General features: G+C 61.3%; 54 protein-coding genes. 24 read left to right on the top strand and 30 right to left on the bottom strand.

Annotated features, from left to right (window positions below):
* Positions 1–20: 20 nt before the first annotated feature.
* From AC3ISR_RS00270 to AC3ISR_RS00255, 4 genes are all read right to left on the bottom strand, one after another.
* Positions 21–1079, bottom strand: coding sequence for a PA0069 family radical SAM protein (locus tag AC3ISR_RS00270; RefSeq protein ID WP_192298180.1), 1059 nt, complete (start codon positions 1077–1079; stop codon positions 21–23).
* A gap of 81 nt (positions 1080–1160) precedes the next feature.
* Entirely contained in the window at positions 1161–2411 is a 1251-nt protein-coding gene (locus AC3ISR_RS00265) for a c-type cytochrome (RefSeq protein WP_463984040.1), read from the bottom strand.
* Positions 2412–2423: 12 nt separating this feature from the next.
* A complete protein-coding gene (locus AC3ISR_RS00260) occupies positions 2424–4208 on the bottom strand; it encodes a GMC family oxidoreductase (RefSeq protein WP_305391804.1) in 1785 nt (594 codons plus the stop codon).
* A gap of 2 nt (positions 4209–4210) precedes the next feature.
* The gene (locus AC3ISR_RS00255) at positions 4211–4963 is read right to left on the bottom strand and encodes a gluconate 2-dehydrogenase subunit 3 family protein (protein WP_305391803.1); all 753 of its coding nucleotides are present in this window, start codon (positions 4961–4963) and stop codon (positions 4211–4213) included.
* A gap of 255 nt (positions 4964–5218) precedes the next feature.
* Here AC3ISR_RS00255 and AC3ISR_RS00250 point away from each other — a divergent pair, with 255 nt between their 5' ends.
* Entirely contained in the window at positions 5219–5905 is a 687-nt protein-coding gene (locus AC3ISR_RS00250) for a dual specificity protein phosphatase family protein (RefSeq protein WP_463984038.1), read from the top strand.
* A 7-nt stretch (positions 5906–5912) separates the two neighbouring features.
* Here AC3ISR_RS00250 and AC3ISR_RS00245 read toward each other — a convergent pair whose 3' ends face one another.
* Together AC3ISR_RS00245 and prlC are read right to left on the bottom strand one after the other, a co-directional pair.
* Positions 5913–6185, bottom strand: coding sequence for a YheV family putative zinc ribbon protein (locus AC3ISR_RS00245; RefSeq protein ID WP_192298175.1), 273 nt, complete (start codon positions 6183–6185; stop codon positions 5913–5915).
* Positions 6182–8257 carry an oligopeptidase A gene (gene prlC / locus AC3ISR_RS00240; RefSeq protein ID WP_192298174.1) on the bottom strand — a complete coding sequence of 692 codons (2076 nt, stop codon included), beginning with the start codon at positions 8255–8257 and terminating at the stop codon, positions 6182–6184. Before prlC ends, AC3ISR_RS00245 begins: the two co-directional genes overlap by 4 nt.
* Before the next feature lie 76 nt (positions 8258–8333).
* Between prlC and AC3ISR_RS00235 the strand changes: the two genes are divergently transcribed.
* Positions 8334–8876 carry a gamma carbonic anhydrase family protein gene (locus AC3ISR_RS00235; RefSeq protein WP_192298173.1) on the top strand — a complete coding sequence of 181 codons (543 nt, stop codon included), beginning with the start codon at positions 8334–8336 and terminating at the stop codon, positions 8874–8876.
* Positions 8873–9532, top strand: coding sequence for an HAD family hydrolase (locus AC3ISR_RS00230; RefSeq protein WP_226454783.1), 660 nt, complete (start codon positions 8873–8875; stop codon positions 9530–9532). Before AC3ISR_RS00235 ends, AC3ISR_RS00230 begins: the two co-directional genes overlap by 4 nt.
* 85 nt (positions 9533–9617) lie before the next feature.
* Here the strand turns inward: AC3ISR_RS00230 and AC3ISR_RS00225 are convergent, their stop codons facing one another.
* The gene (locus AC3ISR_RS00225; RefSeq protein WP_305391801.1) at positions 9618–10661 is read right to left on the bottom strand and encodes an aminopeptidase; all 1044 of its coding nucleotides are present in this window, start codon (positions 10659–10661) and stop codon (positions 9618–9620) included.
* A gap of 135 nt (positions 10662–10796) precedes the next feature.
* On the opposite strand from AC3ISR_RS00225, the gene AC3ISR_RS00220 reads away from it, so the two are divergent.
* Complete coding sequence (locus AC3ISR_RS00220) at positions 10797–11219, top strand: PA0061/PA0062 family lipoprotein (RefSeq protein ID WP_192298170.1); 423 nt, start codon at positions 10797–10799, stop codon at positions 11217–11219.
* Here the strand turns inward: AC3ISR_RS00220 and AC3ISR_RS00215 are convergent, their stop codons facing one another.
* Positions 11220–11459, bottom strand: a complete 240-nt coding sequence (locus AC3ISR_RS00215) for a DUF1161 domain-containing protein (RefSeq protein WP_192298169.1) — start codon at positions 11457–11459, stop codon at positions 11220–11222.
* A gap of 209 nt (positions 11460–11668) precedes the next feature.
* Positions 11669–12100, bottom strand: a complete 432-nt coding sequence (locus AC3ISR_RS00210) for an OsmC family protein (RefSeq protein WP_192298168.1) — start codon at positions 12098–12100, stop codon at positions 11669–11671.
* Between the two features lie 219 nt (positions 12101–12319).
* On the opposite strand from AC3ISR_RS00210, the gene AC3ISR_RS00205 reads away from it, so the two are divergent.
* Positions 12320–13321 (top strand): LLM class flavin-dependent oxidoreductase, encoded by a 1002-nt coding sequence (locus AC3ISR_RS00205; protein WP_463984037.1) that lies wholly within the window; start codon positions 12320–12322, stop codon positions 13319–13321.
* Positions 13322–13379: 58 nt separating this feature from the next.
* Here AC3ISR_RS00205 and AC3ISR_RS00200 read toward each other — a convergent pair whose 3' ends face one another.
* Positions 13380–13604 (bottom strand): DUF1161 domain-containing protein, encoded by a 225-nt coding sequence (locus tag AC3ISR_RS00200; RefSeq protein WP_463984036.1) that lies wholly within the window; start codon positions 13602–13604, stop codon positions 13380–13382.
* A gap of 115 nt (positions 13605–13719) precedes the next feature.
* Entirely contained in the window at positions 13720–13935 is a 216-nt protein-coding gene (locus AC3ISR_RS00195) for a dodecin (RefSeq protein ID WP_003220389.1), read from the bottom strand.
* Between the two features lie 156 nt (positions 13936–14091).
* Here AC3ISR_RS00195 and AC3ISR_RS00190 point away from each other — a divergent pair, with 156 nt between their 5' ends.
* On the top strand, positions 14092–14418 hold the full coding sequence (locus AC3ISR_RS00190) for an ElaB/YgaM/YqjD family protein (protein WP_003170746.1): 327 nt from the start codon (positions 14092–14094) through the stop codon (positions 14416–14418).
* Here the strand turns inward: AC3ISR_RS00190 and AC3ISR_RS00185 are convergent.
* On the bottom strand, positions 14415–15311 hold the full coding sequence (locus AC3ISR_RS00185; RefSeq protein ID WP_192298165.1) for a LysR family transcriptional regulator: 897 nt from the start codon (positions 15309–15311) through the stop codon (positions 14415–14417). The genes AC3ISR_RS00190 and AC3ISR_RS00185 overlap by 4 nt on opposite strands.
* 110 nt (positions 15312–15421) lie before the next feature.
* Here AC3ISR_RS00185 and trpB point away from each other — a divergent pair, with 110 nt between their 5' ends.
* From trpB to AC3ISR_RS00165, 4 genes are all read left to right on the top strand, one after another.
* Complete coding sequence (gene trpB / locus AC3ISR_RS00180; protein ID WP_192298164.1) at positions 15422–16648, top strand: tryptophan synthase subunit beta; 1227 nt, start codon at positions 15422–15424, stop codon at positions 16646–16648.
* Positions 16648–17457 carry a tryptophan synthase subunit alpha gene (trpA, locus tag AC3ISR_RS00175; RefSeq protein WP_192298163.1) on the top strand — a complete coding sequence of 270 codons (810 nt, stop codon included), beginning with the start codon at positions 16648–16650 and terminating at the stop codon, positions 17455–17457. The genes trpB and trpA overlap by 1 nt, the downstream gene beginning before the upstream one ends.
* A gap of 137 nt (positions 17458–17594) precedes the next feature.
* On the top strand, positions 17595–18029 hold the full coding sequence (locus AC3ISR_RS00170) for an anti-virulence regulator CigR family protein (protein WP_192298162.1): 435 nt from the start codon (positions 17595–17597) through the stop codon (positions 18027–18029).
* A 173-nt stretch (positions 18030–18202) separates the two neighbouring features.
* On the top strand, positions 18203–19861 hold the full coding sequence (locus tag AC3ISR_RS00165; protein WP_463984035.1) for a BBE domain-containing protein: 1659 nt from the start codon (positions 18203–18205) through the stop codon (positions 19859–19861).
* A 39-nt stretch (positions 19862–19900) separates the two neighbouring features.
* Here the strand turns inward: AC3ISR_RS00165 and AC3ISR_RS00160 are convergent, their stop codons facing one another.
* From AC3ISR_RS00160 to AC3ISR_RS00135, 6 genes are all read right to left on the bottom strand, one after another.
* Positions 19901–21205 carry an MFS transporter gene (locus tag AC3ISR_RS00160; RefSeq protein ID WP_192298160.1) on the bottom strand — a complete coding sequence of 435 codons (1305 nt, stop codon included), beginning with the start codon at positions 21203–21205 and terminating at the stop codon, positions 19901–19903.
* A gap of 185 nt (positions 21206–21390) precedes the next feature.
* Complete coding sequence (gene dgoD, locus AC3ISR_RS00155; RefSeq protein WP_003170741.1) at positions 21391–22539, bottom strand: galactonate dehydratase; 1149 nt, start codon at positions 22537–22539, stop codon at positions 21391–21393.
* Positions 22540–22587: 48 nt separating this feature from the next.
* On the bottom strand, positions 22588–23208 hold the full coding sequence (locus AC3ISR_RS00150) for a 2-dehydro-3-deoxy-6-phosphogalactonate aldolase (protein WP_463984034.1): 621 nt from the start codon (positions 23206–23208) through the stop codon (positions 22588–22590).
* A gap of 1 nt (position 23209) precedes the next feature.
* The gene (locus AC3ISR_RS00145) at positions 23210–24169 is read right to left on the bottom strand and encodes a 2-dehydro-3-deoxygalactonokinase (RefSeq protein ID WP_463984033.1); all 960 of its coding nucleotides are present in this window, start codon (positions 24167–24169) and stop codon (positions 23210–23212) included.
* Positions 24170–24265: 96 nt separating this feature from the next.
* Positions 24266–24595, bottom strand: coding sequence for a DOPA 4,5-dioxygenase family protein (locus AC3ISR_RS00140; RefSeq protein WP_192298157.1), 330 nt, complete (start codon positions 24593–24595; stop codon positions 24266–24268).
* A gap of 31 nt (positions 24596–24626) precedes the next feature.
* Entirely contained in the window at positions 24627–25577 is a 951-nt protein-coding gene (locus tag AC3ISR_RS00135; protein ID WP_192298156.1) for a choline sulfate utilization transcriptional regulator, read from the bottom strand.
* A gap of 103 nt (positions 25578–25680) precedes the next feature.
* Between AC3ISR_RS00135 and betC the strand changes: the two genes are divergently transcribed.
* The 3 genes from betC to AC3ISR_RS00120 all read left to right on the top strand — a co-directional run bounded on the left by betC (position 25681) and on the right by AC3ISR_RS00120 (position 29855).
* The gene (gene betC / locus AC3ISR_RS00130) at positions 25681–27195 is read left to right on the top strand and encodes a choline-sulfatase (protein WP_489324544.1); all 1515 of its coding nucleotides are present in this window, start codon (positions 25681–25683) and stop codon (positions 27193–27195) included.
* A gap of 18 nt (positions 27196–27213) precedes the next feature.
* Complete coding sequence (gene choX, locus AC3ISR_RS00125) at positions 27214–28128, top strand: choline ABC transporter substrate-binding protein (RefSeq protein WP_463984031.1); 915 nt, start codon at positions 27214–27216, stop codon at positions 28126–28128.
* Positions 28129–28286: 158 nt separating this feature from the next.
* Positions 28287–29855, top strand: a complete 1569-nt coding sequence (locus AC3ISR_RS00120) for a SulP family inorganic anion transporter (protein ID WP_192298153.1) — start codon at positions 28287–28289, stop codon at positions 29853–29855.
* A 113-nt stretch (positions 29856–29968) separates the two neighbouring features.
* Here the strand turns inward: AC3ISR_RS00120 and aroE are convergent, their stop codons facing one another.
* Together aroE and hemF are read right to left on the bottom strand one after the other, a co-directional pair.
* Positions 29969–30787 carry a shikimate dehydrogenase gene (gene aroE / locus AC3ISR_RS00115; RefSeq protein WP_192298152.1) on the bottom strand — a complete coding sequence of 273 codons (819 nt, stop codon included), beginning with the start codon at positions 30785–30787 and terminating at the stop codon, positions 29969–29971.
* A complete protein-coding gene (gene hemF / locus AC3ISR_RS00110) occupies positions 30787–31719 on the bottom strand; it encodes an oxygen-dependent coproporphyrinogen oxidase (protein WP_192298151.1) in 933 nt (310 codons plus the stop codon). The genes aroE and hemF overlap by 1 nt, the downstream gene beginning before the upstream one ends.
* 159 nt (positions 31720–31878) lie before the next feature.
* On the opposite strand from hemF, the gene AC3ISR_RS00105 reads away from it, so the two are divergent.
* Complete coding sequence (locus AC3ISR_RS00105; protein WP_226454769.1) at positions 31879–32856, top strand: quinone oxidoreductase family protein; 978 nt, start codon at positions 31879–31881, stop codon at positions 32854–32856.
* A 131-nt stretch (positions 32857–32987) separates the two neighbouring features.
* Here the strand turns inward: AC3ISR_RS00105 and tsaC are convergent, their stop codons facing one another.
* The 3 genes from tsaC to AC3ISR_RS00090 all read right to left on the bottom strand — a co-directional run bounded on the left by tsaC (position 32988) and on the right by AC3ISR_RS00090 (position 35534).
* Entirely contained in the window at positions 32988–33545 is a 558-nt protein-coding gene (tsaC, locus tag AC3ISR_RS00100; protein ID WP_226454768.1) for an L-threonylcarbamoyladenylate synthase type 1 TsaC, read from the bottom strand.
* Between the two features lie 54 nt (positions 33546–33599).
* Positions 33600–34694, bottom strand: a complete 1095-nt coding sequence (dprA, locus tag AC3ISR_RS00095) for a DNA-processing protein DprA (RefSeq protein WP_192298148.1) — start codon at positions 34692–34694, stop codon at positions 33600–33602.
* A gap of 63 nt (positions 34695–34757) precedes the next feature.
* The gene (locus tag AC3ISR_RS00090) at positions 34758–35534 is read right to left on the bottom strand and encodes a peptidoglycan-binding protein (RefSeq protein WP_463984030.1); all 777 of its coding nucleotides are present in this window, start codon (positions 35532–35534) and stop codon (positions 34758–34760) included.
* Positions 35535–35669: 135 nt separating this feature from the next.
* On the opposite strand from AC3ISR_RS00090, the gene def reads away from it, so the two are divergent.
* From def to AC3ISR_RS00065, 5 genes are all read left to right on the top strand, one after another.
* On the top strand, positions 35670–36176 hold the full coding sequence (gene def, locus AC3ISR_RS00085) for a peptide deformylase (protein WP_017736259.1): 507 nt from the start codon (positions 35670–35672) through the stop codon (positions 36174–36176).
* Between the two features lie 69 nt (positions 36177–36245).
* Positions 36246–37196: a methionyl-tRNA formyltransferase gene (gene fmt, locus AC3ISR_RS00080; RefSeq protein WP_192298146.1), complete on the top strand. Its 951-nt coding sequence runs from the start codon at positions 36246–36248 to the stop codon at positions 37194–37196.
* Complete coding sequence (gene rsmB / locus AC3ISR_RS00075; protein ID WP_192298145.1) at positions 37193–38503, top strand: 16S rRNA (cytosine(967)-C(5))-methyltransferase RsmB; 1311 nt, start codon at positions 37193–37195, stop codon at positions 38501–38503. The genes fmt and rsmB overlap by 4 nt, the downstream gene beginning before the upstream one ends.
* A gap of 23 nt (positions 38504–38526) precedes the next feature.
* Complete coding sequence (gene trkA, locus AC3ISR_RS00070) at positions 38527–39900, top strand: Trk system potassium transporter TrkA (RefSeq protein ID WP_192298144.1); 1374 nt, start codon at positions 38527–38529, stop codon at positions 39898–39900.
* A 132-nt stretch (positions 39901–40032) separates the two neighbouring features.
* Entirely contained in the window at positions 40033–40344 is a 312-nt protein-coding gene (locus AC3ISR_RS00065) for a tetratricopeptide repeat protein (RefSeq protein ID WP_192298143.1), read from the top strand.
* A 130-nt stretch (positions 40345–40474) separates the two neighbouring features.
* On the opposite strand, the gene AC3ISR_RS00060 is transcribed toward AC3ISR_RS00065, so the two are convergent.
* Together AC3ISR_RS00060 and AC3ISR_RS00055 are read right to left on the bottom strand one after the other, a co-directional pair.
* Positions 40475–41362, bottom strand: a complete 888-nt coding sequence (locus AC3ISR_RS00060) for a lysophospholipid acyltransferase (protein WP_192298142.1) — start codon at positions 41360–41362, stop codon at positions 40475–40477.
* 40 nt (positions 41363–41402) lie between these two features.
* Complete coding sequence (locus tag AC3ISR_RS00055; RefSeq protein WP_192298141.1) at positions 41403–41960, bottom strand: DNA-3-methyladenine glycosylase I; 558 nt, start codon at positions 41958–41960, stop codon at positions 41403–41405.
* A gap of 81 nt (positions 41961–42041) precedes the next feature.
* On the opposite strand from AC3ISR_RS00055, the gene glyQ reads away from it, so the two are divergent.
* The 4 genes from glyQ (at position 42042) to AC3ISR_RS00035 (ending at position 46438) form a co-directional block, all read left to right on the top strand.
* Entirely contained in the window at positions 42042–42995 is a 954-nt protein-coding gene (gene glyQ / locus AC3ISR_RS00050) for a glycine--tRNA ligase subunit alpha (RefSeq protein ID WP_003187265.1), read from the top strand.
* Entirely contained in the window at positions 42992–45046 is a 2055-nt protein-coding gene (glyS, locus tag AC3ISR_RS00045; RefSeq protein WP_192298140.1) for a glycine--tRNA ligase subunit beta, read from the top strand. Before glyQ ends, glyS begins: the two co-directional genes overlap by 4 nt.
* Positions 45046–45585 carry a D-glycero-beta-D-manno-heptose 1,7-bisphosphate 7-phosphatase gene (gmhB, locus tag AC3ISR_RS00040; RefSeq protein WP_173670281.1) on the top strand — a complete coding sequence of 180 codons (540 nt, stop codon included), beginning with the start codon at positions 45046–45048 and terminating at the stop codon, positions 45583–45585. The genes glyS and gmhB overlap by 1 nt, the downstream gene beginning before the upstream one ends.
* 82 nt (positions 45586–45667) lie before the next feature.
* Positions 45668–46438, top strand: a complete 771-nt coding sequence (locus AC3ISR_RS00035; RefSeq protein ID WP_226454763.1) for a lysophospholipid acyltransferase family protein — start codon at positions 45668–45670, stop codon at positions 46436–46438.
* A 181-nt stretch (positions 46439–46619) separates the two neighbouring features.
* Here AC3ISR_RS00035 and AC3ISR_RS00030 read toward each other — a convergent pair whose 3' ends face one another.
* Positions 46620–48902, bottom strand: coding sequence for a CHASE2 domain-containing protein (locus AC3ISR_RS00030; protein WP_463984029.1), 2283 nt, complete (start codon positions 48900–48902; stop codon positions 46620–46622).
* Between the two features lie 351 nt (positions 48903–49253).
* Between AC3ISR_RS00030 and AC3ISR_RS00025 the strand changes: the two genes are divergently transcribed.
* Complete coding sequence (locus tag AC3ISR_RS00025; protein WP_192298137.1) at positions 49254–49976, top strand: response regulator transcription factor; 723 nt, start codon at positions 49254–49256, stop codon at positions 49974–49976.
* A 102-nt stretch (positions 49977–50078) separates the two neighbouring features.
* Here the strand turns inward: AC3ISR_RS00025 and gyrB are convergent, their stop codons facing one another.
* From gyrB to dnaA, 4 genes are read right to left on the bottom strand one after another with little or no spacing between them, the layout of a single operon-like run.
* Complete coding sequence (gene gyrB / locus AC3ISR_RS00020) at positions 50079–52496, bottom strand: DNA topoisomerase (ATP-hydrolyzing) subunit B (RefSeq protein ID WP_192298136.1); 2418 nt, start codon at positions 52494–52496, stop codon at positions 50079–50081.
* A gap of 4 nt (positions 52497–52500) precedes the next feature.
* Positions 52501–53604 carry a DNA replication/repair protein RecF gene (recF, locus tag AC3ISR_RS00015; protein ID WP_101265038.1) on the bottom strand — a complete coding sequence of 368 codons (1104 nt, stop codon included), beginning with the start codon at positions 53602–53604 and terminating at the stop codon, positions 52501–52503.
* 10 nt (positions 53605–53614) lie between these two features.
* Complete coding sequence (gene dnaN, locus AC3ISR_RS00010; RefSeq protein WP_122485322.1) at positions 53615–54718, bottom strand: DNA polymerase III subunit beta; 1104 nt, start codon at positions 54716–54718, stop codon at positions 53615–53617.
* Between the two features lie 38 nt (positions 54719–54756).
* On the bottom strand, positions 54757–56268 hold the full coding sequence (dnaA, locus tag AC3ISR_RS00005; protein WP_192298135.1) for a chromosomal replication initiator protein DnaA: 1512 nt from the start codon (positions 56266–56268) through the stop codon (positions 54757–54759).

Here is a 56268-nt window from a genome sequence, read left to right as displayed (position 1 = left end):
AGTACACCTTTCCCAGCATTCTACAACAACGCCATCTGCCTGCCCGGCGGGCAGAACGCCGTGCAATCCAGGTTGAATCCTTCCCGACGGTTGAGCCCCAGGCGTTTGATGGCCTTGCTGAAGCGCTGGGCCAGCAATTCGGCAAACGGCCCCTCGCCACGCATGCGTACACCGAAGCGGCTGTCGTATACCTCGCCACCGCGTACCTGGCGCACCAGGCTCATCACATGGGCGGCGCGCTGCGGGTAATGGGCCGCCAGCCACTCCTCGAACAGCGGCGCCACCTCCAGCGGCAGGCGCAGCATCATGTACGCTGCGCTTTGTGCCCCGGCAGCGTGGGCTTCGGTAAGCAGGCTCTCCAGTTCGCTGTCGTTGATCATCGGGATCATCGGCGAGCACAGCACGCCCACCGGGATGCCTGCCTCGCGCATCACGCGGATCGCCCGCAATCGCGCCTTGGGCGCCGCCGTACGCGGCTCCAGGATGCGCTTGAGCTCGTCGTCCAGGCTGGTGAGGCTGATCATCACGGCCACCAGGCGCTGCCTGGCCAATTCGGTCAACAGGTCGAGGTCGCGCAGGATCAGCGAGCCCTTGGTGATGATTGTCACCGGGTGCCGGTAGCGCAGCAGCACTTCAAGGGTTTGCCGGGTGATCCGGTATTCGCGCTCGATGGGTTGGTACGGGTCGGTGTTGGAGCCCAGGTTGATCGGCGCGCAGACATAGCCCGGTTTCGACAGTTGCTGTTCCAGCACGTCTGCGGCATTGCTCTTGGCGATCAGCCGGGTCTCGAAATCCAGCCCCGGTGACATGTCCCAATACGCATGGCTGGGCCGCGCATAGCAGTAAATGCAGCCGTGTTCGCAACCGCGATAAGGGTTGATCGAACGGTCGAACGGCAGGTCCGGCGAGTTGTTGCGGGTGATGATGGTCTTGGCCGTCTCGATCCGCACCTCGGTGCCCTGGGTCGGCGGCACTTCCTGATACCAGCCGTCGTCCTCGGCCACGCTGACGGTCGGCGCAAAGCGGTTGTGCAGGTTGGTGGCCGTACCTCGGCCACGGGGTGGCAGCGCAGTAGACATGAAAACGCCTCGATACTGTTTTTATATACAGTATCGAGGCGCACGGGTTCTGACCAGTGCCGTTTGGCGGCCAGGGAAGGATCAGTGCTTCTGGCGCAAGTGCGCCACGTCGCCCGCTTTCACCGGCTCGCCTTTATTGCCCCAGCTGCCACGGATGAAACTGACTACATCCGCCACTTCCTGGTCCGACAGACGCCAGGCGAACGCAGGCATGGTGAAGGTGGAGGGCGCCGTGTGCGTAGCGGGCAAGGTGCCGCCGTTCAACACGATGTTGATCAACGAGGTGGCGTCCGCCGTCTGCAGCACCGGGTTGCCCGCCAGCGCCGGGAACACCCGCGTGTAGCCATGGCCGTCGGTGCGGTGGCAGGCCGCGCAGTTGTCGATGTACACCGCCGCGCCGCGCCGGCTGTCATCGCCTTTCCACAAAGCGTCGGCGACCTGCTTGTCGTACTGATGCGGCTGATCCTTGGGGTCCACCGCCGGCAGGCTCTTGAGGTAACGGGCGATGGCGGTCAGGTCGTTTTCCGACATGTACTGCATGCTGTGGACGACAACATCACTCATGCCACCAAACACCGCGCTACGGTCACTGCGGCCGGTCTTGAGAAATTGCACCAGTTGCTCCTCGCTCCAACCGCCGAGGCCGTCCTTGTGATCGCCACGCAGGTTCTTCGCGATCCAGCCTTCCAGCGGCGCACTGCCGGACAGGAATGCACTGCCATCAGTGGTACTCAGGGCTTTTTCCTGCATGGTCAGAGCCCGTGGCGTATGGCATGCGCCGCAGTGGCCGAGGCCTTCCACCAGATAGGCGCCACGGCTGATCACCGGGTCGGCCTGCGCAGTTGGCTGCGGCTCGGCAACCTCCGGCGCGAACATCCAACGCCACGCGGACAGCGGCCAGCGCATGCTCAGCGGCCAGGGAATATCACTCGCCTTGTTCTCTTGAGCGACCGGCTCCACCCCTTTCATGAAGTACGCATACAGCGCCTGCATATCGCTGTCGCTGACGCGCGCGTAAGACGGGTAGGGCATCGCCGGGTAAAGCGTACTACCGCTCTTGGCGACGCCATGGCGCACGGCCTTGTCGAAATCCTCGAAGCTGTAGTCGCCCAGGCCGGTCTTGTCCGGGGTGATGTTGGTGGAATAGATCACGCCAATCGGCGTTTCCATCGGCAGGCCACCAGCGAACGGCTTGCCGCCCTTGGCGGTGTGGCAAGCCACGCAGTCACCGGCGCGGGCCAGGTATTCACCCTGCTTGACCAGGTCGGTTTCAGCGGCGCTCACCGAGCAGCTGCCGAACAGTGCAAACGTCGCGATAACAAGTGCTTTCATGGTCATCGCTCCTTATGCCTGAACCAGTGGGCCGGGGTTTTTCAGGTACTGCTCGCGGATCGCGCGGGCCGACCAGTAGGTCAACGCCGCCACCAGGCCGGTAGGGTTGTAACCCAAGCCCTGTGGGAAAGCGGAAGCGCCCGGGACAAACACGTTGTGTACATCCCAGCATTGCAGGTAGCGGTTCAACGCACTGGTCTTCGGGTCGGTGCCCATGATCGCGCCACCGTTGAGGTGGGTGGTCTGGTACGACGCGGTGTTGAAATGCTCACCGACCTTTTTGCCGAGCACAGCAATCGCCTTGGGGTTCATCGCCTCGGCAACCTTGCCCATTTTCTCGACCATGAAGCGGTTCATCTTGATGTCGTTTTCCTGCCAGTCGAACGTCATCCGCAGCAACGGCAGGCCGTAGGCATCGCGGTAAACCGGGTCTAGATCCAGGTAGTTGCCCCGGTAGGATTGATGGGCACCGTGAGCATCCATCGACACCTGGTGGGTGTAGTAATCGGCGGTGGCACGCTTCCACGCACTGCCCCAGGCCGGGGTGCCCGGCGGGTTGGACGTACCGGCAATCGGCCGACTGCCAGCCTGGTTGACCCACATCGGCGAGCCGCCAACGAAGCCATGGGGACCATGGTCGAAGTTGTCGGCGTTGAAATCATCCATCGCCACGCCATTGCCGCCCGCACCGATGAAGTTGTTGGTGTGGGTGTCCTTGTCGAAGAATGCCTTGATGGTGGCCATGTTCTGGTAGGCAAAGTTCCGGCCCACCACCCCCTCATTGGTAATCGGGTCGTAGGGTTTTCCGATACCCGACAGCAGCATCAACCGCACGTTGTGGAACTGGAACGCGCCGAGGATCACCAGGTCCGCCGGCTGCTCGATTTCCCGGCCCTGGGCGTCGACATACGTCACGCCGGTGGCCTTGCTCTTGGTGCTGTCGAGATTGACCTTGAGCACGTGGGAATTGGGCCGCAGCTCGAAGTTCGGCACCTGGCGCAGCGCTGGCAGGATGTTCACGTTCGGCGAAGCCTTGGAGTACATGTAGCAAACGTAGCCGCTGCAAAACCCGCAGAAGTTGCATGGGCCCATCTGCGCACCGTAGGGGTTGGTGTAGGGCCCCGAGGTGTTGGCCGACGGCAGGTTGTAGGGTTTGTAACCCACATCGCTAGCCGCTTTCTGAAACAGCTGTGCGGAGACGGTGTTTTTCTGCGCCTCCAACGGGAATGGGTTGGAGCGATCCGGCGCATACGGGTTGCCGCCACGGCCTTCACCGACCAACTGGCCTTTGACGGTCCAGGCCTGGCCGGAGGTGCCGAAGACTTTTTCCGCGTAGTCGAAAAACGGCTCCAGCTCTTCATAGCTGACGCCGAAGTCCTGGATGGTCATGTCCTTGGGGATGAAGTTTTTGCCGTAACGCTCTTCGTAATGGCTGCGCATGCGCAGCTCGATCGGGTCGACCCGAAAATGCACGCCCGACCAGTGCAGGCCCGCACCGCCGACGCCATTGCCCGGCAGGAACGCACCCAATTGGCGGTTGGGCAGGGCCACATCATTCACGCTATGGCGAATGGTCACCGTCTCTTTGGAGATGTCCTGGAAGAGTTTTTTACGCACGCTGTAGGTCAGTTCGTCGATGACCTGCGGATAGTTGCCATCCGGGTACGTGTCCTGCATCGGGCCGCGCTCCAGCGCTACCACGTTGAGGCCCGCTTCAGTCAGCTCCTTGGCCATGATCGCGCCGGTCCAGCCGAAGCCTACGATCACAGCGTCTACTTTCTTCATGATGGTCGCCACGTTTATGCCCTCTCGCCGCGGATGGAAACTGCCGGGAAGGGGTATTGCTCGTTGCGTTCAACCCAGTCCATGAAGTCGGCGCGAGCGCCGGGGAAGCCGATCATGGTCCAGCCGACCATGCCTTTGTTGCCACCGTGGATCGGGTCGCAGAAGAAGCCTTCCTTGGTGTTTTGCAGCAGCAGGTTGAAGAAAATCTTCGGCGGCACCGCGTCGAAATGCGCGGTCACCTCACTGCCCCCAGCCTCCAGGCGACGCAGCATATCGTCTCGGGTAGCGCTGTCTTGCGCAGCAAACACTTTGCCGTTGAACGCTTTCGACCATGCATCCGTCGCGGCGATGCCCAGGCGATAGATGTCCTTGGGCACCAGTTTGCTCTGCCAGCCCATCTCAGGCGGCGCGTCGGCATTGAACGGGCCCTGCATGAACCACAACGCACCACTGGCGTAAGGGGTGTTCATCTGACGGTCGATGTATTCCGGCACACCGGCTTCCACGGCGCCTGGGCCCTGGGCATCGGTAGGAATCAACTGCGCGACGGCGGCGTTGATAAACGCCCACTCTTCGGCAGTGAAGTAGCTTGGCTCGTAGGCCTTTTCGTTGACCGGCGCCTTAGCCGGGCTGGCCTGTGCCGGCTCGGGCGTAGCCATCAACATCGAGCCGCCAAGGCCGGTACTGGCAACCGTGACCACCGGGATCAAGGTCAAGGATTTGCGCAAAAAATCACGCCGGGGGTTGTCTTGATCTTGATCAGACATGGGTGCACCTCATCATGTGGTCACGGGTTCGACAGCCGCTTCTTGGGAGCGGCTTGGGGTGTGCGGGCAGCGTGTTGGATAGAACACAGCGGCAATCAATAGTTACAAATGATAGCAGCCTAACCATCAACAGAATCGTTTCAGCGACTAAAGACTGAGGATTCACGCTTTTTTGACGGGCGCCTCACGCCCCATTGACCCCCCGCAGACCAATCTGCGTGCTATCTACCCACAGCCCATTTGGTGACGTTACCCATGTTCAAGCATCGCTGGCTGCCAGCACTCGGCCTGGCACTTACGGCACTGTTCGCCACGGTTTATGCCCAAGCCGATGACAGCCCTTCCATCCGCTCAGCCGAGTGGGCGCAGCCCGTGGGCAGCCAATACAACCTGCACCAGATGACGCCGACGCTGTATCGCAGCGCTCTGCCGGACAGCAGCGCCGTGCCACTCCTGCAAAAGCTCAAGATCGGCACCGTGATCAACTTCCTGCCCGAGTCGGATGGCAACTGGCTGAAGGCGACGGACATCCGTCAGGTCCAACTGAGTTATCGCACCAATCATGTGGATGATTCCGACGTGCTGGCAGCACTCAGAGCAATCAAGGAAGCCGAGGCCAACGGCCCGGTGCTGATGCACTGCAAACACGGCTCTGACCGCACCGGCCTGATGGCCGCGATGTATCGCGTGGTGGTGCAGGGATGGAGCAAGGAAGAGGCGCTGAACGAGATGACCCTGGGCGGCTTTGGCACCAGCAATGGCTTCAAGGACGGCGTTCGCTACATGATGAAGGCCGATATCGACAAGTTGCGTACAGCACTGGCGAATGGCGATTGCAGCACCAGTGCATTTGCACTGTGCTCGATGAAGAGCTGGCTCAACACGGCTGGAACCGGCCGTGTTGAACCAACGAACGATACGGGATTGGCGATAAAACCCTGAGTGGGCGTCAGTCTTTTTTCAGTTTCGGGTTAGGAAAAAACTGTACCGCCTGCACCTTCGGGTCCGGCGCCTTCAGCGCCGAGGTATTCACCCGTGTGCCCAACTCCTTAGGTACCGACAGACCCTGATCATTGAGCGTGTCGGTATAACCGCAGGCCACACACTCACGGTGCGGCACGCTGTCTTCAGTCCACATCTTCAACTTGTCCGGCTCGCTGCACGCCGGGCAGACCGCGCCGGCGATAAATTGCTTTTTGGTCACCACAGGTCCTTCACTCATGCTGCCGCGCCCTCACTCAGGCCGCTGTGGCGCAAGAGTGCGTCAATCGACGGTGCACGTCCGCGGAAGTCGACGAACAGCACCATCGGCGCCTGGGAGCCACCGCGTGCGAGGATCGCCTCACGGAATGCACGGCCGGTTTCGGCATTCAGCACGCCGTCTTCTTCGAACTTGGAGAAGGCATCGGCGGAGAGCACTTCGGCCCACTTGTAGCTGTAGTACCCAGCCGCATAACCACCGGCGAAAATGTGCGCAAAGCTGTTCGGAAAACGGTTGTAGGCTGGCGGACGCATCACCGACACCTCATCGCGCACGCCTTCGAGCACCTGGGCCACACTGCGGCCGTCGCCGTGGGTGGCGTGCAGCTCGAAGTCAAACAGCGAGAACTCCAACTGGCGCACCATCATCAGGCCGGACTGGAAGTTTTTCGCCGCGAGCATTTTTTCCAGCAGGTCCTGGGGCAGCGGCTCACCGCTCTCATAGTGACCGGAGATCAGCGCCAGGCCTTCCGGCTCCCAGCACCAGTTCTCCATGAACTGGCTTGGCAACTCCACCGCATCCCAGGCCACGCCGTTGATGCCTGACACGCCAGCGTGCTCGACGCGGGTCAACAGGTGATGCAGGCCGTGGCCGAATTCGTGGAACAGCGTAGTCACTTCATCGTGAGTCAGCAGGGCAGGCTTGCCACTGTCGGCCGGGGTGAAGTTGCACACCAGGTTGGCCACCGGGCTTTGCAGCACGCCGTCGATCTTGCGGCGACGGTCGCGCGCGCCGTCCATCCAGGCACCGCCACGCTTGTTGGCGCGGGCGTACAGGTCAAAGAAGAAGCGGCCAACGTGCTGGCCGTTTTCCTTGATTTCAAACAGGCGCACATCCGGGTGCCAGGTGTCGAAGCCCTTCAGTTCGGCGATCTCGATGCCGTACAGGCGTTGCACGATGGCGAACAGGCCGCCCAGCACCTTGTCGATCGGGAAGTAGGCGCGCAGCGCTTCCTGGGACACGCTGTAACGCTGCTCACGGAGTTTTTCGCCGTAGAAACCGCTGTCCCAGCTTTGCAGGTCGGCACAGCCTTGCTCGGCAGCATAGGCCTTGAGCTGTTGCAGGTCCTGGGCGGCAAACGGCTTGCTGCGCTTGGCCAGGTCACGCAGGAAGCTCAGCACCTGGTCGCTGGACTCGGCCATCTTGGTGGCCAGGCTCAGTTCGGAGAACGAGGCGTAGCCCAAGAGTTGAGCAAGCTCCTGACGCAGGTCGAGGATTTCTTCCATCACCGGGCCGTTGTCATTCTGACCGGCATTCGGGCCTTGATCTGACGCACGGGTGCAGTAGGCCGCGTAGACCTCTTCACGCAGGGCGCGGTCCTGGGCGTAGGTCATTACCGCGTAGTAGCTCGGAAATTCCAGGGTGATCAGCCAGCCATCGAGGCCTTTGGCCTGGGCAGCGGCAGCCATCTGCGCCTTGGCCGAGTCGGTCAGGCCGGCGAGGGTGGCTTCATCGGTAACGTGTTTGGTCCAGGCCTGGGTCGCGTCCAGCAGTTGGTTGGAAAACTTGCTGCCCAGCTCGGAAAGCTTGCTCTGCACTTCGGCGTAGCGTTTTTGCTGCTCCGGCGGCAAATCGATACCCGACAGGCGGAAGTCGCGCAGGGAGTGTTCCAGGATAGTTTTTTGCGCCACGTCGAAACCGGCCGCTTCCGGGCTGTTGGCCAGGGCTTCGAAAGCCTGGAACAGCTCGCGGTTCTGGCCCATCTCGGTGGAGTAGGCGCTCAACGCCGGCAGGCAGCCTTCGTAGGCTTCGCGCAGTTCAGCGCTGTTGCACACGGCGTTGAGGTGGCTGACCGGGCTCCAGGCGGCGCCCAGGCGGTCATTCAGTTCGTCCATGGCCAAGACCAGCCCGGCCCACGTAGGATTTTTCCCCTGGCTTTGCAGGATGCCTTCGATGGCGACACGGTTGTCGGCGAGGATCTGTTCGATGGCCGGCTGTACGTGCTCGGCACGGATCGCCGAGAACGGCGGCAGGTCGTAGGGCTGCAGAAGAGGGTTGTTCGCGCTCACGGTGGGTACCTTGGCTGAAGACATGTAAGAACAAAGATGGGGCCATCTTAATTACAATCAACGCCCACCGCAGCTATCAGCAGAAGAGAGAGAAGCTATCGTGACCCTTCGCACCTATCAGAACCACACGCCAGCCCTGGGCGCCGGGGCTTTTGTCGATATTTCGGCGGTGGTGATCGGCGATGTCGAAATCGGCACCGACAGCTCCGTATGGCCACTGACCGTGATCCGTGGCGACATGCACCGTATCCGCATCGGTGCGCGCACCAGCGTGCAGGACGGCTGCGTGTTGCACATCACCCACGCCGGGCCTTTCAACCCAGACGGTTTCCCGCTGCTGATCGGCGATGACGTGACCATCGCCCACAAGGTCATGCTGCATGGCTGCACGGTGGGCAGCCGGGTCCTGATCGGCATGGGCAGCATCGTGATGGACGGTGCCGTGGTGGAAGATGACGTGATCATCGGCGCCGGCAGCCTGGTGCCGCCAGGCAAGAAACTGCAAAGCGGTTTTTTGTATGTGGGCAGCCCGGTTAAACAAATCCGCCCACTGACTGACAAGGAACGCGCGTTTTTCACCTACAGTGCGGCGAACTACGTGAAGCTCAAAGACCTGCACCTGGCTGAAGGATTCGATCAATGACCCTGCATTACCCAACCGTACTGTTCGACCTGGATGGCACCCTCACCGACCCGCGTGAGGGCATTACCCGTTCGATCCAGTACGCCCTCGCCAAGCTCGGTATCGACGAGCCGGACCTGACCAGGCTCGAACACTTTATCGGCCCGCCATTGCTGCAAGCCTTCATGCAGTTCTACGGTTTCGACGAAGCCAAGGCCTGGGAAGCGGTGAACTTCTATCGCGAGCGCTTCAAAGTCACCGGCCTATATGAAAACCGCGTGTTCGACGGGGTGATGCCGTTGCTGGAAGAATTGAACAGCCAGGGCCGCCAGTTGTACGTGGCTACCTCCAAGCCGTGGGAATTCGCCCGCGAGATCGCCCGGCATTTCGACTTTGCCAAGCACTTCAAGGTGATCTACGGCAGCGAGCTGGACGGTACGCGCACGAACAAAGTCGAGCTGATTGCCCATTTGATGCGCGAAGAAGGCCTGGACCCGGCGACCACCCTGATGATTGGTGACCGCAAGCACGACCTGATCGGTGCGCGTAGCAACGGGCTGGATTCGGCGGCGGTAGGCTATGGATTTGGCAGCTTTGAAGAGTTGCATGCCGAGGCGCCGACTTGGCACTTCGAGACGTTGGCCGAGATGCATCAGGCGTTTTTGCAGCAGCCTTGAAACCGCTATCGCAGGCAAGTCAGCGCCCACATCCGACTGTATTCACACATCAAAATGTGGGAGCGGGCTTGCCCGCGATGAGGCCCTAAAGCCCCTCCATCTCCAACTGCCTCAACGCCACCTTGCGCTGCTCCACCGGCAACGCCCCCATCCTCTCCACCGCCGCATAAAACCTCAGCCAATCCCCACCTTCTTGCCGAAACAACGCCGCAAACGCCGGCACCCACTGGTCATACAGCCCGAATGGCAACAGCCGCGCATTGTTCATCGGCTGGTTGATCCAGGCGTCATAACGCTTGTCGCCCGCCCACTGGCTGTCACGCATCTGCCGGTAATCGCTGCGCAAGCGCTCAAACTCAAGCGCTTTGGCCGCCCGCATCGCCTCCTTCGACAGCGGTTGGGCGTAGAGCTTTTCCAGACGCTGGCGAGTATCGAGAATCAGCCGGATAAACTGGTCACGTTGCTGCAACGCCCCATCGCCGAGCGGCGCCAGCCCCCGTGCGGCCCGCCACTGGCGCGTGCCTTCCTGCTCGACGAAGTTGGCAAATGACTCGTTGAATTCGGTGTCGTCCTTCACATAGAAACGCTGGTGCGCCAGCTCATGAAAGATCAGCGTGGCCAGGCGCTCGTCACCCCAGTTCATCATCGAATTCAGGATCGGGTCGTTGAACCAGCCCAGGGTCGAGTAGGCCTCGACGCCGCCAATCGACACGTCCATGCCTCGCTGGCGCAACAACGCCGCTTCACCCCGTGCAGCGCCCTGGTTGTAGTAGCCGCGATAGGCGACGCAACCGGCGATGGGAAAGCAGTGGGTTTCAGGCGACAGGGAAAATTCTGTCGTGGCGAAGACATTCCACACCACATAGGGCCGGCCAATGTCGGCGTACAACCTGTAGCTCTGGTTGTCAGGCAAATGCAGTTGTTCGCTGGCAAAGGTCCGCGCCTTTTGCGCTTGCGCCAGGTGTTCACGCAGCAGTTGGGGGCGAGAGGGGTCGGCAATGACCGTGGAAACCGGCTCGCGAGCGCGCAGCAATTGCCACTGGCCGCTAGCCAACTGGCCGTAATAGCTGACACTTGAGCAGCCGCTGAGCAGCAGCACCATCAACCCCGGAAGAAAACGCCTGACCATGCCCCAACCGCTCCTGGGTGATTTGCTCGCAAGACTATCGCGCCGGCACGGAATTTTTCCATGGCCTGCGGTGTTTATACTCATGGGGAGTCTGCAGCGTCAGGCTCAATTCATTTCTTTCATTGAGTGCCCGCCATGCGTCAGCTCTTGCTTCCCGTCGCCGTCCTGCTGCTCAGCGCCTGCACCTCGACGCCGTTACCGGCAGTCGATCCGCAACAGGCCTGGGTCGATTTCACCACCCCGACACCGGGCGCCAAACTGCTCATGGCGCAGCGCCTGGACGGCAAAAACCTCAACGATGGGCGCTTCTTCCAAGTGCCACCCGGGCGCCACGAACTGATGGTGCGTTTTGATTTCGAGGTGCCGACTGGCGGCGGTTTCGGCGGGTTGGGGCAGACTGCCGAGCGCACCTGCTTCATAACGTTGCAGTACGACCACTTCCAGGCAGGCCAGCGCTATGTGCTGGAAGGGCGCTCGCTGGCGTACACCCCGAACATCCGGCTGTACAACGCCGCACGCAAGCTGCTGGCCGAGGAGCGCAGCGTCAACTGCCTCTGATCAGTCGTTGTTCTTCTGGTAGATGATGGCCTTGGTGCCGTTCTCACAGCTGCCGACGACCATGGCTACATCGTGCTTGTCGGCTTCTTCCTTGGTCACGATCTCCAAGGTGTAGGACGGCACGGCGTTCGCCTGGATCTTGATCTCGATCTCTTTCCTGAGCTCTTCACAATCTTTGGGGGCGGCCACGGCCGAAGTGGCCAACACACCGCAGATGATCGCCAAAGCAAAACGTTTCATGTGTGAAGCTCCCTGAATGCACTGCGCACGGGTGTGCGCCTAGGCTGCAATGGCTATAGGACCATAGTTTGCCCACGCAGGTTCTGATTTAACGCAAAACCAATATGGAAACGGGCCTGCTCGCGAAGGCGCGGTATCAGAAACACATTCGGTGACTGACACTGCGCCTTCGCGAGCAAGCCCGCTCCCACATTTTTTGACCTGCGGTGTCAGCTAACCAGCGTCGCATCCAGGCTGATTTTCGCATTCAGTACCTTGGACACCGGGCAGCCTTCCTTGGCCTTTTTGCTCAGTTCTTCGAACTGCGCCTGGCTCGCGCCCGGGATCTTGGCCTTGAGGATCAGATGCACCGCCGTGATCGCAAAGCCGCCATCGACTTGATCGAGGGTCACTTCAGCCTGGGTGTCGATGCTGTCAGCCTTGAGCCCGGCATCGCCGAGAATCATGGAGAACGCCATGGAGAAACATCCGGCGTGGGCCGCGCCGATCAGCTCTTCCGGATTGGTGCCCTTGCCACCTTCAAAACGCGCCTTGAAGCCGTAGGGCGCTTCGCGCAGTACCCCGGTTTCCGTGGAAATGGAACCCAGGCCCGTCTTCAAATCACCTTCCCAATGCGCGGATGCTTTTTTCACGATACTCATAGCGGTCTCCTCGAACGATGGTTTTGCGTCAGTAAGGGTTCTGAGGATAGTCGGACCGGCAAAGTTCATCCTGTCGGAGAAACCTAGCGATTAAGTAGGAAATTTCCTGCCGCGCTATTGAATCTCGGGTATATGCCCTCATTGCATAGAACATGCACATGAAGCGCCAGGTCTTGGTTCGTCTACACAGCCTGCGCGCCCCCTTGGAGAAGCAGGCTTATGAAATCGCTGTCCGACGTGAAATTCTCGACCCTCGACCTCGTGCCCGTGCGGGCCAACGGCAGCCCGGCGCAGTCGTTGCGCAATTCCCTGGACCTGGCCCAGCACGTGGAAAAGTTCGGCTACAACCGTTTCTGGGTGGCGGAACACCACAATATGGACGGCATCGCCAGCTCGGCCACCTCGGTGTTGCTCGGCTACCTGGCCGGCGGCACCTCGACGATTCGCGTCGGCTCTGGCGGCGTGATGCTGCCCAACCACGCACCGCTGGTGATTGCCGAGCAGTTCGGCACCCTGGAAAGCCTCTACCCCGGCCGTATCGACCTGGGCCTGGGCCGCGCGCCCGGCTCCGACCAGATGACCGCCCGCGCCCTGCGCCGTGAACGCTCCGGCAGCGCCGACGAGTTCCCCGAGGACGTCGCCGAACTGATGGCGTACCTCGGCCCGCGCACCCCGGACCAACGCATCATCGCCGTACCCGGCACCGGCACCAATGTGCCGGTGTGGCTGCTCGGTTCCAGCCTGTTCAGTGCACAACTGGCTGGTGAGCGCGGTTTGCCCTACGCCTTCGCCTCCCATTTCGCACCGCGTTTGATGCACGAGGCGATTCGCGTCTACCGCAATCACTTCAAGCCTTCAGCCGTCTTGGATAAACCGTACGTGATGCTCGGCATTCCGCTGGTGGCGGCGGACACCGATGAGCAAGCCGACTATCTGGCCACCTCGGTGTACCAGCGCATCCTCGCGCTGATGCGCGGGCAAAGCCTGGTGCAGCGCCCACCCGTGAACAGCATGGACGACCTGTGGCTACCCCATGAAAAAGATGCCGTCGGCAGCTTCCTCGGCCTGGCGATGGTCGGCAGCCCGGCAAAAATCCGCGCCAAACTGGAAGTGCTGATCGAACAAACCGGTGCAGACGAGTTGATTTTTACCTGCGACCTGTACGAACACGCCGACCGGATTCATTCCTACGAACTGCTGGCGCAGTTGATGAAGGGCTGAAGAACGCACTTATGGCGAGGGAGCTTGCTCCCTCGCCACAGGTGCCGGCAACACGGGGTCAATCGCGTTTGTAGACGATTTCCTTGGTGCCGGCTTCACACGAGCCAACTACTTTGGCGTCGCCCGCAGCACCTTTCTCCACAACGTCCAGGGAATAGTGCGCAACGCCCTTGGCATCCAGTTTCGCTGCAATCTCGCTCTTCAGCTCGTCACAAGGCTTGCCCGCCGCCAGGGCCGTACCCGCAATGCTCAACAAACCTACCGCTAGCAGAAACTTCTTCATCCGTTACCTTCCTTGCGCTGTTCAAAAAGAGCGTGCCGACGCGCATGGCGTCGGCACCCATTGGTTGTAGCGCAGGTTATGGCAATCGGCCAGTCGGCAAGTTCAACCGCGGCGATCAACTACTGGCGATTCGGAACCCCACCTTGAGCGTGACCTGAAAGTGCGCGGCCTTGCCATCCTTGATATGCCCACGGGTATCGACCACCTCGAACCACTCCAGGTGCTTGATGCTCTTGTTGGCCTCGGCCAGCGCATTGTTGATGGCGTCTTCGATGCTGGAGGTGGACGAGCCCACCAATTCCACTTTTTTGTAGGTGTGATGATCAGACATGGTGTTTCTCCTGAGGGTCGTCAATAAAGCCTAGCAGTCAATGTTCATACTGCTTCTGGCGACCGTTCCTACGCGAAAGTTCAGATTTACTGCACTTTCTGAAAGCGCTGGAGTCGGTATCTACACACGCCACTCAATCACTTCAGGAGAATCCACATGGCCAACACTTCTTTACGCAAAGCGTCGCTGGAAAGCATGGAAGCCGAGATTTCGAGCCTGCTCAAGTCTCTGGAAAGCCTCAAGGACGACGCGTCCGACGAGTCGCGCAAGACCTTGAAGGCCCTGAAAAGCAACGCCGAGAATGCCCTCAAGCATTCCCGTCACCTGATCAGCGATGCCTACGAAGAAAGCAAAGTGAAAATCCGCGAAACCGGTGTTGCAACCCGGGACTACGCGCAGGAGCACCCATGGACTACAGCCGGTGTGGCGGTAGGTGCATTGGGTCTGCTGGCTGCTTACTTGCTGTGCAAACGCGGTGACTAAACCGGCGGGTGCTCAAGCTCAGCCTTGAGCCACTGCGCCAGTCTCCCGGCGCGCCCGTCTGCGGCGCGTTTGGGCAGCCACAACGCCAGGTGCGCCGGGGTTTCGCTGAAACCCCACGGCGCCACCAGGCGACCCGCGCGCAAATCCTCGGCCACCAGCGGCTGCGGCGCAATCGCCACGCCCAACCCGGCCACCGCTGCTTCCAGCAAATAATACAAATGCTCAAACCCCTGGCCGTGTTTCAACGCGCCGGGCTCAATGCCGTGTTGCTGTGCCCAACTGGGCCAGGCTTGCGGGCGCGAAGTCGTGTGCAGCAACGCTTCGCCGCACAAGGCCGAGGCGGGCGCATGCCGCAGCCGCTCGTAGCCGGCAAAGCGTGGGCTCAGCACCGGGCCGATGCGTTCGCTGGCCAGTTCATACACTTGCATGTCCGCCGGCCACGGTGGTTCGGCGAACACCAGCAAGGCGTCCAGGCCCGGACGCCGTGGGTCAAGATCACCGTCACCCGCCGACAGGTGCAGACGCAGATCCGGCAGGTCTGCATTCAGGCGGCCCAGGCGCGGAATCAACCAGCGCGCCAGCAAACTGCCTGAACAACCGAGCACGAACGGCGCGTCGGCGCTGGCCTGGGTCAACTCTGCACACACATCCCTCAAGTGCTCGAACGCCTCGGCACTGGCATCGCGCAGGCGCACACCGGCATCTGTGAGTTTAAGGCCACGCCCGTCCTTGACGAACAGGCTCACGCCCAAGTGCTCTTCCAGCACCTTCAACTGGCGACTGACCGCGCCGTGGGTCACATGCAACCTCTCGGCTGCCTGGCTGACGCTGTTCAATCGCGCAGTGGCTTCAAACGCACGCAGGGCGTTAAGGGGCGGAAGGTCGCGGCTCATATGTGAGTTTTCCTGACATGTTGCAGCGATCTTATCGGTTTTCAGGCCACTGCGTCAGGGGTAGAGTGGCCGTCATTGTTTCCTACACCCATTCCTTCCTGGAGCGTCCTATGACTCAGTCCCAGACCGACCTACGCAACGGCCCAGACGCCAACGGCCTGTTTGGCGCGTTCGGCGGCCGTTACGTCGCTGAAACCCTGATGCCGTTGATCCTCGACCTGGCCCGCGAATACGAAGCGGCCAAGATCGATCCGGCTTTCAACGAGGAATTGGCCTACTTCCAGCGCGACTACGTCGGCCGTCCGAGCCCGCTGTATTTCGCCGAACGCCTGACCGAATTCTGCGGCGGCGCCAAGATCTACCTCAAGCGCGAAGAGCTGAACCACACCGGCGCGCACAAGATCAACAACTGCATCGGCCAGATCCTGCTCGCGCGGCGCATGGGCAAGAAACGCATCATCGCCGAGACCGGCGCGGGCATGCACGGCGTGGCCACCGCCACCGTGGCGGCGCGCTTCGGCCTGCAATGCGTGATCTACATGGGCACCACCGACATCGAGCGCCAGCAGGCCAACGTGTTCCGCATGAAGCTGCTGGGGGCTGAAGTGATCCCGGTGGTCGCCGGCACCGGCACCCTGAAAGACGCCATGAACGAAGCTCTGCGTGACTGGGTAACCAACGTCGACAGCACCTTCTACCTGATCGGCACCGTGGCCGGCCCCCACCCGTACCCCGCCATGGTGCGCGACTTCCAGGCCGTGATCGGCAAAGAAACCCGCGACCAGCTGCAAGCCCAGGAAGGCCGCCTGCCGGACAGCCTGGTGGCGTGCATCGGCGGTGGCTCCAATGCCATGGGCCTGTTCCACCCATTCCTTGACGACAAGAGCGTGGAAATCATCGGCGTTGAAGCGGCCGGCCACGGCATCGAAACCGGCAAGCACGCCGCCAGCCTCAACGGCGGTGTACCTGGCGTATTGCACGGTAACCGCACCTTCCTGTTGCAGGACGACGACGGCCAGATCATCGACGCTCACTCGATCTCCGCCGGCCTCGACTACCCGGGCATCGGCCCGGAACACGCGTGGTTGCATGACATCGGCCGCGTCCAGTACACCTCGGTGACTGACGCTGAAGCCCTCGACGCCTTCCACAAATGCTGCCGCCTGGAAGGGATCATTCCTGCGCTGGAAAGCGCCCACGCCCTGGCCGAAGTGTTCAAACGCGCACCGACCCTGCCGAAAGATCACCTGATGGTGGTTAACCTTTCCGGCCGTGGCGACAAAGACATGCAAACCGTGATGCACCACATGGAACAGTCGCAGCAGGAGAAACACTGATGAGCCGCCTGCAAACCCGCTTTGCCCAACTCAAAGAACAAAACCGCGCTGCCCTGGTGACCTTCGTCACCGCCGGCGACCCTGGCTACGACACCTCACTGGCGATCCTCAAAGGCTTGCCTGCCGCTGGCGCCGACGTGATCGAGCTGGGCATGCCCTTCACCGACCCGATGGCCGACGGCCCGGCGATCCAGCTGGCCAACATCCGCGCGCTGCAAGCCAAGCAGAACCTGCTGAAAACCCTGCAAATGGTCCGCGAGTTCCGCAAGGACAACCGCGACACCCCGCTGGTGTTGATGGGCTACTTCAACCCGATCCACAAATACGGCGTGCCGAAGTTCATCGCCGATGCGAAAGAGGCGGGCGTCGACGGCCTGATCGTGGTCGACATGCCGCCAGAGCATAACGGCGAGCTGTGCGACCCGGCCCAGGCTGCAGGCATCGACTTTATCCGCCTGACCACGCCGACCACCGATGACGTGCGCCTGCCGACCGTACTCAATGGCAGCTCCGGCTTTGTGTACTACGTGTCGGTGGCCGGTGTGACCGGTGCCGGTGCCGCCACCCTGGAACACGTTGAAGAAGCCGTGACCCGCCTGCGTCGGCATACCGACCTGCCGATCAGCATCGGTTTCGGTATCCGCACCCCGGAACAAGCAGCGGCGATCGCCCGTTTGGCTGACGGCGTGGTGGTGGGTTCGGCGTTGATTGATCACATCGCCACTGCGAAAAATGATCAGCAAGCCATCGACGGCGTGCTCGGCCTGTGCGCGGCATTGTCGGAAGGCGTCCGTAACGCGCGTAAGTAAGCGGCTCGTAAGTGGTAGGTAAAGTTCCTGATACACAGGAATCAAACTGAAAACTCAGTACCTAAACTGACAAGACCAAGGGATTTCGAACCTCGTTCGAGATCCCTTTTTTGTTTGTGTGCCCTGAGGAATACCCGATGAAAATGCCTAAATCCGTGATTGCCGGCCTTGGCGTGCTAGTGCTTGGCGCCAGCGCCCTGGTGCAGGCCGCGCCGAATGATCAGGGCGGACCTGACCGTGGAGGCCAGCACGAGCAGCAGCGTGGTGACGACCACCGCGGCCCGCAGGACAACCGTCGCGGCGGTCCGCCCCAGGACTTCGGCCCGGTACGCCAAGTGATCCGCGACCATCACGACCAGTTTTCCCGTGGCGCACCGCCACCGCGCAATGTGCGCCTGGAGCGCGGCAAGCCACTGCCCCATGGCTACTACGGCGAACGCCTGGACAGCCGTGCCCTGGCGCGCTTGCCGGTGTACCAGGGTTACGAATGGCGCCGTTCGGGGCCGGATGTGGTGTTGATTGCCGTAGGAACAGGCATCGTTTACGAGATCCTGGATGGCGTGTTGAATTGATTGCGCAACGCTTTCAGTTCCTGCACTAGGCTTGAGGGGGTGAACATTGCGTTCCCCCTTAACTCACTTCATGCCTATTGCCGTCTAACCACCCCTGCAAGCCCCGCATTCCTTGCCATCCGGTTGTTAAGTTAGCCGCATCAGAAGTCATCCTCTGCTCCCTGGAGTACATCATGGCATTTGATCTCGTCACCGCCTCGGACCGCCGTCACTCGACCCTGCAAAAAGGCTTCAACCTGCGCTGGCCGTTGGGCAACGTGCAGGGCCAATCCTCGCCCAATGGCGCCAACCTGATTTACCTCTGTCACAGCCCCCAAGACATCGTCGCTGCTGCCGCCCAGGCGCTGGCCGTGCCCAATGGCCGCATCACCGTGCGCAGTGGCGGCCACTGCTACGAAGGCTTCGTTGCTAACAAAATGCCCGGCAACCCGAATGAAGTGCTGTCGATTCTGGATATCAGCCAGATCAACCAAGTGCAGTACGACGCCAACGGGCAGATAGGCTCCGACCTGGTGCCAGCTTCGCCTCATCGCTACAGCTTTCGCCTTGAGGCGGGCGGCCAGAACTGGGATGCCTACGTCGCGCTGTACAAACTGGCGAACAAGAGCCTGCCCGGTGGTTCGTGTTATTCGGTCGGGCTGGGTGGGCATATTTGCGGCGGCGGCTACGGGTTGTTGTCGCGCAAGGATGGCCTGGTGTGCGACTGGTTGAGCGGTGTCGATATGCTGGTGCCGAACGCCCAAGGCAATGGCCTGTTACCGGTGCATGTCGCGCGCAACAGTACCCATCAGGACGAGCGGGATCTGTTTGCCGCATGTTGCGGCGCAGGCGGAGGGCAGTTCGGAATCATCACCAGTTATTACTTCGAAAATTTGCCTGACGCGCCGAATGAGGTTCTTTGGCTGGTGTTGGAGTGGGACTGGGCACTGCTGACCAAGCCTCGGCTCGACGCCCTGCTGGCGGCGTATCAAGACTGGTTTGCACGCAACCAAAGCAACCCGGATACCTGGGGCCTGGCGACCAAGTTGGAGATGCGTCACCAGAACACCGGCAACATGACGATGGATATTCATTACGTAGATAAGAATGGCGGGGTGAATGACCTGGCTGCCTTCGACGACTTCGTGAGCACCATGCTCAATGCCATCGGCATTCCCGCCACCGAATGCCTTAGCCAATCGCCCACCACCCATCTGCCCCCCAGCAACCCGAAAGGACGCACGATAAACTCACTGCCGACGGCGCTGGCGGCGGCACGCCAAATGGATTGGCTGCACTGCCAGCAGACCCTCAACGGTTCGGGGCCAAACCAGCGTGGCCGGTATAAATCGGCTTATCAGATGGGTATTTTTACCCCAACGGTGTTGCAGGCAATCTGGGATACGCTGACGCGCAATGACCCGAATAAGCTGCTGACCCAAAGCCTGATCCAGATCCAGTCATTCGGCGGGCAAGTCAATGAAGCCAACGCCGCGGTGCGCCGCGAGTCCTCGGTGGCACAGCGTTCGTCGTACTTGAAGTGGCAACCCCAATGCTATTGGCGAGATGACAGCAGCGCGTCGGATCAGGCACACGCACAATGGATTCAAGGGCTGTTTTTCGCGGCCTTCGCCAATGACGGCGGCGCTCCGGTCAATGCGCAATTCCAGGGGTGCTACATCAACTACCCCGACCGCGACATGCTGTTTATTGACGGCGACCCCAGCAAGGGGCCGAACCCGCAGTGGTACAAGATCTACTTCCCTGACCTTATGATCGAAAGCCGTCTGCGGCGCACCAAACAGCGTTGGGACCCGTTGAATGTGTTCCGTAACGAGATGTCGGTACCGTAAGCCAGACGAAACGGGCGACCGCCAGGTCGCCCGTTTTTCTTACAGCTCGATGCGCTCGACCTTACCCACCAGCAATATGTAGGAAAGCGCCCCAAGCAACGCCAGCACCGCAATGTAGGTAATCGCCGGCGCAAACGAATCACCACTGGCCAAAAAGCCAATCACGATCGGCGTGGCAATCGCCGCCAGGTTACCGATGAAGTTGAACACCCCACCGGTCAAGCCCAGCAGCCGTGCCGGGGCCAGGGTCGAGACCAGCGACCAGGTGATCGACGCCAAGCCATTACCAAAGAACGCCAGCGCCAGGAACGCGATCACCCACGCCGTCGAGTCCACATAGTTGGCGCCGATGATCGCCGTGGAAATCAGCAGCCCGCCAATGATCGGCAACTTGCGCGCAAAGCCCACCGAGGCGCCCCGGCGAATCAGCCAGTCGGAAAAGATCCCGGAACACAACACCCCCACAAAAGCGGCGAGAAACGGCAGCGACGCGAGCAGGCCGGATTTGATGAAGTCCATGCCGCGATATTTCACCAGGTAGGTGGGGAACCACGTCAGGAAAAACCACAGCGTGGAGTTCAGGCAGAACTGCCCCAGGTAGATGCCCCAGAGTTTGCGCTTGCTCAGCACTATCCCCAGGTCGACCCAGCTGAACGGCGTCTTCGCGGTTTTTTCCTGCATATCCACCAGGCCGCCGCCTTCACGGATCAGCTCGATTTCAGCGGTGTTGGCACCTTTGAAATCCTTTGGCTCGCGGTATACCGCGTACCAGATTGCCGCCCACAGGATGCCCACGCCACCTGTGACCACAAACACCATGTGCCAGCCGAAGGCGTGTTGCAGCCACGCCAGCACCGGCGTCAGGAACGCCAGCCCGACAAACTGCCCGGAGGTGTAGAAACCAATCGCGGTGGCGCGCTCGCGCTCGGGGAACCAGGTGGTGACCACGCGGCTGTTGATCGGGTAGGCCGGGGCTTCCAGCGCGCCCACCGCCATGCGCAAGACGAACAGCGCGATAAAGCTGGCGGCAAAGCCGAGCATCACGGTGGCGATGGACCACAACAACAGCGCGGCAGTGTAGAGAATGCGCGGTGGCACGCGATCTACCAGCCAGCCGCCGGGGATCTGCATGGCGGCGTAGGTCCAGCCGAACGCAGAAAAGATCAGGCCGACGTGTACCGGGTCGATCCCCAGTTCGCTGGTCAGCGCGGGGGCGGCAATCGACAGGTTGCTGCGGTCGAGGTAGTTGATCACCACGGTGATGAACAGCAGCACCATGATGAAGAAACGCTTTCTGGTAGGCGTGACTAAAGAAGCCTGCCCGGTGAAGGATTCAGGATGCATGAGGGGGTTGCCTCTTCTTATGTTTATTGAGGTCTGGAAAGGAGCTGACTGAAGAAACCGGATCAAAATGTGGGAGCGGGCTTGCTCGCGAATGCGGTAGTTCAGCCCCAGATGTGTTGACTGACACACCGTATTCGCGAGCAAGCCCGCTCCCACATTTTCAACCGCATTTCTTCAGTGAAATATCACCACTCGGCAAAGCTACCGTCGGCGTGGCGCCAGATCGGGTTGCGCCAGCGGTGGCCGATGGCCGCGCGTTCGATCACATATTCCTCGTTGATCTCGATGCCCAGGCCTGGCCCGTTGGGGATCTTCACGAAGCCCTGGTCATAGTCGAACACACCCGGATCACGCACATAGTCGAGCAGGTCATTGCTCTCGTTGTAGTGAATGCCCAGGCTTTGCTCCTGGATAAACGCGTTGTAGCAAACCGCGTCCAGTTGCAGGCACGCCGCCAGGGCAATCGGGCCCAGTGGGCAGTGCAGGGCCAGGGCCACGTCGTAGGCTTCGGCCATGTTGGCGATCTTGCGGGTTTCGGTGATGCCGCCGGCGTGGGACGCATCCGGCTGGATGATGTCGACGTAGCCTTCGCTGAGCACGCGCTTGAAGTCCCAACGCGAGAACAGGCGTTCGCCGAGGGCAATCGGGGTGCTGGTCAGCGGCGCCAGTTCCTTGAGCGCTTCGTAGTTTTCGCTGAGCACCGGCTCTTCGATAAACATCAGCTTGTACGGGTCCAACTCTTTCATCAGCACTTTGGCCATAGGCTTGTGCACGCGGCCGTGGAAGTCGACGCCGATGCCGACGTTCGGGCCCACCGCGTCACGTACGGCGGCGACGTTGGCCAGGGCCAGGTCGACTTTTTCGAAGCTGTCGACGAACTGCAGCTCTTCGGTGCCGTTCATTTTCACTGCGGTGAAGCCACGGGCCACGGCCTCTTTGGCCGCGCGGGCGGTGTCGGCCGGGCGGTCGCCACCGATCCACGAATACACACGGATCTTGTCACGCACCTGGCCGCCGAGCAGGTCGCTGACCGACACGCCGAGGGCCTTGCCCTTGATGTCCCACAGCGCCTGGTCGATGCCGGCGAGGGCGCTCATGTGCACGGCGCCGCCGCGGTAGAAGCCACCGCGGTAGAGCACGGTCCAGATGTCTTCGATGTTGCGTGGGTCTTTGCCGATCAGGTAGTCGGACAGTTCTTCAACCGCCGCCGCCACCGTGTGGGCGCGGCCTTCGACCACGGGTTCGCCCCAGCCGGTCACGCCCTGGTCGGTCTCGACTTTCAGGAAGCACCAGCGCGGTGGGACGATAAAGGTCGTCAGTTTGGTGATTTTCATCTGTTATCTCTCTTATAGATGCGGCGCCTGTGGGCGCAAGACTTGATCTCAGCTCAGGGCTTTCCAGGCGGCGACATAAGCCTGGGCGCGGCTCGCTACCTGATCCACTGTCATACCCGGTTTGAACAACCCGGAACCCAGCCCGAACCCCTTGGCGCCGGCGTCGATAAACACCTGCATGTTGTCCGGGGTAATGCCGCCCACCGGCAGCAGCAGCGTGCCCGCCGGCAGTACCGCCAGCAACGCCTTGATCACCGCCGGGCCCATTTGCTCGGCGGGGAACAGTTTCAATACGTCGGCCCCTTCGGCCAGGGCGGCAAAGGCTTCGGTGGGCGTGGCAACGCCCGGCGACAACAACAGCCCTGCCGCTTTTGCGGCACGCAAGACCTTGGCGTCACTGTGGGGCATGACGATCACCTGGCCGCCGGCAGCTTTCACCTGCTCGACCTGTTCCGGCGTCAGCACCGTGCCGGCACCGATCAGGCAATCGGCGGGCAGGCTGTCGCGCAGCGTGCGGATGCTGGTGTAAGGGTCCGGCGAGTTGAGCGGGACTTCAATGACGCGAAACCCGGCCTGGTACAACACCTGACCGATGGCCTGGGCTTCGTCCGGGCGGATACCACGCAGGATGGCGATCAAACCGTTTTGTGCGAGTGCGTGCTTGAGCATGTCAGACCTGCAATGCTGGTTGAGTGAGCCCGGCGGCCACGGCCAACTGCCACAGGCCGCGCGCGGTGGCCTCCTGCGCGAGGCTGACGTGGGCGAAACCGCAGAGGGCGAGGGCGCGTTGGTAGCGGGCGCACAATGGCGCTGCGCCCACCAGGATGATCGGCTGCTGTTTGGCGCGCTCCGGCAGCCCGATCAGTTCATGGCCGATCAGCAGGCCGGACAGGTAGTCGGGCTGCTGCGGCGGCGAAAGTTCGGCCGTGAGCCCCAGGGTGCGGGCGCTGAACAGGGTCGACAGCACACCGCGCCGGCCGTCCTCCGACAGCGCCACCTGCACGCCACGGTCGAAGGCTTCGGCCTGGAACTGTTCGGTGATCTGCTGGGTGCGCCCGAGGATGCTGTGTTTGCTCAGCACCGCAAAGACTTCCCCGGTCATGAAGGTATCGAAATGGGTGATGCAGCCATCGACCACCTCGACCCATTTGGAATGGCTGCCCGGCAGGCCGATCAACACGTCGGCGCCGAGCCCTTGCAGCACGCCCAGCACCTGGGTTTCTTCGCCGCGCATCACGTTGGGCAAGCCGGCCTGCTCGATCACGCCCGGCACGATATGCACGTCCACCCCGCGCAGGCTGCGCACGCGGTGCAAAGCCTGGCCGAGGCTGGCGACGTCGACGGGGGTATTGCGATAGGCCGCTTCGCTCCAGCCCTGGGCGCTGCCGACCATGCCGCAGGCGATCACCGGCACGCCTGGCTGGGCGTCGAGCCAATCGCCGCAGGCCGTGTCGAAGGCCAGTTCGAAGCCATCGCTGCAGCGCACACCGGCAATGTCCCGGGGCTCGTCAGGCAAATGCATGATCCCGCACGCCAGCGCGCGGTGTTCCAGCACGACGCCTGCCGGGCCGAGTTTGTAAGCACGAAGGGAGCTGGTTCCCCAATCGAGCGCGATCAATTGCGCCTGCATCGCTTCACCTGAGTTCTGAGCGGATGCGACGAATATAAACCTACGCGGAGGAAAGTCTCAATATATAAATATCAATCCCATATTTAGGGATTTAATTTAAGAAAATGCTGACAAATTCAACTCTCGCATCGCCCCCATCCAGACCGCGTAGTCGGTGTGATCCTTGAGGTCATCGCCGGTATCGGGGTGCAGGAACACCACCAGACCGTTGCGATGAATCACCAACCACGGCAGCACCACACCGATGTATTCGGGATCGAACGCCAGCTGGCAGCTCCAATCCGGGTGCGGGCCCACCGGCCGTTCATGCACGCGGCCCATGCGCAGCGGAAAAAGTCTGGCGGCGTCTTCGCACAAGGTGCGCGCCTGTTCGAGGGTGCTCGCGTCGAAGTAGACATGGGCGTGGTAGCCCTTGATACGTTGCATGACGGACTCCGGATCCAGTAAGCGCCAAATCCTAGACCGCAATCGACGGGAGGGCCAGCCCGGTCAACGACTGCGCGCTGCTGGCCTGTTCGGCCAATAGCCACTGGACAAAGCGCTCGACCAACTGCCCGCGACGTTTGCGCTGGGGCTGCACCACGTAGTAGCCGAAGCGCGAGACCACCGTGTCGCTGAACGGTCGACACAGCCAGTTCTGCTCCAGCAGGTTGTCCACCAAGTGGCGCCAGCCGATTGCCACGCCCTGGCCGGCAATGGCCGCCTGGATCAGCAGGGTGTAGTTGTCGAAACGCAGTTGCCCGGGCGTCGGCGCGGCGCTGATGCCCAGCTCGCGGAACACGCCGCTCCAGTCGAACCACTGGCTGTTGTTTTCCTGGCGCAGGTGCAGCAAGGGAAAATCGTGCAGATTCTGTACAGTCAGCGGCGTGGCCTGGGCCTTGAGCCACTGCGGGCTGCACACCGGGAACACTTCCTCGTTGAACAGCCACAGGCTTTCGCCCTGCTTGAAGCGGCCGTCGCCGAACAGCACCGCCACGTCGATGTCACTGCGCAGGCTGGCGTGGTTGCGCTCGCTGGTGACCAGGCTTACATCGACCTGCGGGTTGGCCTGGTGGAAGCGATGCAGGCGCGGCATCAGCCAATAGGCGGCGAAGGCGAAGTCGGTGGCCACTTGCAGCACTTCGTGCTGATCCTGCTGGGTGATCGCGCTCAAGCCCTGGTTGATGTTCTGCAAACCGCCTTGCACGTGCTCGAACAGCAGCGCACCGGCGTCGGTCAGTTCGATGCCGCGATAGATACGATCAAACAGGCGGATTGCCAGCTGTTCCTCCAGGCGCTTGATCTGCTGGCTGATGGCCGGCTGGGTGGTGCCCAGTTCCATCGCGGCAGCGGTAAAACTGCGGTGACGCGCGGCCGCTTCAAAGGCGCGCAGCAGGTCGAGGGACAAATCCCCTAGGGCTTCATACATAAGCTGTGCTTATCCTAGACATTGCTTTTCATGGGCTTTACCCCAATTTCCATGGGCTGCATGCTCATTGGCATAAACACCGCCTATGGAATGCCGAGAACCCATGAAGCGCAAGAACATTCTTTTTATCATGGCCGATCAAATGGCCGCACCGTTGCTGCCGTTCTACGGTTCTTCGCCGATCCAATTGCCGAATTTGAGCCGCCTCGCCGCCCAGGGCGTGGTATTTGACGCCGCCTATTGCAACAGCCCGCTGTGCGCACCGTCGCGTTTCACCCTGGTCAGTGGCCAGCTGCCGAGCAAGATCGGCGCCTACGACAACGCGGCCGATTTCCCCGCCGATATACCGACGTATGCCCACTACCTGCGTCGCCTCGGCTACCGCACGGCGCTGTCAGGCAAGATGCACTTCTGCGGCCCCGACCAGTTGCACGGCTATGAAGAACGCCTGACCAGTGACATCTATCCCGCCGACTACAGCTGGGCGGTGAACTGGGATGAACCGGACGTGCGCCCCAGTTGGTTTCACAACATGTCCTCGGTGCTACAAGCCGGGCCGTGCGTGCGCACCAACCAGCTGGATTTCGACGAGGAGGTGGTGTTCAAGGCCCAGCAATACCTGTTCGACCACATTCGCGAAGACGGCGACCGGCCGTTCTGCCTGACCGTGTCGATGACCCATCCCCATGATCCGTACACCATTCCCAAACCGTTCTGGGATTTGTACGACGACGCCGAAATCCCCTTGCCTGCAACGCCTGCACAGGAGGATCTCGACCCGCACTCCCAGCGTCTGCTCAAGGTCTACGACCTGTGGGGCAAGCCGCTGCCCGTGGATAAGATCCGCGATGCACGGCGTGCCTACTTCGGCGCGTGCAGTTACATCGACAGCAATGTCGGAAAACTGCTGCAAACCCTGGAAGACACTGGCCTGGCCGATGACACCATCATCATCTTCTCCGGCGACCATGGCGACATGCTCGGCGAGCGCGGCCTCTGGTACAAAATGCACTGGTTTGAAATGGCCGCCCGTGTGCCGTTGCTGGTCAGCGCGCCGGGGCAATTTGCGCCGGGGCGGGTCAGCAACGCCGTGTCCACTGCCGACCTGCTGCCCACGCTGGTCGAACTGGCCGGCGGCGCGCTGGACCCACGCTTGCCACTGGACGGCCGCTCGCTGGTCCCGCACTTGCAGGGGCAGGGCGGGCACGACGAAGTGTTTGGCGAATACATGGCCGAAGGCACCATCAGCCCGCTGATGATGATTCGCCGCGCCAGCTACAAATTCATCTACAGCGAGGACGATCCGTGCCTGCTGTTTGATGTGCACAACGACCCGCACGAGCGGGAGAACCTCAGCCAGTCACCGGAACACCGGCCGCTGTTCGAGGCGTTTTTAAGTGAGGCGCGGGCCAAATGGGACATCCCGGCGATCCACCAGCAGGTGCTCGCCAGCCAACGCCGCCGTCGTCTGGTGTTTGACGCACTGACCCAGGGCAAGCTCAAGAGCTGGGATCACCAGCCACTGGTGGACGCCAGTCAGCAATACATGCGCAACCACATCGACCTCGACGACCTGGAGCGCAAGGCACGTTATCCACAACCCTGCCAAAACCAATAAATAGACAGAGGGAAGGCCATGCAAAAGTTGACTGCGGTGCTGGGCATCTTGGCGTTGAGCAGCGCCAATGTGTATGCGGACACCCGTTGTGACACGGTGAAAATGGCCGATCCGGGCTGGAGCGACATCGCCGCCACCAATGCCATCACCAGCTTTCTGCTGACGGGCATGGGCTACAAGGCCAAGGTCGACACCCTGGCGGTGCCGATCACCTTTGGCGGGCTCAAGGACGGCCAGGTGGATGTGTTCCTCGGTAACTGGATGCCGGCGCAGCAGGGGTTCTATGACAAGTTCATCGCCAATGGCGAAGTGGTGCAGTTGGCGAAAAACCTCGAAGGCACCGAGTTCACCCTTGCCGTGCCAGACTACGTGTGGGACGCCGGTGTGCATGAGTTTGCCGACTTGAACAAGTTTGCCGACAAGTTCGACAAGAAAATCTACGGCATCGGCTCCGGCGCGCCGGCAAATATCTCGTTGCAGGACATCATCAAGAAAAACGACTTCGACCTGGGCCAATGGAAACTGATCGAGTCCAGCGAACAGGCGATGCTCGCCGAAGTATCGCGGGCGGTTAAGAAGCAGAAATTCGTGACCTTCCTCGGCTGGACCCCGCACCCGATGAACGTGCAGTTGAAAATGCATTACCTCAAGGGCGGCGAGAAGTACTTCGGCGACACCGGCAGCGTGTACACCCTGACGCGCAAAGGCTACGCACAAGCCTGCCCGAACGTAGGGAAACTGCTGACCAACCTGAGTTTTACCCAGGAGATGGAGAACAGCATCATGGCCGAGGTGACCAACAACAAGGTCAGCAATGCGGATGCGGCGAAGGCGTGGATCAAGGCCAATCCGGCGGTGTTGGATAAGTGGCTGGAGGGGGTGAAGACCGTGGATGGCAAAGATGCACTATCGGCAGTAAAAGCAAAACTCTAAGACCTGATGCAATCCAAATGGGGGAGCGGGCTTGCTCGCGAATGCGGTGTGTCAGCCAACGATTGCTTAGCTGAACCACCGCATTCGCGAGCAAGCCCGCTCCCACAAGGTCCAGTGTGTGCTGATATTCTGCGCCAAACTTCAAGACCGAGACCCTGATGCCCCGGCCCAACCGCCACACACTTTTCCCCTTCCTCAGCTGGCTCCCGCGCCAGACTCGCGCGAGCGTCGGCCGGGATGCGATGGTGGGACTCAGCGGCGCCGTACTGGCTTTGCCGCAGTCGATTGCCTACGCACTGATTGCCGGCCTCCCACCGGAATACGGGCTCTACGCCGCGATCATTCCGGTGCTGATCGCCTGCCTCTGGGGTTCATCCTGGCACCTGATCTGCGGCCCGACGGCAGCGATTTCCATCGTGCTGTACGCCAGCGTCAGCCCACTGGCCGTGCCGGGTTCCCAGGACTACATCACCCTGATCCTGCTGCTCACATTCCTCGCCGGGGTTTTCCAGTGGTTGCTGGGCATGCTGCGCTTCGGCGCGCTGGTGAATTTCGTGTCCCACTCGGTGGTGCTGGGTTTCACCCTGGGCGCCGCCGTGGTCATTGCCCTGGGGCAACTGCCGAACCTGTTGGGGCTGGATCTGCCCAGCCAGGCCACGGCGATCAAGAGCCTGATGGCGCTGGTGGATCACAGCGGGGAATGGGACCACGCGTCACTGGCCCTGGGCCTGGGTACGTTGCTGGTAGGGGCGCTGCTCAAATACCGGGTACCGCGCTGGCCGACGCTGCTGATCGCGCTGGCACTGGGCAGCCTGGTGGCCTGGCTGTGGCCGGCGATGTTCGGGCATGTGGCGCGCGTCAGTTCGTTTATCGGCAAGCTGCCGCCGTTCAGCCCGTTGCCGATGGACCTGGATATGATCTTGCGCCTGCTGCCCAGCGCCGTGGCGGTGGGCATGCTCGGGCTGGTGACCAGCCTGTCGATTGCGCGCTCGCTGTCGGCGCGCTCGCAGCAGTTGCTCGATGCCAATCAGGAAGTCCGGGCGCAGGGTTTATCCAATATCGTCGGCGGATTTTTCTCCGGGTACTTGTCAGCCGGTTCCTTTACCCGCTCTGGCCTGAGTTACGAAGCCGGCGCCTGCTCGCCGCTGGCCGGGGTGTTTTCAGCGTTGTGGGTGGCGCTGTTTGCGCTGTTTGGCGCAGCCTTGATCGCCCAAATCCCGATCCCGAGCATGGCCGCGAGCATCCTGCTGATCAGTTGGGGGCTGGTGGACCGTCGCGGCATTCGCGCCTTGTTCCGGGTGAGCCGCGCCGAATTCCTGGTGATGGCTCTCACGTGCGTCGCCACCCTGCTGCTGGAACTGCAAACGGCGATTTATGCGGGGGTGCTGGCGTCGTTGTTTTTCTACCTCAAGCGCACCTCGCAGCCACGGGTGCAGCATTGGCGCGACGGTGATGAGGATGTGCTGCGGGTGGGCGGTTCGATCTTCTTTGGCGCCAGCCATTACCTGCAAGTGCGCCTGCAACGGCTGCAGGGCGAGCGGGTGGTGATCGAGGCGCAGCAGATCAACTTTATCGACTACTCCGGGGTGGAGATGCTGCACCAGGAGGCGCGCAGGTTGCGGGGGTTGGGGAGGAGTTTGACCTTGCGTCGGGCAAGGCCTCAAGTCGTGGAGGAATTGAAGAAACTGGAAGGGGCCGACAGGTGCCCCATTCACTTCGAAGACTGAATACGGTCAAAACTGTGGGAGCTGGCTTGCCTGCGATAGCGGTGTGTCAGCTTGCACATCTGGCACTGATACACCGCTATCGCAGGCAAGCCAGCTCCCACACTGGGTTTGTGTCAAGCCAGTTGGCGGCGTAGTTCAGCCAATACGGGCGCTGATTCAGGGCGCACACCGCGCCACAGGAAGAACGCTTCCGCCGCCTGTTCCACCAACATACCCAGGCCATCCATCGCCACAGACGCGCCTTGTTCGGTCGCCCAGCGGCAGAATGCCGTCGGCTCCTTGGCGTACATCATGTCGTAGCAAAACGTCTTGCCCGGTTCGATCAGGCTGCCGGCAATCGGCGGTACATCGCCTGACAGGCTGGCGGAGGTGGCGTTGATGATCACGTCCACCGGCTCACGCAACCAGTCGAAACCGCTGGCAGACACGGGGCCCAGGTCGTCGAACAGCTCGGCGAGCATCTCGGCCTTTTCCACGGTGCGGTTGGCGATGATCAACGATGCCGGCTGCTGCGCCAGCAACGGCTCCAACGCGCCACGTACCGCGCCACCGGCGCCCAGCAGCAGGATGCGTTTGCCGTGCAGGCTCAACCCGGCGTTGACCGTAAGGTCGCGCACCAGGCCGGCGCCGTCGGTGTTGTCCCCCAGCAGCGTGCCATCGGCGAGCTTGCTCAGGGTGTTCACCGCGCCAGCACGTAGGGCGCGTTCGGTGAGGGTGTTGGCCAGGCGGTACGCGTCTTCCTTGAACGGCACGGTGACGTTGGCACCACGGCCTTGCTGAAAGAACTCACGGGCGCAGCCGATGAAATCATCCAAGGGTGCGAGCAAGGTGCTGTAGTCCAACTGCTCGCCAGTCTGTTCGGCGAACATCCGGTGAATCAGCGGCGACTTGCTATGCCCGATGGGGTTGCCGAATACCACATAACGATCCATCAGACCGCCGCCTTTGGCGCGGCAAGGCCCAGCCAGTCACGGTCTTGCAGGAAGTAGTCGGTGAGGCGCGCCTCTTCGCTGCCGGCTTCGGCTTTCCAGTCGTAGCTCCAGCGCACTTGGGGCGGCAGCGACATCAAGATCGACTCGGTACGCCCACCCGATTGCAGGCCGAACAGCGTGCCACGGTCGTAGACCAGGTTGAATTCAACGTAGCGGCCACGGCGGAATTCCTGGAATTCACGCTGTTGCTCGGTGTAGGCGGTGGCCTTGCGGCGCTGCACGATCGGCAGGTAGGCGTCGATGTAGGCGTCGCCGATGGCACGGATGAAGGCGAAGCAGGTGTCGAAGTCCCACTCGTTCAAGTCATCGAAGAACAGGCCGCCGATGCCACGCGGTTCATTGCGGTGCTTGATGTGGAAGTAGGTGTCGCACCAGGCCTTGTAGCGCGAGTACACGTCCGCGCCGAATGGCGCGCAAGCCTGCTCGGCGACGCGGTGCCAGTGAATGCAGTCTTCTTCATTGGCGTAGTAAGGCGTGAGGTCGAAGCCGCCGCCAAACCACCACACCGGCTCTTCACCTTCTTTTTCGGCGATGAAAAAGCGCACATTGGCGTGGGAGGTCGGAACATGAGGGTTATGCGGGTGGATCACCAGCGACACGCCCAAGGCTTCAAAACCGCGACCGGCCAGTTCAGGACGATGGGCACTGGCGGACGGCGGAAGACCGCTGCCGAACACGTGGGAAAAGTTGACGCCGCCTTTTTCGATCACCGTACCGTTCTCGATCACACGGGTGCGACCGCCGCCGCCGGCAGGCCGGGTCCAGGCGTCTTCGATAAAGCGAGTGTCCGTCTCGAAGGTTTCCAGGGCGCTGCAAATGCGGTCTTGCAGGTCAAGCAGGTAGGCCTTTACAGCCTCGGTGCGGGTAGTCATGGCATCACCTTGAATCGGGCAAAGCTACGCGAGGCCATTGGGCGTCGGCGGCAAATGGGCGCACAGGATACCACCGCACCCGGTTGCACCGCAGTTGACGAAGATCAAGCTTAGGAGTTCGATAGCCGACTACGCGAATTCGACCAAAGGAGAAGGCAGATGGCAAAACGTATCCAGTTCAGCGCCCATGGTGGCCCCGAAGTGCTTGAGTATGTGGACTACACGCCAGCGGAACCCGGCCCACAGCAGGTTCGCGTACGTAACGAGGCGATTGGCCTGAATTTTATCGACACCTATTTCCGCAGTGGTTTGTATGCACCACCCGCGCTGCCATCGGGGTTGGGCGCGGAAGGCGCGGGGGTTGTCGACGCCGTCGGCAGTGAAGTCACCCAGTTCAAGGTCGGCGACCGCGTGGCCTACGGCAGCGGGCCGCTGGGCGCGTACAGCGAACTGCATGTGCTGCCGGCCGCCAACCTGGTGCACCTGCCGGACGAGATCAGCTTCGAACAAGCCGCCGGGGCCATGCTCAAGGGCCTGACCGTACAGTACCTGCTGCGCCAGACCTATGAGTTGAAGGGTGGCGAAACCATCCTGTTCCACGCCGCTGCCGGGGGTGTGGGTTCGTTGGCCTGCCAGTGGGCCAAGGCCCTGGGCGTAAAGCTGATCGGCACCGTGAGTTCGCCGGAAAAAGCCGCCCTGGCCAAATCCCTTGGCGCATGGGAAACCATCGACTACAGCAAGGAAAACGTCGCACAGCGCGTGCTGGAATTGACCGACGGTAAAAAAGTGCCAGTGGTGTACGACGGCGTCGGCAAAGACACCTGGCTGACCTCGCTGGACAGCGTGGCACCCCGCGGGCTGGTGGTGAGCTTCGGCAATGCCTCGGGCGCAGTGGAGGGGGTGAACCTGGGGATTCTGTCGGCGAAAGGCTCGCTGTACGTGACCCGCCCAACCCTGGCGACCTACGCCAACAACCCGCAGAACCTGCAGGCGATGGCGGATGATCTGTTCTCGATGATCAAGAGCGGCAAGGTGCGCATCGACATCAACCAGCGCTATTCGCTGGCAGATGCAGCGAAGGCGCAGACAGAGTTGTCGGCACGGCGCACGACGGGGTCGACGATTCTGTTGCCGTAAGGCTTTGGGATTTCTAAGGCTTTGAGGGCCTCATCGCGGGCAAGCCCGCTCCCACAGGTTGATCGGGTTCCAACTGGAGGGGCTCGGTCAAGTGTGGGAGTGGGCTTGCCCACGATGGTTACACCTCGGTTTCAGGACGGGCGCACCACCTGGCCCGTGGCCAGATCGCGAATCAGGCTCGGGTTCTTGCGCCCCCCCAAGGCCCCACCCAATATCAGGTCCACCTGGCCACGGAAATACTGCTCCACGCGAATCCGCGTACGCGCCGCCGGGCGGCCCTGCGGGTTGGCCGAAGTGGAAATCAGCGGCCCCACTTGCGCGCACAAATCCCGCACCAGCGGGTGATCGCTGACCCGCAACGCCACGGTGTCATGCACACCGGTGACCCACTCCGGCAGCAAGCCCTGATGGGGCACCAACCACGTGTTCGGCCCCGGCCAGGTGCTGGCCATGCGGTCGATCCAGTCTTGCGGGAAGTCTTCGAACAAAAAGTCGAACTGGCGAATGTTATCCGCCACCAGGATCAAGCCCTTGTCCACCGAACGGTTCTTGATCGCCAACAGTCGATCCACCGCTTCTTCATTCCAAGGGTCGCAGCCCAGTCCCCACACCGCCTCGGTTGGATAGGCAATCACCGCGCCTGCGCGAATTTCTCGTGCGGCTTCCAGCACACGCCACCTGTTGGCCATTGTTTACTCTCCAGACTAAAGCTCTGGGCAGTTTACCGATCTCTGTTACAAAACCTAGCGGCGCGCGAGCCAGCGCCCGCTTTCGCAGATCACCCGGCCGTCCAGTTCCAGCTCGGTGAGGGTCGCCAGCACCTGGGACAACGGCTGCCCGCTGGCCATCGCAAGGGCCTCGCTGGTGTGGGGCGCCGCGTGCAGCAGCGCCACCAATGGGTGTGTCACCGGCACCGGCGCCGGGCGCGACAGCGCCTGCCAGCCGCGCAAGCCTTCAAGGATATGCTCGATGGTTTCCACCAGCACCGCGCCCTCGCGGATCAACTGATGACAACCCTTGGCGCCGGGATGGTGGATCGAGCCCGGGATCGCATACACCTCGCGGCCTTGCTCGGCAGCGAGTTTGGCGGTGATCAGTGAACCGCTGGCCATGCTGGCTTCCACCACCAGCACGCCGAGGGACAGGCCGCTGATGATGCGGTTGCGTCGCGGAAAGTTGCCGGCCTGGGGCGCAGCGTCCAGCGGAAACTCGGAAACCACCGCGCTGCCCTGCTCAATCATTGCCGCTGCGAGCCGCCGATGGCGCTGTGGATAAAAATTTTCCAGCCCGGTGCCGAGCACGCCGATTGTCTGCCCCCCCACCTCCAGAGCGGCCTGATGCGCAGCACCGTCGATGCCCAGCGCCAAGCCGCTGGTGATGACAAAACCGGCACCGGCCAGGCTGCGGGAAAAAGCGGCCGCCGTGTCCATCCCAGGACGCGAAGCACGCCGGCTGCCGACGATCGCCAGTTGCGGTTTTTCCAGGATCGAGGGGTCGCCGGCGACGAATAACAACGGCGGCGCATCGTCGATCTGGGCGAGCAAGGCGGGGTACTCGGGTTGGTCCCACATCAGCAATTGCTGGGCTGGAGCCGCCAACCAGGCCAATGCCGCACTGGCTCCGTCGCGCACTTCATGGTTGCGCCGCGCATCCGCGCTGATGGCCGGCAAGCCAAGGGAGCGCCACGCACTGGCGGGGGCGCTGATGGCCTTTGACGCGCTGCCGAAGGCTTCGATCAATCGGTGAAATCGCTTGGGACCCAGTTCCGGCAGCCTGTGCAAGCGTAGTCGCGCTTCCAGTTCTGCCGGGGATATTTCATGGCTGTTTGTCGGATACATCTGATCATCCTTGATCGGAACAAGCTGTGGATAACTCTGTTGGTAACTTATTTAGCAGGCTATTTATTGCCTTTGATGGGCAGTCTCGAAACGGTCCAACACCGCCAGTGCTCGCGAGGCGTTGAGCACCAGGCCGTAGCTGAGTTTTTCGTAGGTGCGAAACACCAGTAGGGTGCCGGCGCGTTCATCGGGGAGTTTTTGTGGGGCACCGCTGAGGGGATCGCGCACGGTAGCGCCGGTCTTGATCACCGCCAGCAATCGGCCCTCGACCAGGCCGTCGCGGCGGCCTTTGTTCAGGGTCACGGCGTCCAGCACGCCGATCTGGGTGACGCCCTTGGGGACGTCGATGATTTTTCCTGCAATGAACGGGGCCGATTGCTGCACTGGCAGGCTGGCCGGATCGACCGGTGGCTGGGCGCGAAGCAAGCGGTCGCCGGGACGGACCTCCTGGGTTACCTGCTGCACCGCCAGCGTGGTGAGGTCGCCCGCGGTCACAAAGCGCGCAGTACCGATGGCGTCGGCGTTGATGCCCAGCAGTTCGCGGGTGTCGGGGTCGGTGTAGGCCTTGCCGCGGCGAAAGATGCCGTAGTCCGGCTGGGTCGGGTCGAGGACGCCCCGGGCATGCACGCGCTCACCATTGGCGCCCAGCACGCGCCCGGTATCGGCGGCGACAATGTAGGGCGCAGTGTCCAGATCCTGCGGTGTATCAAGAATGCGGTTGTTCAGTAAAAAACGCTGGATGGCCTGCTGTGTCGCCTGATCCAGGCGCTGGCCGGACGAGGGCAGCAGGGCGGTTGCGAACGGGGCCCACAGCAGCAAGACGAGTAGCGATTTCCTCATGGGGTGAATCTCCTTTATTATGTGCGTTCGCGTGAAATGCCTTGGCCTTCGCGGCTTTTGGGCGTTTCACACCGGCTGGCTGGGTCCATCCCACCGCCGATTTGCCTTTACCTCACATGTGCAGCAATTACGCTTATGGCTATTTTGAACATCCTCGAATTCCCCGACTCGCGCCTGCGCACTGTCGCCAAACCGGTGGCCGTAGTGGACGACAAGGTTCGTCAGTTGGTCGATGACATGTTTGAAACAATGTATGAAGCCCCGGGCATCGGCCTCGCCGCGACCCAGGTCAACGTGCATCAGCGTGTCGTGGTCATGGACCTGTCGGAAGATCGCAGCGAACCGATGGTGTACATCAACCCCGAGTTCGAACCGCTGACCGAAGAGATGGGCGAATACCAGGAAGGCTGCCTGTCGGTGCCGGAGTTCTACGAGAACGTCGAACGCCCGCTGCGCGTGAAGATCAAGGCGCTGGACCGCGACGGCAAGCCGTTCGAGCTGATCGCCGAAGGCCTGCTGGCGGTGTGCATCCAGCATGAATGCGACCACCTCAACGGCAAGCTGTTTGTCGATTACCTGTCCACGCTCAAGCGTGACCGGATCAAGAAGAAGCTGGAAAAAAAGCATCGCCAGCAAGCTTGATGCCCTTCTTCCAAAGGCTTGCTGCGGCAAGCCTTTTTCTTTTGTGACTGCTTTTAACCGAGACCTCCCATGACCGAGCCACTGCGCATTGTTTTTGCCGGCACTCCCGAATTTGCCGCCGAACACCTCAAGGCCCTGCTTGCCAGCCCTTACGACATCGTCGCGGTGTACACCCAGCCGGATCGCCCGGCCGGTCGCGGGCAAAAACTGATGCCGAGCCCGGTCAAGCAACTGGCGCTTGAGCACAACATTGCTGTGCTGCAACCGCCGACCCTGCGTAATGCCGAAGCCCAGGCCGAGCTGGCCGCGTTGCAGCCGGACCTGCTGGTGGTGGTGGCCTACGGCTTGATCCTGCCGCAAGTGGTGCTGGATATTCCGCGCCTGGGCTGCATCAACAGCCACGCCTCGCTGCTGCCACGCTGGCGCGGTGCGGCGCCGATCCAGCGTGCCGTTGAAGCGGGCGACAGCGAAAGCGGCGTGACCGTGATGCGCATGGAGTTGGGCCTGGACACCGGCCCGATGCTGCTCAAGGTCGCCACCCCGATCACCGCCCAGGACACCGGCGGCAGCCTGCACGACCGCCTCGCCGAACTGGGCCCGCCCGCCGTGCTCCAGGCCATCGCCGGCCTCGCTGCCGGCACCCTGGACGGTGAAGTGCAGGACGACAGCCTGGCCACCTACGCCCATAAGCTGAACAAAGACGAAGCGCGCATCGACTGGAGCCGCCCCGCCGTGGAATTGGAGCGCCTGGTGCGTGCCTTCAACCCGTGGCCGATCTGCCACAGCACCCTCAACGGCGAAGCCCTGAAAGTGCTGGCTGCGAGCTTGGCCGACGGTAAAGGCGCCCCCGGTGAAATCATCGGCGCCAGCAAGGACGGCCTGCTGGTCGCTTGCGGGGAGCAGGCGTTGTGTCTGACCCGTCTGCAATTGCCTGGTGGCAAGGCGTTGAATTTCAGCGACTTGTTCAACAGCCGTCGTGAGAAATTTGCCCTTGGCACCGTCCTCGGGGCCGCGCAATGAACCCACGTCTGGCCGCCGCCAAGGCGCTCGCCGCTGTCCTCAACGGCAAGGCTTCGCTGAACAGTTCGCTGCCTACGCAGATGGATAAAGTCGAAGACCGTGATCGCGGTTTCACCCAGGACCTGGCCTTTGGCACTGCCCGCTGGCAGCCGCGCTTGTCGGCGCTGGCGGCCAAGTTGCTGCAAAAGCCGTTCAAGGCAGCGGACGCGGATGTGCAAGCACTGCTGCTGGTCGGCCTCTATCAGTTGCTCTACACCCGCGTGCCGGCCCACGCCGCCATCGGCGAGACGGTCGGGTGCGCCGACAAGCTGAAAAAGCCCTGGGCCAAGGCCCTGCTCAATGCGGTGCTGCGCCGCGCCCAGCGTGAAAGCGAAGCGCTGCTGGCCGAGTTGGAGCATGACCCGGTGGTGCGCACCGCCCACCCGCGCTGGCTGCAAAAGTCCCTGAAGGCGTTCTGGCCAGAGCAATGGGAAGCCATTTGCGCCGCCAACAATGCGCACCCGCCGATGATCCTGCGGGTCAACCGCCGCCATCACAGCCGTGACGCCTACCTGCAACTGCTCACGGCCGCCGGCATCACCGCCACGCCGTGCGTGTACAGCGTCGACGGCATCGTGCTCGAAGCGGCTACCGATGTGCGCGGCCTGCCGGGCTTTGCCGACGGCTGGATCAGCGTGCAGGACGAAGCGGCGCAACTGGCCGCCGACCTACTCGACCTCGCACCGGGACAGCGTGTACTCGACGCCTGCTGCGCGCCTGGCGGTAAGACATGCCACATCCTGGAGGTCGAAAAAGATCTCGCCGGTGTAGTCGCCGTCGACCTGGAGGCCAAGCGCCTGGTGCGCGTGCGTGAAAACCTCGCCCGCCTGGGTCTCAGCGCCGAGTTGATCGCTGCCGACGGCCGCGATACCGCCAGCTGGTGGGACGGCAAACCCTTCCAGCGCATCCTGCTCGACGCACCGTGCTCCGCCACCGGCGTGATCCGCCGCCATCCGGACATCAAGCTCACCCGCCAACCCGACGACATCGCCGCCCTGGCCGTGCTGCAAGGCGAGTTGCTCGACGCCCTGTGGCCAACCCTGGAAGTCGGCGGCATCCTGCTCTACGCCACCTGCTCCACCTTGCCGACGGAAAATACCGAAGTGATCGAAGCCTTCCTCGCCCGCACCAGCGGTGCACGGGAGCTGGACCTCGCCACGTCGGCTGGCATCAAGCAGCCCCACGGCCGCCAGTTGCTGGCGCAAGAAGGCGGACACGATGGCTTCTACTACGCCAAACTGATCAAGATCGCCGCCGCGCGCGGCTGAAACGGGTTTAAGGGAGTGACCGGATGAAAATCATCATCCTCGGGGCAGGGCAGGTCGGCGGCACGCTGGCCGAGCATTTGGCCAGCGAAGCCAACGACATCACCGTGGTCGACACCGACAGCGAACGCCTGCGCAACCTTGGCGACCGCCTCGACATCCGCACCGTGCAAGGCCGTGCGTCGTTCCCGACGGTGCTGCGCCAGGCCGGTGCCGACGACGCCGACATGCTGGTGGCGGTGACCAACAGCGACGAGACCAACATGGTCGCGTGCCAGGTTGCCCACACCCTGTTCCACACTCCGACCAAGATCGCCCGCGTGCGCGAAGCCGCCTACCTGACCCGCGCCGGCCTGTTCGACAACGACGCGATCCCGGTGGACGTGCTGATCAGCCCGGAACAAGTGGTGACCCATTACATCAAGCGCCTGATCGAGATCCCGGGGGCCTTGCAGGTGATCGACTTCGCCGAAGGCAAGGCGCAATTGGTGGCGGTCAAGGCGTACTACGGCGGGCCGCTGGTGGGCCAGCAACTGCGCCAGTTACGGGAGCACATGCCGAACGTGGAGACCCGCGTCGCCGCGATCTTCCGGCGCGACCGGCCGATTTTGCCCCAGGGCGATACGGTGATCGAGGCCGACGACGAGGTGTTTTTCATCGCCGCCAAGGCGAATATTCGTGCAGTCATGAGCGAAATGCGTCGGCTCGATGAGAGTTACAAACGCATCGTCATCGCCGGTGGTGGGCAGATTGGCGAGCGCTTGGCCGAGGCGATCGAAAGCCGCTATCAGGTCAAGATCATCGAGATGAGTCCGGCGCGTTGCCGGCATTTGTCCGACACCCTCGACAGCACCGTCGTCCTGCAAGGCAGCGCCTCGGACCGCGACCTGTTGATGGAGGAGAACATCGCCGACGCCGACATCTTCCTGGCCCTGACCAACGACGACGAGGCCAACATCATGTCGTCGCTGCTGGCCAAGCGGCTGGGGGCAAAGAAGGTGATGACGATCATCAACAACCCGGCCTACGTCGACCTGATCCAGGGCGGCGACATCGACATCGCCATCAGCCCGCAACTGGCGACCATCGGCACCTTGCTCGCCCACGTGCGCCGCGGCGACATCGTCAGCGTGCACTCCCTGCGCCGAGGCGCGGCGGAGGCGATCGAGGCGATTGCCCACGGCGATGCAAAATCGAGCAAGGTGATCGGCAAGGCCATCCGCGATATCGGCCTGCCGCCGGGTACCACCATCGGCGCGATTATTCGCGATGAAGAGGTGATCATTGCCCACGACGATACGGTGATCGAGACCGGGGACCATGTAATCCTGTTCCTGGTGGATAAAAAACATATCCGCGATGTGGAGAAACTGTTCCACGTGGGGCTGAGTTTTTTCTGAGAAAGATTGGGTGAGCCTGCCGCCGTTATCGCGGGCAAGCCCGCTCCCACAGGAGATCGCGTTCCAACAGTGGGAGCGGGCTTGCCCGTGATGACGATATTGAAATCCTGGATAGCCAAAGGACACACCGCCATGCTCGAATCCCTGGAAAAAATGCTCGCCAAGGGTGTGGATAACTCGCTGCTGCGCTTTGGTTTGGGCAAGGGTTATCTGGACTTGAAGGACAACGCCAAGGCGGCGGAGCATTTGCAAAAGTGCGTGGAGTTCGACCCGAAGTATTCGGCGGCGTGGAAGCTGTTGGGCAAGGCGCAGGCTGGATCAGGTGATTCAGCTGCCGCACGACAGGCATGGGAGAAGGGGATAGAAGCGGCCCAGGCCCATGGCGATAAGCAGGCGGAGAAAGAAATGACGGTGTTCCTGAAAAAACTCGACCGCCAGGCCTGAAGTAATTCCTGTGGGAGCTGGCTTGCCTGCGATGCTGGCAACTCGGTCTGTCAGTTACACCGAGGTGATGCTATCGCAGGCAAGCCAGCTCCCACATTCGACCTCCATTGGCAGAGAGGTCAGCGGCTAGTCAGTACCACCGCTCCTCACCCGGCGGGCGCTTCTTGAAGCGTTTCATGCTCCACATGTACTGGCTCGGATAAGCGCCGACATACCGCTCCACCACCTTGCTCATCGCCGCGCAGGACGTGGCAGTGTCGGTGCTGTACATGTCTTCCGGTGCCGCTTCCAGAATCACTTTGTAACCCGAACCGTCCGGCAGCCGCAGGGCATGCAGGAATACGCCCACGGCTTTGTGGCCGGCAAGCATGTTCGGCACGAACTTGCTGGTCAGCGCCTGGGTGGCAAAGAACGGCACGAAGATCCCGGCGGATTCAGCCGGCTCCGGGTCGGCAGGAATGCCCACCTGGCCACCCCGGCGCACCTCCTTGATCACACTGAGGATGCCTTCCTTGGTCGACGCCGCCACGCGGTTGCCCAATTGCACGCGTTGTTTGCGCAGCAGTTCATCCACCGCCTTGAGCTTGGGCGGACGGTAGAAAATGATCGGTTTGCACTGGCTGCAATAGAAGTGGTTCAACACTTCCCAGTTGCCCAGGTGGCTGGTGATGCCGACCACGCCTTTGCCCGAGGCCAGGGCTTCATGCAGCACGTCGAGGCCTTCGACTTCGCGGACCAGGTCAATCGAACGCTGGGCCGGCCAGATCCAGGCGCAGGCGCTTTCGGTCAGGGATTTGCCGATGTCCATCAAGCTCTGGCCGACCAGGCGCTCGCGGGCGGCCGGGTCCATGTCCGGGAAGCACTTGGAGAGGTTGATCCGCACGGTGTCGCGGGAGCGGTTGGGGGTTTTCCACATGATCCAGCCAATCGCGGTGCCGACGGCCTGGACAGCGCGCCAGGGCAGCAGGGCGAACAACCGCAGAGCCCCTACCAGCAAGGCGCCTTTTAACTTTTCCACAGGTCACTCCTGATCGTGTGTGGTGCGCAAAGCGGGCATTCTAACCGGCGTTGGCCAAGTCCGCGTAACGGTCGCAGTCCTGGGTGTGGTCCATGACCATGCCGGACGCCTGCATGAACGCGTAGCAAATGGTCGGGCCGACAAAGGTGAAACCGGCCTTTTTCAGCGCTTTGCTCATGGCCTGCGCCTCGGGGGTGATCGCCGGGACTTCGCTGCGGTCCTTGAAGTGATTGACCTTGGGCGCGCCGCCGACAAACGACCAGAGCAACCCCACCGGGTCTTCCAGCGCCAGCCAGGCCGCGGCATTGCGCCGGGTGGCGTTGAGCTTGAGGCGATTGCGCACGATGCCCGGGTCCAACATCAACGCTTCGATTTCGGCATCGCTCAGCCGCGCCAGGCGCTGGGCATCAAAACCGAACAAGACCTTTCGATAATGCTCGCGTTTGCGTAAAACGGTGATCCAGGAAAGGCCTGCCTGGAACCCTTCGAGTAAAAGCAACTCGAACAAACCCTGCGCATCGCGCAGCGGCGTTCCCCACTCCTGATCGTGATAAGCCATGTACAGCGGATCTTCAGAACACCAAAAGCAGCGTGGCATAAGGCTCCAGGGAGTGGTGGCAGGGCCGAATCGGGTATACTCCCGCTCTTTAAATCGCAGCCCAAGTAACAGGTGAATTTCGTGAGCCAGCCTACGCCAGCCGTGCGTACCTTCCAAGACTTGATCCTCGCCCTCCAGCAGTACTGGGCCGAGCAAGGTTGTGTGGTACTTCAGCCCTACGATATGGAAGTAGGCGCCGGCACTTTCCACACCGCAACATTCCTGCGGGCCATCGGCCCGGAAACCTGGAACGCCGCTTATGTGCAGCCCAGTCGTCGCCCGACTGACGGCCGCTACGGCGAGAACCCGAACCGTCTGCAGCACTACTACCAGTTCCAGGTGGTACTGAAGCCGAACCCGGACAACTTCCAGGAACTGTACCTGGGCTCGCTCAAGCATGTCGGCCTGGACCCGCTGGTCCACGACATCCGCTTCGTCGAAGACAACTGGGAATCGCCGACCCTGGGCGCCTGGGGCCTGGGCTGGGAAGTCTGGCTCAACGGCATGGAAGTCACGCAGTTCACCTACTTCCAGCAGGCCGGTGGCATCGAGTGCTACCCGGTCACCGGCGAAATCACCTACGGCCTGGAGCGCCTGGCCATGTACCTGCAAGGCGTGGACTCGGTCTACGACCTGGTCTGGGCTGACGGCCCGTTCGGCAAGGTGACCTACGGCGACGTGTTCCACCAGAACGAGGTGGAGCAATCCACTTACAACTTCGAACACGCCAACGTCGACAAGCTGTTCGAACTGTTCGACTTCTATGAAAGCGAAGCCAAGCGCCTGATCGAACTCGACCAGCCGCTGCCGTTGCCAAGCTATGAAATGGTGTTGAAGGCGTCCCACACCTTCAACCTGCTGGATGCGCGCCGGGCGATCTCGGTGACTGCGCGTCAGCAATACATCCTGCGTGTGCGCACCCTGGCGCGTTCCGTCGCCCAAGCCTACCTGCTGGCTCGCGCCAAGCTGGGCTTCCCGATGGCTACCCCGGACCTGCGTGATGAAGTGTTGGCTAAGCTGGAGGCTGCACAATGAGTGCTCAAGATTTCCTGGTTGAACTGGGCACCGAAGAGCTGCCACCGAAGGCACTCAACACCCTGGCCGACGCGTTCCTGGCCGGTATCGAAAAAGGCCTGCACAGCGCTGGCCTGAAGTTCGCCGCGAAAAAAGTCTACGCCGCGCCACGTCGCCTGGCGGTGTTGCTGACCGCGCTGGAAACCCAGCAGCCGGACCGCAGCATCAACCTCGACGGCCCACCGCGCCAGGCGGCTTTCGATGCTGAAGGCAACCCGACTCAAGCCGCACTGGGCTTCGCCAAGAAGTGTGGCGTCGAGCTGAGCGAGATCGACCAGAGTGGCCCGAAGCTACGCTTCAGCCAGGTCATCACCGGCAAGCCGACCGCCAGCCTGTTGCCGACCATCGTTGAAGATTCCCTGAACGACCTGCCGATCCCCAAGCGCATGCGCTGGGGTGCCCGCAAGGAAGAGTTCGTGCGTCCGACCCAATGGCTGGTGATGCTGCTCGGTGACCAGGTCATCGATTGCACCATCCTCGCCCAGAAAGCCGGTCGTGATTCCCGTGGCCACCGCTTCCATCATCCTGAAGCCGTGCGCATCACTTCGCCGGCCAACTACGCCGCCGACCTGCGTGCCGCCTACGTGCTGGCCGACGCCAACGAGCGTCGCGAGCTGATCAGCAAGCGCACCGAAGAACTGGCGCGCCTGCAGGAAGGCACCGCCATCGTGCCGCCAAGCCTGCTCGACGAAGTGACCGCCCTGGTTGAATGGCCGGTGCCGCTGGTGTGCTCGTTCGAAGAACGCTTCCTCGATGTGCCGCAAGAAGCGCTGATCACCACCATGCAGGACAACCAGAAGTATTTCTGCCTGCTGGATGTGGACGGCAAGTTGCTGCCGCGCTTTATCACCGTGGCCAACATCGAGAGCAAGGACCCGCAGCAGATCATCGCCGGTAACGAGAAAGTCGTGCGCCCGCGCCTGACCGACGCCGAGTTCTTCTTCAAGCAAGACAAGAAACAGAAGCTGGAAGACTTCAACCTGCGCCTGCAGAACGTGGTGTTCCAGGAAAAACTCGGCAGCGTCTACGACAAGGCCGTGCGTGTTTCCAAGCTGGCGGCCTACATTGCGCCGCGCATCGGTGGTGATTCCGCCTGGGCCGCACGTGCCGGCCTGCTGTCCAAGTGCGACCTGGCCACCGAGATGGTCGGCGAGTTCCCGGAGATGCAAGGTGTTGCCGGCTACTACTACGCCCTCAACGACGGCGAGCCGGACGATGTGGCCCTGGCCCTGAACGAGCAGTACATGCCGCGCGGTGCCGGTGCCGAGTTGCCAAGCACCCTGACCGGTGCGGCCGTGGCCATCGCCGACAAGCTGGACACCCTGGTCGGCATCTTCGGTATCGGCATGTTGCCTACCGGTAGCAAAGATCCGTATGCCCTGCGCCGTGCGGCCCTGGGCGTGCTGCGTATCCTGATCGACAAGAAACTGGACCTCGACCTGACCCAGGCCGTGGTGTTCGCCGTCGGCCAGTTCGGCGCCAAGGTCAAGCAAGCCGGCCTGGCCGAGCAAGTGCTGGAGTTCGTATTCGACCGCCTGCGTGCGCGTTACGAAGACGAAGGCGTGGACGTGTCGGTGTACCTGGCAGTGCGTGCCCTGCAACCGGGTTCGGCGCTGGATTTCGACCAGCGTGTACAAGCCGTGCAGGCCTTCCGCAAGTTGCCGGAAGCCGACGCCCTGGCCGCCGTGAACAAGCGTGTGTCGAACCTGCTGAGCAAGGCTGAAGGCCTGGGCAATACAGACGTCGATCCTGGCCTGTTTGCCGATGCCAAGGAGTTCTCGCTGAACTCGGCCATTGCCAAGGCAGAAACTGCGGTGAAGCCGCTGATCGCCGAACGCAATTACGCCGAAGCCCTGGCGCGCCTGGCGACCTTGCGCGACCCGGTGGATGCGTTCTTCGAGGCCGTGATGATCAATGCCGAAGATGCAGGTGTGCGTAAAAACCGCTACGCCATGCTGGCGCGTCTGCGCGGTCTGTTCGTCAATATCGCCGACATCTCGACGCTGAGCTGATCATGTTGAAACTGCTGATTCTCGATCGGGACGGGGTGATCAATTACGACTCCGACGCTTACATCAAGTCGGTGGCGGAGTGGATTCCACTGCCCGGTTCGATCGAGGCCATCGCGCAGTTGAGCAAAGCCGGCTGGACCGTGGCCATCGCCACCAACCAGTCCGGCATCGCTCGCGGTTACTACGACATCGCCACCCTGGACGCCATGCATGCGCGCTTACGCACATTGGTGGCCGAGCAGGGCGGTGAGGTGGGGCTGGTGGTCTACTGCCCCCACGGGCCGGACGAGGGCTGCGATTGCCGCAAGCCCAAGCCTGGCATGTTGAAAATCATTGCAGAACATTACAAGGTGCCACTGGCTGGGATATGGTTCGTCGGGGACAGCCTCGGTGACCTGGAGGCGGCCAAAGCCGTCGACTCTCAGCCAGTTTTGGTTAAGACCGGGAAAGGCGAAAAGACCCAGGCGAAAAACCTGCCGGTGGGCACCTTGATTTTTGACGATCTGGCGGCGGTTGCCGCAGAACTTATCAACAACTAGTCGCCCTCGACTTCCTGACCAAGGAGTGTTCGGGAGTGCGCTTTTAACAGGCGGGCCATGCCCCGCAACGGTAAATGCCGCCATGTCGATCTTGCAGGCCATCAGAACCTTTTTCTTTTACCTGCTGCTGGGCACCAGTTCGTTTCTCTGGTGCACCCTGAGCTTTTTTATTGCGCCGTTTTTGCCGTTCAAGGCGCGCTATCGCTTTATCAACGTTTATTGGTGCCGCTGTGCGTTGTGGCTGTCCAAGGTGTTCCTGGGCATTCACTTCGAAGTCAAAGGCGCTGAAAACGTCCCGGACCAGCCCTGCGTGATTCTGTCGAACCACCAGAGCACCTGGGAAACGTTCTTCCTCTCTGCGTACTTCTCGCCCCTGAGCCAGGTGCTCAAGCGCGAACTGCTGTACGTGCCGTTCTTCGGCTGGGCCATGGCCATGTTGCGTCCGATCGCGATCGACCGTGACAACCCCAAGGCCGCACTCAAGCACGTGGCCAAGAAGGGCGACGAGCTGCTCAAGGACGGCGTGTGGGTACTGATCTTCCCGGAAGGTACGCGGGTGCCGTTTGGTACCGTGGGTAAGTTCTCCCGGGGCGGTACGGCATTGGCGGTCAACGCCCAACTGCCGGTGTTGCCGATTGCGCACAACGCCGGCAAGTTCTGGCCCAAGGAAGGTTGGGCCAAGCGTGCGGGCACCATCACCGTGGTGATCGGTGAGCCGATGTACGCCGAAGGTGAAGGCCCACGGGCTATCGCCGCGCTGAATGACCGTGCTGCGGCGTGGAATGAGGCTCAGCAACGCGCTATGGGTTCACTGCCGCCAGAGCCGGTTGTGGTGGAGACGCCGGTGGCGTGAGCATCTGTGGATAACCTGTGCACGGATTGTTGGCGAATTAGCATTTTTGCTTCATAACAAGCTGATTTACTTACATATTTCCCGAGCGCATAAAATCCGGAAAAAGGTGCATAAGTTTTTCCCCGTATAAAAAAACCGGTCCTTGTGACCGGTTTTTTATGCACAGCGAAAAATACGTTTTTCAGTCGTCCAGCAACGGCAATTGCAGGCTGAACGTGGTGCCCTTGCCCAGCGTGCTTTCGCAGTTGATCCGCCCACCATGGCGCTCCACGACGGCCTTGACCATGGTCAGCCCCAACCCCAACCCCTCGCTGCCCTGGGCCGACTCAAAGCGGCGGTATTGGCTGAACAACTCCGGCAAGTCCTCGGCGGCGATACCGGGGCCCTGGTCGCTGATGCGGCATTCCAACCAGCCCTGCGCGGTGTGGTGGCGCAACCTGACGGTTGTTCCTGAGGGCGAATACTTGATGGCGTTTTCCAACACGTTGAACAACGCACGGGTCAGCAGCGATTGATCGGCTGACACCATGCCCTCGTCGGCTTCGTCCAGATCGTGTACCAGGTGAATACCCTTGAGCTGGGCAATCAACGCCACTTGGTCAAACGCGTCCATCACCAGCATGGCAAACAGCGTCGGCTGGAACTGGTAACCGTCCGCCTCGGCCTTTGCCAACTGCACGAAAGATTCGGTAAGGCTCAAGGCGCGACGTACCTGCTGCTCGACCTGGGCAAACACCGGCGACTCGCTGCCATGCACGTCCAGCAACGCGAGGATCGCGGAGTGGGGCGCACGCAGGTCGTGGGAAAGAAAGCGCAGCATGGTTTCACGATGCTGCTGGGCTTCACGTTCCTTGCTCAGGTCCGTCAGGCTCAGCAACCAGCCAAGCGCCACGTCGCCTTCAGCCGGCAGCAGAGGCGCCAGTTCCATGCGCAGGCTACGCTGGCGGATGTCCCGGAACTCAACCAGTTCCAGCGCCGAGAGGGCAGGGCGCACGCCATTGTGCAGGGGTGGATAACCCAGGTCGGCCAGTTGCTCCAGCAGGTTGTCGGCGACCAGATCATTGCCGAACACTTCTCGGGCGACGCGGTTGGCCAGCAGGATATTGCCCCTGGGATCGGTAATCAGCGTCGCCACCGGCAGGCACTCCAAGCCATCGGCCATGAAGCGCCGGGTATCACGCGTGCGGCTTACAGCTTGTTCCAGGGCGAAGATACGGCCCTGCAACACATCGCCTTTGCTGGCAGGCGCTCGGCGGCGTTCGGGCAGCACTTTGGGCTCGTTGTCCAGGCGGGCCAATTCCCAGCCGAAGTAGGCGAGGATCACGCTCAGGCGCCGCCAGTTCCAGATCAGGTAGCTGAGCAGCAAACCGATCAGGCATGCGGCTGGTGACCACCAGTGGCCCAGGCGCAACAAGGCCCACGCAGTGATCAACGCGGTGGCCATGCAGCCTAAGGTCATCCACAGCGCGTAGCGGGGACGATAGAGCAGCAAACCCAGCAGCAAGGCCACCAGGGAGGACGCCATCAGTGCCGCCAGCCAGCCGGGCAGATCAACAATGCTGCGACCCTGCAGCAGGCCGTTGAGCACATTCGCCTGCACCTCCACACCCGCCGTGGTGCCGACTGTCGCGGAAATGGGCGTGACAAAACGATCCCCCATGCCGGACGCGGTCGCGCCGACCAGTATCAGACGATCACGCAGTAGCTCGGGGGCCACTTCACCCCGTAACACGCTGGCGTAAGACACACTCGGAAAATGACTGTCGGTCGCGATAAACGGGATGCGGATGCCGTGTTCGCGATGCCATTGTTCGGTGATCTTCCCGTGGGACGTTCCCGGCATAGGCCCGGGTTCAGGGGTGCTCATCGTGTACGCCAGCCAGGCCAGTTGCGGCACCTTCGCGCCCACCGGGCCTTCACGCAGGTACAGGTTGCGCACCACGCCGTCGCTGTCCGCCTCGACGTTGATGTGCCCCAGCCCCTTGGCGCATTTGAGCAGCGGTAGCATTTGCGGCCCTGGTTGGCTGTAGCCCCCCGGCCCCTCACGCACCAGCGGCAGCAAGACGTTGCCGGCATTGCAAACCGCGTCGGCCAGGCGTTTGTCATGGTTGGGGTCAGCGGGCTCGCTGAAGATCACATCAAACAGAATCGCGGCCGGCTGAGCGGCGCTCAAGCGATCAATGAGATCGGCATGCAAACTGCGCGGCCAGGGCCACTGGCCTAGCTTTTTGAGACTCGGGCCGTCGATGGTCACCAGCAGAATGCGGGGGTCTACTGGCAACGGTGTGAGGCGGCGCAGGCTGTCGTAGAGCGGGTTGTTCAAGGCCAGACCGGGGCTCAACGACAGGTAGGCAGTGATGGGCAGCAGCAGCAAACCAATCCATAACCACTCGCGCACCAGGCCGTGGAACAAGCGCTGGGCATGGGTGGGTTGGCGTTTCTCGGGCTTGCCCCAGAGCATCATAGGTCAGCGCGCCTGTGTGGTTGATGGGTGGTAAAGCCAGTGAAGCTCATTTTCGGCAGGTTGGAACAGTTCCGCTGCTGGGTGTTCATAAGGAAAGGCATCCGACATCGACGCACAGGAGTTTACGGCAGCTCACGCGTCGGCTGATCCTTTTCCTTACGGTCGGGAGTCGGTATCTTTCCCACATTGGTACCGAGGGCGTTCATGGGTTTAACCGCCCACTGATCTCAGCGTACCGAGAGATCCAAGGGGTCGATGAATCCAGGCACAATTCTTCAGATTCAACGGCTGGCATCTGCGCAGTACGTACCCTCAGACGACTGCCGTACTCTCCACAAAAAAGGACTACCCATGCGTGTCGCAATACTGGATGACGAGCCCGCCGAGCTGCGTCGGGTGGAACAGACACTGCGACAAATCCCCAGCACCGCCGAACAGCCTTGGACCCTGCATTGCTTCGAGCGCGGTGAGGACCTGCTGCGCCAATTGCGTCGGGAAACTTTTGACCTGCTGATCCTCGACTGGCAGCTCCCGGACATCTCCGGCATTGCCCTGTTGCGCTGGACCCGTGAGCACATGGAGTCGCCACCCGCCGTCATCATGCTCACCAGCCGGGATGCCGAGAGCGACATCGTCACCGCGCTGAACAGTGGCGCCGATGATTACGTCAGCAAACCTTTTCGGCCCAACGAACTCAAGGCGCGGGTCAGTGCAGTGTTGCGCCGTCATGGCCTGCAAAAGTCAGCTACCCATGAAGTGCAGAGCTTCAACGACCTGACCTTTGACGATGCCGAATTGACGGTTACCCGCGCAGGGAAACCCATCAACCTCACCGAGCGGGAATACCGCCTGGCCAGCTGCCTGTTTGCCAACTTGGCGCGACCACTGTCTCGTGAGTACCTGTATGAACGGTTTTGGACCCATGAAGAAATGGTCTCATCACGCCCGTTGGACACGCATATCTATCGGCTACGCAATAAGCTGGGGCTGACGGCGGATAGGGGTTGGCAGCTGTTGACGATCTATGGGTACGGCTATCGGTTGGAGAGTGTGGCGGCAACTTCACAGGGTTGAAAGTTGGGATGTTCCACGTGGAGCATTTTCAAAAGCGTAGTTTCACCCAATAAAAAAGGCCAACGCATAGCGTTGGCCTTTTTGGTTTAGCGGTAGCCTGGATCAGAAATCCAGGTTGGAAACCGCCAATGCGTTGCTCTCGATGAAGTCACGGCGAGGTTCGACCGCATCACCCATCAGGGTGTTGAAGATCTGGTCTGCGCCAATGGCGTCTTCGATGGTCACGCGCAGCATGCGACGCTGGCTTGGGTCCATGGTGGTTTCCCACAGCTGATCCGGGTTCATTTCGCCCAGACCTTTGTATCGCTGGATAGTGTGACGCTTGGTGCTTTCGGCCATCAGCCAGTCGAGGGCTTCTTTGAATTCCTTGACTGCCTTCTTGCGTTCGCCACGCTGAATGTATGCGCCATCGTCCAGCAGGGTGCTCAATTGCGCGCCCAGTGTGACCACGGTTTTGTAGTCGTTGCTGCCGAAGAAGTCGCGGTTGAAGGTGACGTAGTTCGACAGGCCGTGGGAAATCAGTTCGACCTCTGGCAACCAGACGTTACGCTCACGGTCTTCGCGCAGGCTGGCCTTGTAGACCAGGCCAGACTTCTCGACAGTGCGCAGACGTACTTCGTACTGGGCCAGCCAATCCTGCATCGCTGCGTGATCGCCCAGCTGTTCCAGGCTCACGGCTGGCAGGTAGATGAAGTGCTCGGTCAGTTCCTGAGGGTACAGGCGCGACAAACGCTTGAGGGTCTTCATCACCATGCGGAAGTCGTTGACCAGGCGCTCCAGCGCCTCACCGGAGATGCCCGGGGCTTCGTCGTTCAGGTGCAAGCTGGCATCTTCCAGGGCCGACTGCGTCATGTACTCCTCCATGGCGTCGTCGTCTTTGATGTATTGCTCTTGCTTGCCCTTTTTCACTTTGTACAACGGCGGCTGGGCGATGTAGATGTAGCCGCGCTCGATCAGCTCCGGCAACTGACGGAAGAAGAAGGTCAGCAGCAGCGTGCGGATGTGCGAACCGTCGACGTCAGCATCGGTCATGATAATGATGTTGTGGTAGCGCAACTTGTCGATGTTGTACTCATCACGGCCAATACCGCAGCCCAATGCCGTGATCAAGGTGCCGACTTCCTGGGAAGAAATCATCTTGTCAAAACGGGCTTTCTCGACGTTGAGGATCTTACCCTTCAACGGCAGGATGGCCTGGGTGCGACGGTTACGACCCTGCTTGGCGGAACCGCCAGCAGAGTCACCTTCCACCAGATACAGTTCGGAGAGGGCAGGGTCCTTCTCCTGGCAGTCCGCCAGTTTGCCCGGCAGGCCGGCGATGTCCAGCGCGCCTTTGCGGCGGGTCATCTCACGGGCCTTACGCGCGGCTTCACGGGCACGTGCCGCGTCGATCATCTTGCCGACGACCAGCTTGGCTTCGTTCGGGTTCTCTAGCAGGAAGTCGGAGAAGTACTTGCCCATCTCCTGTTCCACTGCGGTCTTCACTTCGGAAGACACCAGCTTGTCTTTGGTCTGGGAGCTGAACTTAGGGTCCGGCACTTTTACCGAGATAATCGCAGTCAGGCCTTCACGGGCATCGTCACCGGTGGTGGCGACTTTATGCTTCTTGGCCAAGCCTTCGGCTTCGATGTAGGTGTTCAGGTTACGCGTCAGTGCGGAACGGAAACCCACCAGGTGAGTACCGCCGTCGCGCTGTGGAATGTTGTTGGTGAAGCACAACAGGTTCTCGTTGAAGCTGTCGTTCCACTGCAGGGCGATTTCCACGCCGATGCCGTCTTCGCGCTGGATGTTGAAGTGGAACACCTGGTTGACCGCAGTCTTGTTGGTGTTCAGGTATTCAACAAACGCACGCAGGCCGCCTTCATACTTGAACAGCTCTTCCTTGCCGCTGCGCTCATCCTTGAGGACGATACCCACACCGGAGTTGAGGAAGGACAGTTCACGAATACGCTTGGCCAGGATGTCCCAGCTGAAGTGGATATTCTTGAAGGTTTCAGCCGATGGCTTGAAGTGGATCTGCGTACCAGTGGTTTCGCTGTCGCCGACAATTTTCATCGGTTCTTTCGGAACGCCGTGGATGTAGGTCTGTTCCCAGATCTTGCCGCTGCGGCGAACGGTCAGGATCAGTTCTTCGGACAGTGCGTTCACTACGGATACGCCTACACCGTGCAAACCGCCGGATACTTTGTAGGAGTTGTCATCGAACTTACCGCCGGCGTGGAGCACGGTCATGATGACCTCTGCCGCCGAAACGCCTTCTTCTTTATGCACATCGACCGGAATGCCGCGACCGTTGTCGCGTACGGTGATGGATTCATCCGGGTGGATGATAATGCTGATGTCGTCGCAGTGACCGGCCAGCGCTTCGTCGATGGAGTTATCGACCACCTCGAACACCATGTGGTGCAGACCGCTACCATCATCGGTGTCGCCAATGTACATACCGGGACGTTTGCGTACGGCATCCAAACCTTTCAGCACTTTAATGCTGGTCGAGTCGTACGTGTTTTCTTCGCTCATGCCTTCACTCCCGATGGTCGTGGGTCTGGGTGATACGGCCCTGTTCCACGTGGAACAAAGCGACTGGCGTTTCCGTCTGCCAGCCTTCCCTCAATAATTCGTGGTCTACACAGGTGATAAACACCTGGCAGCGTAAGTCTTCCAACAAGCGACATAGCGCGCGGCGATGCTGCTCGTCGAGTTCAGACGGCAAGTCATCCACCAGATAAATACACTGACCGCGTCGGGCTTGGCTAACCAAATGCCCCTGGGCGATACGCAGCGCGCACACCACCAACTTCTGCTGGCCACGGGACAAGATGTCTGCGGCATTATGAGCGCCTAATCTAAGGCGCAAATCGGCACGTTGGGGGCCGGCCTGGGTATGGCCAATTTGCTGGTCCCGCTGCAAGGACGTCGCGAGTACGGCACTCAGTTCTCGCTCTTTGTCCCAGCCACGGTAGTAGCTCAGCGTCAGCCCTTCGAGATCCAACAACTCACTCAAGGTCTGCTCAAAGACTGGTTTCAAGGCTTTGATATAGGCGCGGCGGTATTCATCAATTTCGTCGCTGGCCAGGCACAGTTCCCGGTCCCAGGCCGCTTGCGAAGCGGCGTCAAGTGTACCATGCCGCAGCCATGAGTTCCGCTGCCGCAGGGCCTTCTGCAAGCGCTGCCAGGTGGCCATGAAACGCGGTTCCACGTGGAACACTCCCCAATCGAGGAACTGCCTGCGGATTTTTGGCGCACCTTCCAGCAAACGGAAGCTGTCTGGGTTGATCAGTTGCAGCGGCAGGATTTCCGCCAGCTGTGCTGCGCTACGCGCATTTTGACCATCAATACGGATTTGAAACTCACCACCGCGATCACGGGATATGCCCAAGGCGCTATGTCCCCCTTCAGCCAATTCGACTTGGCCAAATACCGTGCAGGCCAGTTGTTCGTATTGGATCACCGGCAACAGGCGGGCACTGCGAAAGGAACGGGCAAGCCCCAGCAAGTGGATGGCTTCCAGCACGCTGGTTTTGCCACTGCCGTTGGCGCCGTGGAGGATATTGATGCGGGGGGAGGGGGAGAAGGTCACCGGGTGCAGATTGCGCACCGCGGTGACCGAGACGCGACTGAGGGACATCTAGCTTCTATTACAGGCGCATCGGCATAACAACGTAAGCCGAGTCGTCGTTGTCGGATTCCTGCACAAGGGCACTGCTGTTGGAGTCCGACAGAATCAGGCGAACCTGTTCAGTGGTCATCACCCCCAGCACGTCCAGCAAGTAGCTCACGTTGAAGCCGATCTCCAGGGAACCGCCGTTGTAGTCGACGCCCACTTCTTCTTCGGCTTCTTCCTGCTCCGGGTTGTTGGCCTGGATTTTCAGTTGACCGTTGGCCAGTTGCAGACGGATACCACGGTACTTTTCGTTGGAAAGAATCGCGGTACGGCTGAAGGCTTCACGCAACGCCTGGCGATCGCCGAGCACCAATTTGTCACCGCCCTTGGGCAGTACGCGCTCGTAATCCGGGAACTTGCCGTCAACCAGCTTGGAGGTAAAGGTGAACTCGCCGGTGGTCGCGCGGATGTGGTGTTGGCCCAACACGATGCTGACATTGCCATCCGGCTCAGTGAGCAGACGCGCCAGTTCGAGGATACCCTTGCGCGGCACGATGACCTGATGACGGTCCGGCTGGCCGATGTCGGCTTTCATCGAGCACATGGCCAGGCGATGGCCGTCGGTGGCTACGGCACGGATGATGCCTTCAGATACCTCCAGCAGCATGCCGTTGAGGTAGTAACGCACGTCCTGTTGCGCCATGGCGAAGCTGGTGCGCTCGATCAATCGACGCAGCTTGCTCTGCTCCAGGCTGCAGGTCAGCGAGCCCGGGCCTTCTTCCACAGTTGGGAAGTCATTGGCTGGCAAGGTCGACAGGGTGAAGCGGCTACGACCAGCCTTGACCACCAACTTGGCTTCATCAACCTTGATGTCGATCAGCGCGTCGTTCGGCAGGCTCTTGCAGATGTCCATCAGCTTGCGCGCTGGAACGGTGATCTCGCCAGGTTCGGCAGGCTCTTCCAACTGCACACGACCGACCAGTTCGACTTCCAGGTCGGTACCAGTCAGGGACAATTGCTGGCCTTCGACCACCAGCAATACGTTGGAAAGCACCGGCAAGGTCTGTCGGCGCTCGACGACGCCTGCGACCAGTTGCAGGGGTTTCAACAGGGCTTCGCGTTGAATGGTGAAATGCATGGTCTAGTCCCTTGCCTTAATAAGCTGCGCTGGTGTCATCAAGTGGTCAGTGTACGCAGCAGGTTCTTGTAGTCCTCGCGAATATCCGCGTCGGATTCCTTGAGTTCGTTGATTTTGCGGCACGCGTGCAACACGGTGGTGTGGTCACGACCGCCAAATACATCGCCGATTTCCGGCAGGCTGTGGTTGGTCAGCTCCTTGGAGAGCGCCATGGCCACTTGCCGTGGACGTGCCACCGAGCGCGAACGGCGCTTGGACAACAGGTCGGAAATCTTGATTTTGTAGTATTCGGCGACAGTGCGTTGGATGTTATCCACACTCACCAATTTGTCTTGCAGGGCCAGCAGGTCTTTCAGGGATTCGCGAATCAGCTCGATGGTGATGTCGCGCCCCATGAAGTGCGAGTGCGCGATGACCCGCTTGAGTGCGCCTTCCAGCTCACGCACGTTGGAGCGAATGCGCTGGGCAATGAAGAACGCTGCATCGTGGGGCAGGTCGACTTTCGCCTGGTCGGCCTTTTTCATCAGGATCGCGACGCGGGTTTCCAGTTCCGGCGGCTCTACCGCAACGGTCAGGCCCCAGCCGAAGCGCGACTTCAAGCGTTCTTCCAGGCCTTCGATTTCCTTCGGATAGCGGTCACTGGTCAGGATGACCTGTTGGCCGCCTTCGAGCAGGGCGTTGAAGGTGTGGAAAAACTCTTCCTGTGAACGTTCCTTGCGTGCGAAGAATTGAATGTCATCGATCAGCAAGGCATCAACGGAACGGTAGAACCGCTTGAACTCGTTGATGGCGTTCAGCTGCAAGGCCTTGACCATGTCAGCCACGAAGCGCTCCGAATGCAGGTACACAACCTTGGCATTCGGGTTCTTCTTTAATAGGTGGTTACCCACAGCGTGCATCAAGTGAGTCTTACCCAAGCCAACGCCGCCATAAAGGAAGAGTGGGTTGTAACCATGCTTGGGGTTATCGGCGACCTGCCAGGCGGCCGCTCGGGCCAGCTGGTTGGATTTACCTTCGACAAAGTTCTCGAAGGTGAAAGTGCGGTTCAGGTAGCTGGTGTGCTTGAGCGCGCCTTCAACTTGCACGGTGCGCTGTTCGGCGCGAACCGGTGCTTGCTGGGAGCTGGCACCGGCCATCGGGTCAAAGCTGTCGCGTGACGGCTCTTCATTCTCCGGCGCGCTTTTCTGCGCAGAGGCCTTGGATGGCGCGGGAGCTGGCGCAGGCGCCGGCGGTGCCGTCACGGCCTGGGCTTGCGAGGCAGCGGCAGCCAACGGCGCATTCGGTGCAGCGCGAGGCGCGGAGCTGCGCTTGCTTCCTATTAATAAGGAGAGCACAGGGGCAACACCGTTGCCATGTTCGTCGAGCAATTCGAGAACGCGGCCCAGGTACTTCTCGTTGACCCAGTCGAGAACAAAACGATTGGGTGCGTAGACACGCAACTCGTCGCCTTCGGCTTCGACTTGTAGCGGACGGATCCAGGTGTTGAATTGCTGGGCAGGCAGCTCCTCGCGCAAAAGCTCCACGCACTGCTGCCAAAGTTCCACTGACAC

It is taken from the genome of Pseudomonas sp. GL_117, from assembly GCF_057835125.1.
The sequence above is the reverse complement of the archived record's forward strand: the minus strand, read 5'-3'. Positions and strand labels throughout refer to the sequence as shown.

Coding starts and splice junctions, on each gene's coding strand:
- AC3ISR_RS00270 (WP_192298180.1), bottom strand. CDS start 1,079: ATGTCTACTGCGCTGCCACCCCGTGGCCGAGGTACGGCCACCAACCTG.
- AC3ISR_RS00265 (WP_463984040.1), bottom strand. CDS start 2,411: ATGAAAGCACTTGTTATCGCGACGTTTGCACTGTTCGGCAGCTGCTCG.
- AC3ISR_RS00255 (WP_305391803.1), bottom strand. CDS start 4,963: ATGTCTGATCAAGATCAAGACAACCCCCGGCGTGATTTTTTGCGCAAA.
- AC3ISR_RS00250 (WP_463984038.1), top strand. CDS start 5,219: ATGTTCAAGCATCGCTGGCTGCCAGCACTCGGCCTGGCACTTACGGCA.
- AC3ISR_RS00245 (WP_192298175.1), bottom strand. CDS start 6,185: ATGAGTGAAGGACCTGTGGTGACCAAAAAGCAATTTATCGCCGGCGCG.
- prlC (WP_192298174.1), bottom strand. CDS start 8,257: ATGTCTTCAGCCAAGGTACCCACCGTGAGCGCGAACAACCCTCTTCTG.
- AC3ISR_RS00230 (WP_226454783.1), top strand. CDS start 8,873: ATGACCCTGCATTACCCAACCGTACTGTTCGACCTGGATGGCACCCTC.
- AC3ISR_RS00225 (WP_305391801.1), bottom strand. CDS start 10,661: ATGGTCAGGCGTTTTCTTCCGGGGTTGATGGTGCTGCTGCTCAGCGGC.
- AC3ISR_RS00220 (WP_192298170.1), top strand. CDS start 10,797: ATGCGTCAGCTCTTGCTTCCCGTCGCCGTCCTGCTGCTCAGCGCCTGC.
- AC3ISR_RS00215 (WP_192298169.1), bottom strand. CDS start 11,459: ATGAAACGTTTTGCTTTGGCGATCATCTGCGGTGTGTTGGCCACTTCG.
- AC3ISR_RS00210 (WP_192298168.1), bottom strand. CDS start 12,100: ATGAGTATCGTGAAAAAAGCATCCGCGCATTGGGAAGGTGATTTGAAG.
- AC3ISR_RS00205 (WP_463984037.1), top strand. CDS start 12,320: ATGAAATCGCTGTCCGACGTGAAATTCTCGACCCTCGACCTCGTGCCC.
- AC3ISR_RS00200 (WP_463984036.1), bottom strand. CDS start 13,604: ATGAAGAAGTTTCTGCTAGCGGTAGGTTTGTTGAGCATTGCGGGTACG.
- AC3ISR_RS00195 (WP_003220389.1), bottom strand. CDS start 13,935: ATGTCTGATCATCACACCTACAAAAAAGTGGAATTGGTGGGCTCGTCC.
- AC3ISR_RS00190 (WP_003170746.1), top strand. CDS start 14,092: ATGGCCAACACTTCTTTACGCAAAGCGTCGCTGGAAAGCATGGAAGCC.
- AC3ISR_RS00185 (WP_192298165.1), bottom strand. CDS start 15,311: ATGAGCCGCGACCTTCCGCCCCTTAACGCCCTGCGTGCGTTTGAAGCC.
- trpB (WP_192298164.1), top strand. CDS start 15,422: ATGACTCAGTCCCAGACCGACCTACGCAACGGCCCAGACGCCAACGGC.
- trpA (WP_192298163.1), top strand. CDS start 16,648: ATGAGCCGCCTGCAAACCCGCTTTGCCCAACTCAAAGAACAAAACCGC.
- AC3ISR_RS00170 (WP_192298162.1), top strand. CDS start 17,595: ATGAAAATGCCTAAATCCGTGATTGCCGGCCTTGGCGTGCTAGTGCTT.
- AC3ISR_RS00165 (WP_463984035.1), top strand. CDS start 18,203: ATGGCATTTGATCTCGTCACCGCCTCGGACCGCCGTCACTCGACCCTG.
- AC3ISR_RS00160 (WP_192298160.1), bottom strand. CDS start 21,205: ATGCATCCTGAATCCTTCACCGGGCAGGCTTCTTTAGTCACGCCTACC.
- dgoD (WP_003170741.1), bottom strand. CDS start 22,539: ATGAAAATCACCAAACTGACGACCTTTATCGTCCCACCGCGCTGGTGC.
- AC3ISR_RS00150 (WP_463984034.1), bottom strand. CDS start 23,208: ATGCTCAAGCACGCACTCGCACAAAACGGTTTGATCGCCATCCTGCGT.
- AC3ISR_RS00145 (WP_463984033.1), bottom strand. CDS start 24,169: ATGCAGGCGCAATTGATCGCGCTCGATTGGGGAACCAGCTCCCTTCGT.
- AC3ISR_RS00140 (WP_192298157.1), bottom strand. CDS start 24,595: ATGCAACGTATCAAGGGCTACCACGCCCATGTCTACTTCGACGCGAGC.
- AC3ISR_RS00135 (WP_192298156.1), bottom strand. CDS start 25,577: ATGTATGAAGCCCTAGGGGATTTGTCCCTCGACCTGCTGCGCGCCTTT.
- betC (WP_489324544.1), top strand. CDS start 25,681: ATGAAGCGCAAGAACATTCTTTTTATCATGGCCGATCAAATGGCCGCA.
- choX (WP_463984031.1), top strand. CDS start 27,214: ATGCAAAAGTTGACTGCGGTGCTGGGCATCTTGGCGTTGAGCAGCGCC.
- AC3ISR_RS00120 (WP_192298153.1), top strand. CDS start 28,287: ATGCCCCGGCCCAACCGCCACACACTTTTCCCCTTCCTCAGCTGGCTC.
- aroE (WP_192298152.1), bottom strand. CDS start 30,787: ATGGATCGTTATGTGGTATTCGGCAACCCCATCGGGCATAGCAAGTCG.
- hemF (WP_192298151.1), bottom strand. CDS start 31,719: ATGACTACCCGCACCGAGGCTGTAAAGGCCTACCTGCTTGACCTGCAA.
- AC3ISR_RS00105 (WP_226454769.1), top strand. CDS start 31,879: ATGGCAAAACGTATCCAGTTCAGCGCCCATGGTGGCCCCGAAGTGCTT.
- tsaC (WP_226454768.1), bottom strand. CDS start 33,545: ATGGCCAACAGGTGGCGTGTGCTGGAAGCCGCACGAGAAATTCGCGCA.
- dprA (WP_192298148.1), bottom strand. CDS start 34,694: ATGTATCCGACAAACAGCCATGAAATATCCCCGGCAGAACTGGAAGCG.
- AC3ISR_RS00090 (WP_463984030.1), bottom strand. CDS start 35,534: ATGAGGAAATCGCTACTCGTCTTGCTGCTGTGGGCCCCGTTCGCAACC.
- def (WP_017736259.1), top strand. CDS start 35,670: ATGGCTATTTTGAACATCCTCGAATTCCCCGACTCGCGCCTGCGCACT.
- fmt (WP_192298146.1), top strand. CDS start 36,246: ATGACCGAGCCACTGCGCATTGTTTTTGCCGGCACTCCCGAATTTGCC.
- rsmB (WP_192298145.1), top strand. CDS start 37,193: ATGAACCCACGTCTGGCCGCCGCCAAGGCGCTCGCCGCTGTCCTCAAC.
- trkA (WP_192298144.1), top strand. CDS start 38,527: ATGAAAATCATCATCCTCGGGGCAGGGCAGGTCGGCGGCACGCTGGCC.
- AC3ISR_RS00065 (WP_192298143.1), top strand. CDS start 40,033: ATGCTCGAATCCCTGGAAAAAATGCTCGCCAAGGGTGTGGATAACTCG.
- AC3ISR_RS00055 (WP_192298141.1), bottom strand. CDS start 41,960: ATGCCACGCTGCTTTTGGTGTTCTGAAGATCCGCTGTACATGGCTTAT.
- glyS (WP_192298140.1), top strand. CDS start 42,992: ATGAGTGCTCAAGATTTCCTGGTTGAACTGGGCACCGAAGAGCTGCCA.
- AC3ISR_RS00035 (WP_226454763.1), top strand. CDS start 45,668: ATGTCGATCTTGCAGGCCATCAGAACCTTTTTCTTTTACCTGCTGCTG.
- AC3ISR_RS00030 (WP_463984029.1), bottom strand. CDS start 48,902: ATGATGCTCTGGGGCAAGCCCGAGAAACGCCAACCCACCCATGCCCAG.
- AC3ISR_RS00025 (WP_192298137.1), top strand. CDS start 49,254: ATGCGTGTCGCAATACTGGATGACGAGCCCGCCGAGCTGCGTCGGGTG.
- gyrB (WP_192298136.1), bottom strand. CDS start 52,496: ATGAGCGAAGAAAACACGTACGACTCGACCAGCATTAAAGTGCTGAAA.
- recF (WP_101265038.1), bottom strand. CDS start 53,604: ATGTCCCTCAGTCGCGTCTCGGTCACCGCGGTGCGCAATCTGCACCCG.
- dnaN (WP_122485322.1), bottom strand. CDS start 54,718: ATGCATTTCACCATTCAACGCGAAGCCCTGTTGAAACCCCTGCAACTG.